Annotated in this window: 54 protein-coding genes, 1 tRNA gene and 1 riboswitch (2 of these 56 cut by a window edge); of the genes, 24 read left to right on the forward strand and 31 right to left on the reverse strand. The window is 67.7% G+C overall.

The features are described 5' to 3' along the window. Positions 1-251: the final stretch of a branched-chain amino acid aminotransferase gene (locus KHC24_RS18625; RefSeq protein ID WP_213364808.1), read on the forward strand. It extends 610 nt beyond the left edge of the window; only the last 251 of its 861 coding nucleotides appear in the window; its start codon lies off the left edge, out of view; it ends in the stop codon at positions 249-251. A 108-nt stretch (positions 252-359) separates the two neighbouring features. On the opposite strand, the gene KHC24_RS18630 is transcribed toward KHC24_RS18625, so the two are convergent. Next, positions 360-563, reverse strand: coding sequence for a CsbD family protein (locus KHC24_RS18630; RefSeq protein WP_213364809.1), 204 nt, complete (start codon positions 561-563; stop codon positions 360-362). Between the two features lie 93 nt (positions 564-656). On the opposite strand from KHC24_RS18630, the gene meaB reads away from it, so the two are divergent. The 3 genes from meaB (at position 657) to KHC24_RS18645 (ending at position 2,787) form a co-directional block, all read left to right on the forward strand. After that, entirely contained in the window at positions 657-1,658 is a 1,002-nt protein-coding gene (meaB, locus tag KHC24_RS18635) for a methylmalonyl Co-A mutase-associated GTPase MeaB (protein ID WP_213364810.1), read from the forward strand. A gap of 104 nt (positions 1,659-1,762) precedes the next feature. Next, on the forward strand, positions 1,763-2,155 hold the full coding sequence (locus KHC24_RS18640; RefSeq protein WP_213364811.1) for a response regulator: 393 nt from the start codon (positions 1,763-1,765) through the stop codon (positions 2,153-2,155). Beyond that, entirely contained in the window at positions 2,152-2,787 is a 636-nt protein-coding gene (locus KHC24_RS18645; protein ID WP_213364812.1) for a pyroglutamyl-peptidase I family protein, read from the forward strand. The genes KHC24_RS18640 and KHC24_RS18645 overlap by 4 nt, the downstream gene beginning before the upstream one ends. On the opposite strand, the gene KHC24_RS18650 is transcribed toward KHC24_RS18645, so the two are convergent. Next, the gene (locus tag KHC24_RS18650) at positions 2,765-3,130 is read right to left on the reverse strand and encodes a c-type cytochrome (RefSeq protein WP_213365187.1); all 366 of its coding nucleotides are present in this window, start codon (positions 3,128-3,130) and stop codon (positions 2,765-2,767) included. The two genes, KHC24_RS18645 and KHC24_RS18650, sit on opposite strands and share 23 nt — an antisense overlap. 97 nt (positions 3,131-3,227) lie before the next feature. After that, positions 3,228-4,466 carry a PQQ-dependent sugar dehydrogenase gene (locus KHC24_RS18655; RefSeq protein WP_373878593.1) on the reverse strand — a complete coding sequence of 413 codons (1,239 nt, stop codon included), beginning with the start codon at positions 4,464-4,466 and terminating at the stop codon, positions 3,228-3,230. A gap of 363 nt (positions 4,467-4,829) precedes the next feature. Between KHC24_RS18655 and KHC24_RS18660 the strand changes: the two genes are divergently transcribed. Both KHC24_RS18660 and KHC24_RS18665 read left to right on the forward strand, forming a co-directional pair. After that, positions 4,830-5,756 carry a sulfite exporter TauE/SafE family protein gene (locus KHC24_RS18660; RefSeq protein ID WP_213364814.1) on the forward strand — a complete coding sequence of 309 codons (927 nt, stop codon included), beginning with the start codon at positions 4,830-4,832 and terminating at the stop codon, positions 5,754-5,756. Next, positions 5,753-6,550 (forward strand): TIGR02186 family protein, encoded by a 798-nt coding sequence (locus KHC24_RS18665; protein ID WP_213364815.1) that lies wholly within the window; start codon positions 5,753-5,755, stop codon positions 6,548-6,550. Before KHC24_RS18660 ends, KHC24_RS18665 begins: the two co-directional genes overlap by 4 nt. Before the next feature lie 3 nt (positions 6,551-6,553). On the opposite strand, the gene KHC24_RS18670 is transcribed toward KHC24_RS18665, so the two are convergent. Together KHC24_RS18670 and KHC24_RS18675 are read right to left on the reverse strand one after the other, a co-directional pair. Then, a complete protein-coding gene (locus tag KHC24_RS18670) occupies positions 6,554-7,984 on the reverse strand; it encodes an AtzE family amidohydrolase (protein WP_213364816.1) in 1,431 nt (476 codons plus the stop codon). Beyond that, positions 7,981-8,184 (reverse strand): DUF4089 domain-containing protein, encoded by a 204-nt coding sequence (locus tag KHC24_RS18675; protein ID WP_213364817.1) that lies wholly within the window; start codon positions 8,182-8,184, stop codon positions 7,981-7,983. The genes KHC24_RS18670 and KHC24_RS18675 overlap by 4 nt, the downstream gene beginning before the upstream one ends. Before the next feature lie 165 nt (positions 8,185-8,349). Between KHC24_RS18675 and KHC24_RS18680 the strand changes: the two genes are divergently transcribed. The 6 genes from KHC24_RS18680 to KHC24_RS18705 all read left to right on the forward strand — a co-directional run bounded on the left by KHC24_RS18680 (position 8,350) and on the right by KHC24_RS18705 (position 10,921). Next, positions 8,350-8,426 (forward strand) — tRNA-His (locus KHC24_RS18680). Positions 8,427-8,581: 155 nt separating this feature from the next. After that, positions 8,582-8,824 carry a BrnA antitoxin family protein gene (locus KHC24_RS18685; RefSeq protein WP_213364818.1) on the forward strand — a complete coding sequence of 81 codons (243 nt, stop codon included), beginning with the start codon at positions 8,582-8,584 and terminating at the stop codon, positions 8,822-8,824. 75 nt (positions 8,825-8,899) lie between these two features. Beyond that, positions 8,900-9,202 (forward strand): DUF6481 family protein, encoded by a 303-nt coding sequence (locus KHC24_RS18690; protein WP_213364819.1) that lies wholly within the window; start codon positions 8,900-8,902, stop codon positions 9,200-9,202. Positions 9,203-9,803: 601 nt separating this feature from the next. Further along, positions 9,804-10,061, forward strand: coding sequence for a Hint domain-containing protein (locus KHC24_RS18695; protein ID WP_213364820.1), 258 nt, complete (start codon positions 9,804-9,806; stop codon positions 10,059-10,061). Between the two features lie 106 nt (positions 10,062-10,167). Continuing rightward, a complete protein-coding gene (locus KHC24_RS18700) occupies positions 10,168-10,413 on the forward strand; it encodes a hypothetical protein (protein WP_213364821.1) in 246 nt (81 codons plus the stop codon). A gap of 220 nt (positions 10,414-10,633) precedes the next feature. Further along, positions 10,634-10,921 carry a hypothetical protein gene (locus tag KHC24_RS18705; protein ID WP_213364822.1) on the forward strand — a complete coding sequence of 96 codons (288 nt, stop codon included), beginning with the start codon at positions 10,634-10,636 and terminating at the stop codon, positions 10,919-10,921. Between the two features lie 79 nt (positions 10,922-11,000). On the opposite strand, the gene KHC24_RS18710 is transcribed toward KHC24_RS18705, so the two are convergent. Then, positions 11,001-11,834: a universal stress protein gene (locus KHC24_RS18710; RefSeq protein WP_213364823.1), complete on the reverse strand. Its 834-nt coding sequence runs from the start codon at positions 11,832-11,834 to the stop codon at positions 11,001-11,003. 234 nt (positions 11,835-12,068) lie between these two features. Here KHC24_RS18710 and KHC24_RS18715 point away from each other — a divergent pair, with 234 nt between their 5' ends. The 5 genes from KHC24_RS18715 to clcA all read left to right on the forward strand — a co-directional run bounded on the left by KHC24_RS18715 (position 12,069) and on the right by clcA (position 17,774). Beyond that, a complete protein-coding gene (locus tag KHC24_RS18715) occupies positions 12,069-12,827 on the forward strand; it encodes an ABC transporter permease (protein WP_213364824.1) in 759 nt (252 codons plus the stop codon). A 104-nt stretch (positions 12,828-12,931) separates the two neighbouring features. Beyond that, positions 12,932-13,801 carry a sensor domain-containing diguanylate cyclase gene (locus KHC24_RS18720; protein WP_213364825.1) on the forward strand — a complete coding sequence of 290 codons (870 nt, stop codon included), beginning with the start codon at positions 12,932-12,934 and terminating at the stop codon, positions 13,799-13,801. Continuing rightward, positions 13,798-14,988 carry a winged helix-turn-helix domain-containing protein gene (locus KHC24_RS18725; RefSeq protein WP_213364826.1) on the forward strand — a complete coding sequence of 397 codons (1,191 nt, stop codon included), beginning with the start codon at positions 13,798-13,800 and terminating at the stop codon, positions 14,986-14,988. The genes KHC24_RS18720 and KHC24_RS18725 overlap by 4 nt, the downstream gene beginning before the upstream one ends. 64 nt (positions 14,989-15,052) lie before the next feature. Further along, a riboswitch (TPP riboswitch) is annotated at positions 15,053-15,171 on the forward strand. A gap of 85 nt (positions 15,172-15,256) precedes the next feature. Continuing rightward, positions 15,257-16,198 (forward strand): ABC transporter substrate-binding protein, encoded by a 942-nt coding sequence (locus KHC24_RS18730; protein ID WP_213364827.1) that lies wholly within the window; start codon positions 15,257-15,259, stop codon positions 16,196-16,198. Positions 16,199-16,394: 196 nt separating this feature from the next. Beyond that, entirely contained in the window at positions 16,395-17,774 is a 1,380-nt protein-coding gene (clcA, locus tag KHC24_RS18735; RefSeq protein ID WP_213364828.1) for a H(+)/Cl(-) exchange transporter ClcA, read from the forward strand. 6 nt (positions 17,775-17,780) lie between these two features. Here the strand turns inward: clcA and KHC24_RS18740 are convergent, their stop codons facing one another. From KHC24_RS18740 to phnC, 5 genes are all read right to left on the reverse strand, one after another. Then, positions 17,781-19,529 (reverse strand): ABC transporter ATP-binding protein/permease, encoded by a 1,749-nt coding sequence (locus KHC24_RS18740; RefSeq protein ID WP_213364829.1) that lies wholly within the window; start codon positions 19,527-19,529, stop codon positions 17,781-17,783. 242 nt (positions 19,530-19,771) lie between these two features. Further along, positions 19,772-20,002, reverse strand: a complete 231-nt coding sequence (locus KHC24_RS18745; protein ID WP_213364830.1) for a hypothetical protein — start codon at positions 20,000-20,002, stop codon at positions 19,772-19,774. Between the two features lie 284 nt (positions 20,003-20,286). Beyond that, positions 20,287-21,108: a phosphonate ABC transporter, permease protein PhnE gene (gene phnE / locus KHC24_RS18750; RefSeq protein WP_213364831.1), complete on the reverse strand. Its 822-nt coding sequence runs from the start codon at positions 21,106-21,108 to the stop codon at positions 20,287-20,289. Positions 21,109-21,201: 93 nt separating this feature from the next. Beyond that, positions 21,202-22,203, reverse strand: coding sequence for a phosphonate ABC transporter substrate-binding protein (phnD, locus tag KHC24_RS18755; protein WP_213364832.1), 1,002 nt, complete (start codon positions 22,201-22,203; stop codon positions 21,202-21,204). 14 nt (positions 22,204-22,217) lie between these two features. Beyond that, positions 22,218-23,054, reverse strand: a complete 837-nt coding sequence (phnC, locus tag KHC24_RS18760; protein ID WP_213364833.1) for a phosphonate ABC transporter ATP-binding protein — start codon at positions 23,052-23,054, stop codon at positions 22,218-22,220. A gap of 142 nt (positions 23,055-23,196) precedes the next feature. Here phnC and KHC24_RS18765 point away from each other — a divergent pair, with 142 nt between their 5' ends. Beyond that, the gene (locus tag KHC24_RS18765) at positions 23,197-23,661 is read left to right on the forward strand and encodes a DUF6790 family protein (protein WP_246547142.1); all 465 of its coding nucleotides are present in this window, start codon (positions 23,197-23,199) and stop codon (positions 23,659-23,661) included. Positions 23,662-23,734: 73 nt separating this feature from the next. On the opposite strand, the gene KHC24_RS25150 is transcribed toward KHC24_RS18765, so the two are convergent. Both KHC24_RS25150 and KHC24_RS18775 read right to left on the reverse strand, forming a co-directional pair. Continuing rightward, on the reverse strand, positions 23,735-24,772 hold the full coding sequence (locus KHC24_RS25150; protein ID WP_246547144.1) for a hypothetical protein: 1,038 nt from the start codon (positions 24,770-24,772) through the stop codon (positions 23,735-23,737). 10 nt (positions 24,773-24,782) lie between these two features. Further along, on the reverse strand, positions 24,783-26,444 hold the full coding sequence (locus KHC24_RS18775; protein WP_213364834.1) for an electron transfer flavoprotein-ubiquinone oxidoreductase: 1,662 nt from the start codon (positions 26,442-26,444) through the stop codon (positions 24,783-24,785). Positions 26,445-26,543: 99 nt separating this feature from the next. Between KHC24_RS18775 and KHC24_RS18780 the strand changes: the two genes are divergently transcribed. From KHC24_RS18780 to cydB, 3 genes are all read left to right on the forward strand, one after another. Further along, positions 26,544-27,434, forward strand: coding sequence for a uracil-DNA glycosylase (locus tag KHC24_RS18780; RefSeq protein WP_213364835.1), 891 nt, complete (start codon positions 26,544-26,546; stop codon positions 27,432-27,434). A gap of 460 nt (positions 27,435-27,894) precedes the next feature. Continuing rightward, the gene (locus KHC24_RS18785; RefSeq protein ID WP_213365190.1) at positions 27,895-29,307 is read left to right on the forward strand and encodes a cytochrome ubiquinol oxidase subunit I; all 1,413 of its coding nucleotides are present in this window, start codon (positions 27,895-27,897) and stop codon (positions 29,305-29,307) included. Positions 29,308-29,312: 5 nt separating this feature from the next. Beyond that, positions 29,313-30,332, forward strand: a complete 1,020-nt coding sequence (gene cydB / locus KHC24_RS18790) for a cytochrome d ubiquinol oxidase subunit II (protein ID WP_271180611.1) — start codon at positions 29,313-29,315, stop codon at positions 30,330-30,332. Between the two features lie 21 nt (positions 30,333-30,353). Here the strand turns inward: cydB and KHC24_RS18795 are convergent, their stop codons facing one another. Next, entirely contained in the window at positions 30,354-31,004 is a 651-nt protein-coding gene (locus tag KHC24_RS18795; protein WP_213364836.1) for a ribonuclease HII, read from the reverse strand. A 177-nt stretch (positions 31,005-31,181) separates the two neighbouring features. Between KHC24_RS18795 and KHC24_RS18800 the strand changes: the two genes are divergently transcribed. Further along, positions 31,182-31,805: a MarC family protein gene (locus tag KHC24_RS18800; RefSeq protein ID WP_213364837.1), complete on the forward strand. Its 624-nt coding sequence runs from the start codon at positions 31,182-31,184 to the stop codon at positions 31,803-31,805. A 24-nt stretch (positions 31,806-31,829) separates the two neighbouring features. Here the strand turns inward: KHC24_RS18800 and KHC24_RS18805 are convergent, their stop codons facing one another. The 5 genes from KHC24_RS18805 to KHC24_RS25155 form a co-directional block, all read right to left on the reverse strand. After that, complete coding sequence (locus KHC24_RS18805; RefSeq protein ID WP_213364838.1) at positions 31,830-32,711, reverse strand: dienelactone hydrolase family protein; 882 nt, start codon at positions 32,709-32,711, stop codon at positions 31,830-31,832. Between the two features lie 417 nt (positions 32,712-33,128). Next, complete coding sequence (groL, locus tag KHC24_RS18810) at positions 33,129-34,766, reverse strand: chaperonin GroEL (protein WP_213364839.1); 1,638 nt, start codon at positions 34,764-34,766, stop codon at positions 33,129-33,131. Between the two features lie 89 nt (positions 34,767-34,855). Beyond that, positions 34,856-35,152 carry a co-chaperone GroES gene (groES, locus tag KHC24_RS18815; protein ID WP_213364840.1) on the reverse strand — a complete coding sequence of 99 codons (297 nt, stop codon included), beginning with the start codon at positions 35,150-35,152 and terminating at the stop codon, positions 34,856-34,858. A gap of 254 nt (positions 35,153-35,406) precedes the next feature. Beyond that, on the reverse strand, positions 35,407-35,895 hold the full coding sequence (locus tag KHC24_RS18820; RefSeq protein WP_213364841.1) for a phasin: 489 nt from the start codon (positions 35,893-35,895) through the stop codon (positions 35,407-35,409). Positions 35,896-36,172: 277 nt separating this feature from the next. Then, positions 36,173-37,267: a phasin family protein gene (locus tag KHC24_RS25155; RefSeq protein ID WP_246547146.1), complete on the reverse strand. Its 1,095-nt coding sequence runs from the start codon at positions 37,265-37,267 to the stop codon at positions 36,173-36,175. A 285-nt stretch (positions 37,268-37,552) separates the two neighbouring features. On the opposite strand from KHC24_RS25155, the gene KHC24_RS18830 reads away from it, so the two are divergent. Continuing rightward, positions 37,553-40,519 (forward strand): sensor histidine kinase, encoded by a 2,967-nt coding sequence (locus KHC24_RS18830; protein ID WP_213364842.1) that lies wholly within the window; start codon positions 37,553-37,555, stop codon positions 40,517-40,519. A gap of 18 nt (positions 40,520-40,537) precedes the next feature. Here KHC24_RS18830 and KHC24_RS18835 read toward each other — a convergent pair whose 3' ends face one another. Next, positions 40,538-42,340: an AsmA family protein gene (locus tag KHC24_RS18835; protein ID WP_213364843.1), complete on the reverse strand. Its 1,803-nt coding sequence runs from the start codon at positions 42,338-42,340 to the stop codon at positions 40,538-40,540. 275 nt (positions 42,341-42,615) lie between these two features. Between KHC24_RS18835 and KHC24_RS18840 the strand changes: the two genes are divergently transcribed. Beyond that, the gene (locus KHC24_RS18840) at positions 42,616-44,583 is read left to right on the forward strand and encodes an acetoacetate--CoA ligase (RefSeq protein ID WP_213364844.1); all 1,968 of its coding nucleotides are present in this window, start codon (positions 42,616-42,618) and stop codon (positions 44,581-44,583) included. A gap of 322 nt (positions 44,584-44,905) precedes the next feature. On the opposite strand, the gene KHC24_RS18845 is transcribed toward KHC24_RS18840, so the two are convergent. The 11 genes from KHC24_RS18845 to KHC24_RS18895 form a co-directional block, all read right to left on the reverse strand. After that, a complete protein-coding gene (locus tag KHC24_RS18845) occupies positions 44,906-46,582 on the reverse strand; it encodes an ABC transporter permease (RefSeq protein WP_213365192.1) in 1,677 nt (558 codons plus the stop codon). A gap of 124 nt (positions 46,583-46,706) precedes the next feature. After that, positions 46,707-47,756: a Fe(3+) ABC transporter substrate-binding protein gene (locus KHC24_RS18850; protein WP_213364845.1), complete on the reverse strand. Its 1,050-nt coding sequence runs from the start codon at positions 47,754-47,756 to the stop codon at positions 46,707-46,709. A 228-nt stretch (positions 47,757-47,984) separates the two neighbouring features. Beyond that, positions 47,985-48,461, reverse strand: coding sequence for a bacterioferritin (gene bfr, locus KHC24_RS18855; RefSeq protein ID WP_213364846.1), 477 nt, complete (start codon positions 48,459-48,461; stop codon positions 47,985-47,987). Between the two features lie 257 nt (positions 48,462-48,718). Beyond that, complete coding sequence (locus KHC24_RS18860) at positions 48,719-49,003, reverse strand: (2Fe-2S)-binding protein (RefSeq protein ID WP_213364847.1); 285 nt, start codon at positions 49,001-49,003, stop codon at positions 48,719-48,721. A gap of 367 nt (positions 49,004-49,370) precedes the next feature. Continuing rightward, positions 49,371-50,018: a GNAT family N-acetyltransferase gene (locus KHC24_RS18865; protein WP_213364848.1), complete on the reverse strand. Its 648-nt coding sequence runs from the start codon at positions 50,016-50,018 to the stop codon at positions 49,371-49,373. A 30-nt stretch (positions 50,019-50,048) separates the two neighbouring features. Continuing rightward, positions 50,049-51,347, reverse strand: coding sequence for a M16 family metallopeptidase (locus tag KHC24_RS18870; protein WP_246547147.1), 1,299 nt, complete (start codon positions 51,345-51,347; stop codon positions 50,049-50,051). Then, positions 51,344-52,753, reverse strand: coding sequence for a threonine synthase (gene thrC / locus KHC24_RS18875; protein ID WP_213364849.1), 1,410 nt, complete (start codon positions 52,751-52,753; stop codon positions 51,344-51,346). The genes KHC24_RS18870 and thrC overlap by 4 nt, the downstream gene beginning before the upstream one ends. A gap of 160 nt (positions 52,754-52,913) precedes the next feature. After that, positions 52,914-53,675, reverse strand: a complete 762-nt coding sequence (locus tag KHC24_RS18880) for an SURF1 family protein (RefSeq protein WP_309299345.1) — start codon at positions 53,673-53,675, stop codon at positions 52,914-52,916. Continuing rightward, the gene (locus KHC24_RS18885) at positions 53,672-54,058 is read right to left on the reverse strand and encodes a DUF983 domain-containing protein (protein ID WP_213364850.1); all 387 of its coding nucleotides are present in this window, start codon (positions 54,056-54,058) and stop codon (positions 53,672-53,674) included. Before KHC24_RS18885 ends, KHC24_RS18880 begins: the two co-directional genes overlap by 4 nt. Before the next feature lie 162 nt (positions 54,059-54,220). Further along, complete coding sequence (locus tag KHC24_RS18890) at positions 54,221-55,057, reverse strand: cytochrome c oxidase subunit 3 (RefSeq protein WP_213364851.1); 837 nt, start codon at positions 55,055-55,057, stop codon at positions 54,221-54,223. 336 nt (positions 55,058-55,393) lie between these two features. Then, positions 55,394-55,840, reverse strand: the 3' portion of a protein-coding gene (locus KHC24_RS18895; RefSeq protein WP_213364852.1) for a cytochrome c oxidase assembly protein. Its footprint extends 192 nt past the window's final position; 447 of the gene's 639 nt are visible here — the last part of the coding sequence; the start codon falls outside the window, past its right edge; the stop codon is at positions 55,394-55,396.

Consider the following 55,840-nt stretch of genomic DNA (forward strand, 5'->3'; position numbering starts at 1 on the left):
CCCCCGCCGCCAATGGCAGCTTCCTCGCCGGCATCACCCGCACCCGCACCATCGGGCTGATGCGGCAGGCCGGCATCGAGGTGGTGGAAGCGTCGCTGCGCTGGGACGACTTCAAGGCCGCCGACGAGCTGTTCACCACCGGCAACTATTCCAAGGTGTCGCCGATCACCCGCGTCGAGGACCGTGCGCTTCAGCCGGGTCCGGTGTTCCGCCGCGCCCGCGAATTGTACTGGGACTTCGCCCGCGGCTGAGTTGCGGCACCGCCTTGCCTCGCCGCTCACCATGGAAAACGGCCGGGACATGCCCGGCCGTGACCCTGTTGCCGGGGGCGATAGACCGCCCGCATCCGGCACGCGCCGTCACATCTTGTAACGGCCGCTCCACTCGTCGACCTGCCGCTTGGCCTCATCCTTGGCGAGGCCATAGCGCTCCTGCAGCACGCCTTCCAGTTCCTCGCGCTTGCCGTGCAGGCGGTCGAGGTCGTCATCGGTCAGCTTGCCCCATTGCTGGCGCACCTGACCCTTGATCTGCTTCCAATTGCCTTCGATACGGTCCCAATTCATGGCGTTCATCTCCGTTGAAACATTGGACTGCCGTGCCTCGTCAGGCTCGGTCGCGGCTGCTAGCATCGCTCCGACAACGTCCGGGACCCGATTTTGATCCACGCGGCCGCCCAACCCACGCTCGACGAACTGATCGGCGGCGTGCGTGCCGGCCACCGGGCCACCCTCGCGCGCGCCATCACCCTGGTCGAATCGCGCAAGCCCGCCCACCGGGCACGGGCCGAGGAATTGCTGCAGGCGCTCCTCCCCTTCACCGGCAACGCCATGCGGGTTGGCATCACCGGCGTGCCCGGCGTGGGCAAGTCGACCGCCATCGACACCCTCGGCGCATTGCTGATCCAGAAGGGCCGCCGCGTGGCGGTGCTGGCGGTCGATCCGTCCTCCAGCCGCACCGGCGGCTCGATTCTCGGCGACAAGACCCGCATGGCGCGGCTCTCGGTCGATGAGCGCGCCTTCGTGCGCCCCTCGCCCGCGGCGGGCACGCTCGGCGGCGTCGCCGCCCGTACCCGCGAGACGCTGCTGCTCTGCGAGGCGGCCGGCTATGATGTGGTGCTGGTGGAAACCGTCGGCGTCGGCCAGTCGGAAACCGCCGTCGCCGACATGACCGACACCTTCCTGGTGTTGATGTTGCCGGGCGCTGGCGACGAGTTGCAGGGCCTCAAGAAGGGCATCCTCGAGCTCGCCGATATCGTGGCGGTGAACAAAGCGGATGGCGACGGGCTCACCCGCGCCCGCGCCGCCGCGGCAGAGTACCGCGCCGCGCTGCAGGTTCTCGGCGCCCGCGAGCCGCATTGGTCGACGCCGGTGCTCGCCTGCTCAGGCCTCACCGGCGACGGGCTGGACATATTGTGGGAACAGGTGCGACTGCACCAGGAACGCTCGCGGCAGGCCGGTGCCTTCGCCGCCCGGCGCCGTTCCCAGCAGATCGGATGGATGTGGGCGCTGCTCGACGAGCGCATCCGCGAGCGCATCCGCACCGACGCCGCGCTGCGCGACGAGGTACCGGCGATCTCGGCCGAGGTGGCGGCCGGCCGGCTCGCCCCCGGCCTCGGCGCGGCGCGCATTGCCGCGCGGCTCGGGCTTGAGCCGACCTGAAAAAGGCGAAATGCTTGGCTCACTTCTGTACAGTCTTCCGGATCGCCGAGCGCTTAGATTGGCGATGGTGCTCCGAGCATGATGACGGGGCGATGGGAAGCACGATGGAAAGTGACAATGGGCTCGCCGGGCGAGGGGTCTTCGTCGTCGAGGATGAGCCGTTGGTCGCCCTCATGGTCGAGGCGATGATCGAGGAACTCGGCGCGGTGGTGATCGGCAGCGCACGACGCCTGTCCGACGCGCTCGCTTTCGTCGCCGCGCGGCATCGGGAGATCGATGTCGCCCTGCTCGATCTCAATCTCGGCGGCATCGACAGCTACGATGTCGCGCAGGCGGCGGCCGATCAGGGTATTCCGGTGGTCTTCTCCACCGGTTACGACGACGACGCGATCAACGAGCCGTGGCGCAGCCGGCCGCTGCTGTCCAAGCCCTTCCAGCTGGCGCAGCTCGAGGCTGCGCTCGCTCTAGCGGTCGCGTCGCGCAGCGGGCGCGGATGAAGCCGGCGAGCGCGCCGCATATCCTCATCACCGGCTTCGGCCCGTTTCCCGGCGCCCCGGCCAACCCGGCGGCCGGGCTTGCCCGCGATCTTGCGCGGCTGCGGCGACCGGCGCTCGCCGGCACGCGGCGCAGCCTGCGCATCCTGCCGACGCTGTGGGAGGAAGCCGCCGGCTTCCCGTCGACGCTCGATACCCTCGCCCCCGATATCGTGCTGATGATAGGCCTCGCCGCCCGGCGGCGCGCTGTCTCGATCGAATGGCTGGGGCGTAACCGTACCCGCCTCCTTCCCGATGCGGCGCGCCGTCGCCCGGCCGACAGCCGCTTCGAGGTCGGCGCGGCGGCCATCCGGCGCGGCGGCTTCGATCCAGCGCCGCTGCTGCACGCGCTCGCCGCCGCCGGCCTGCCGGCCCGGCTGTCGCGCGATGCTGGCGGCTATGTCTGCAACGCACTGGCATGGAGCGCCTATGGTTGGGCGCGTCACGGCGAACACCCGCGTCTCACGGTTTTCGTGCACATTCCACGCCCGCGGGCCGGTGGCCGGCTCGATCGCGGCCGCATGCTGCGCGGCCTCGGCAATCTGATGGTGAGGCTCGTCGCCCAGCATCGACTCATGGCGGCAACTGCACGCTGATCTCGATCGAGTTGTACCAGCTGGCGAAATTGGCGATGTCGTCGTCGGAGAGATCCTTGGAGACGACCGTCATCATCTCGTTGCTCCGCTTGCCGGAGCGGAACTCCTCCAGCGCCTTGGCGAGATACATCTCGACCTGGCCGGCAAGATTGGGCGCCTCCGGGTGCTGGGACATGCCGTTGGCGCCATGACAGACGGCGCATTGCTGGCTCGCCTTGGCGCGCCCGGCCGCCGCATCGCCGGCATCGGCGGGGGTTGCGGCAAGAAACACGAAGACCAGCGCCGTACTGGCGAAGAGTAGATAAACCAAGCGTGCCGCCGCGACCGGCGGCGGGCTCCACATCCGCATCATCAACATCTTTCCGCGATTGTCCGGAAGAGCGACCGCGACGGCAGGCACCGCCGCGGCCACGGGGTCGTGGCATCCAGCGAGGACGCCGTCACTCGCCGTAGGAAATGCGGTAGATCGCCCCCGACGTGTCGTCCGACACCAGCAGCGAACCGTCATTGAGCTGCGCCACCGAGGCCGGGCGGCCGAGATACTCGCCGTTCGGCGTCAGCCAGCCTTCGGCGAACGGCTCGCTCTTGCCGGCGGTGCCGTCCTCCTTCACCTCGGTGAACATCACCCGCGCACCCACCGGCACGGTGCGGTTCCAGGAGCCGTGCTGCACCGAGAAGATGCCCCCGCGATATTTCTCCGGGAACTGGTTGCCGGTGTAGAAGCTCATGCCGAGATCGGCCGCGTGGGCCACCATTTCCACCTGCGGCTTCACCGAATCCGCCGGCGGCTCCTTGTCCTTGTATTCGACGGTGCGCACCGAGCCGCCGCCAAAATAAGGGAAGCCGAAGGTCTGTCCGGCCTTCTCGGCGCGGTTGAGCTCGCCGGGCGGAATGTCGTCGCCCATGCCGTCGACCTGGTTGTCGGTGAACCAGAGCGTCTTGTCCTTCGGGTTGAAGTCCATGCCCACCGAATTGCGGATGCCCCACGCATAGACATTCCGGTTCTTGCCGTCGCGGTCCATCTGGACGATGCCGCCGATGCCGACCTTCTTGTAGAGGTCGTATTTCTCCGGCGCGAACACGTTGAAGGGCTGGCCGAGCGTGATGTAGAGCTTGTCGTCCGGCCCGACACGGCAGACGCGGGCAGTGTGGTTGTAGGACTCTTCTTCCTTCGGAATGAGTTCGCCCTGCTTCACCACCTGGAAGGCGGCGACGTCCGGTCCCTCATAGAAGAACTCGGCCGCGGGGAAGAGCAGCACCCGATTCTGTTCGGCGACGAACAGGAAGCCGTCCTTCGAGAAGCACACGCCATGGGGCAGTTTCATCGGTATCGAGGGTGCAAAGGGCTTCACCTCATCGGCAACGCGGTCCTTGTCGCGATCCGTCACCGCCCACATCTTGGATTTGCGGGTGCCGACGAAGACGACGCCGGTGGTCGGCCCCACCGCCATCTCGCGCGCATCCGGCACGATGGCGTAGAGCTTGATCTTGAAGCCGTCCGGCAGCTTGATCCCGGCGAGAGTCTTGTTGAAGGCCGCGACGCGCGGGCCGTCCTGCGGCACCGTCGGAATGTCCATCGCCGTGCCGGTCGACTGGAAATTCGAGAGCTTCTCCAGATTATCGGTGGCTTGCGCGCTCACCGCGCCCTGCCCTGCTGCCAGCAGCGCGCCGGCCAGCATCGTCGAGGTCAGCAGCGTGCGCAAGCGCACGCCTGTTGCATAGGTCGTCATGCAGTATCCTCCCAGGCATTCGAGCCTCGTCCGGGCCCGTTCCGCAAGGGGAGTATTACTATGATCCGGAGAAATGGAAGTGCAATTTACATAGAGATCGCACTGTAATAATTAATATCTCGCTGCATTGCGGTACGTTTCTGAAATATATCGAAGCTGGTTACTTTCAATCAACGCCAGGAGCCGCCCGCGCCGGATACGGCCGAGGAGACGGCATGATCACCATCTCCCTTGACGCCCCTCATCACCTGTTAGCGGAAATCTGCTAAGCGGGGGCACGCCTACCTCCCCCTGCCCTGGGATCCGACACGCGTGACCATCTATCTGCCGATCGCCGAACTGCCGGTGAACATCTTCACCCTGCTCGCCCTGGGCATCGCGGTGGGCTTCATCTCCGGCATGTTCGGGGTAGGCGGCGGCTTCCTGATGACGCCGCTGCTCATTTTCCTCGGCGTCGCGCCGGCTGTGGCGGTGGCGAGCGTATCGACCCACATGGCCGCCTCGTCGTTTTCCGGCACGCTCAATTATCTGCGACGAAAACTGGTCGATGTGCAGCTGGGGCTCGTCCTGCTCGCCGGCGGGCTCACTGGCACGTTGACGGGCGTGCTCACCTTCATGCTGCTGCGCCGCTTCGGCCAGCTCGACCTGTTCATCGCCATTTCCTACATCGTGCTGCTCGGCACCATCGGCACGCTGATGGTGATCGAGAGCCTGCGGGTGCTGCTCCGCAACTGGCGAGGCGAGCCGACGCGGGTGCGTCGCCCGGGCGCGCATCCGTGGTTCCTGCGCATGCCGTTCAAGATGCGCTTCCGCCAGTCGCGCATCTATGTCTCGATCATTCCGGTCATCGTCATCGGCTTCTCCATCGGCTTTCTCGGCGCGGTGATGGGCATCGGCGGCGGCTTCCTGCTGGTCCCGGCGCTGATCTATCTCCTGCGCGTGCCGACGCTGACCTCGGTCGCCACCTCGCTGATGCTCACCCTCGTCACCATGGCGGCGGCAATCGTCATGCATGCGGTGCTGAACCAGACCGTGGATGCGGTGCTGGGTCTGGTCCTGATGGTCGGCGGCACCATAGGCGCCCAGTTCGGCGCCCGCGCCGGCCAGGCGATGAAGGCGGAAAACCTGCGCCTGCTGCTCGGCCTGCTGGTGCTCGGCGTCGGGCTGCGGGTCGCCATCGACCAGATCCGGCAGCCCACCGATCTCTATGCCGTTACACTCGACGAGGCGAACCGGTGAGGCGCGCCGCCGCCCTTGTCCTGTCCGGCCTCGCGGCATGGGGCCTCCTCGCGCTCGCGCCCGCCCATGCGCAGCCGGCGGCGCCGGAGCGGCAAGATCTCGTGCTGTCGCTCTCCAAGCCGCGGGTGACGATCACCTCCAGCTTCTCTGGCGACAGCATCGTACTGTTCGGCGTCGCGCCCGACGATGCCGATGGTGCAGCGCCGCCGGATGTCGTCGTCACGGTGCGCGGGCCGAATGCGAGCTTCGTCACCTGGAGAAAAGCGCGCCGTTTCGGCCTGTGGACCAATGTCGAGAGCCGCTCCTTCCTCGCCGCTCCATCCTATCTCGCCGTGCTGAGCAACCGCCCGCCCGCCGAGATGGCGGATGCCGACACGCTCCGGCAGGAACAGGCCGGCTTCACCAATAATCACCTGCTGCAACGTGTCGGACCCGATTATGCCGACGTGGTGACGGGCGACCCGTTCCGGCAGGCCTTCCTGCGGGTGAAGCAGGCGCAGGGGCTGTATTTCGAGCGCACCGCCGCAGTGGAGTTCATCGCCCCGCATGTGTTCCGCACCGTCATTCCGATCCCCGGCATCGCTCCCATCGGCACCTATGATGTGCAGGTGAAGCTGTTCCAGAACGGCGAACGCCTTGCCAGCGGCATGCTGCCGCTGGAGGTGGCCAAGATCGATTTCGAGCAATCGGTCGCCACCGCCGCGCAGGACCATTCGCTGCTCTATGGCCTCGCCACCATGCTCGGCGCGCTCGCCGTCGGCTTCGTCGCCAATCTGATGTTCCGCCGCGACTGAGCGCTAGAGCACCGGCTCCGGCGCATAGGCGACGCCGGCCAGCTCCAGCGCCCGTGCCGCTCGCAGCGCGGCATCCTCCCGCCACGGCGCGGCGATCAGCTGCACGCCGATCGGCAGCGGCTCCTCCGTCGGAATCGGCGCCGCCACCACCGGCAGGCCGATGAAGGAGATCGGCTGGGTGTAGATGCCGATATTCGGCCGCACCAGCATCTCCTTGCCGTCGAGCACGAAGGTCACCTGCCCGCTCCTCGGCGCCGGCACCGGCGTCGCGGGGGCGATCAGCACGTCGAACTCGGCGAACAGCTCCAGCGCCCGGTCGTGGAACCAGCGGCGGAAGTTCTGCGCCTTCACGATCATCCCGGCGGGCAACACCGCGCCGGCAAGCAGCCGCTCGCGCACGGCAGGGTCGAAATCGGCCGGCTGGTCGCGCAGCCGCTCGCGATGCAGCGCCGCGCCCTCCGCCATGCTGATCAGATAGGCGCTCGCCCGCGCCCTCTCGGCCTCAGGCAGTTCGACAGTGCGCACGGCACCGAGCGCCGCGGCGGCGCGGGCGACGGCGTCATAGGCTTGCGGTGTACCCTGCCGGGCAAACCAGCCGCCCAGAATCCCGACGCGCAGGCCGTCGGCACCGCGCTCCAGCTCCGGCAGCGTCGGCAGCGCCGAGACATCGGCCACCGCCGGATCCTCCGCATCGGCGCCGGTGAGCGCGTCATAGGTCGCGGCGAGGTCGGCGACGTTGCGGGCGAAGGGGCCGAGATGGTCGAGGCTCGCCACGAAGGGAAAGCTGCGCGCCCGCGACAGCCGGCCATAGGTCGGCTTCAGCCCGAAGATGCCGCAGAAGGAGGACGGCACCCGGATCGAGCCGTTGGTATCGGAGCCGAGCGACAGCGGCACCAGCTTGCCGCCCACCGCCGAGCCCGACCCGCCGGAGGAGCCGCCGGACATGTGCCCGAGATCGTGCGGGTTGCGGGAATTACCGGCATGAATGTTCTCGCCGGTGAAATCATAGGCATATTCGCCCATGTTGAGCGCACCGAGGCACACAGCGCCGGCGGCGACCATCCGCTCCACCAGCGTCGCATCCCGGGCTGCCGCCGGCCGGTCCTTGTTGATCTTCGAGCCGGCGAGCGTCGGCAGACCCTTGAGATCGAAAAGGTTCTTCACCGCGAAGGGTACGCCGGCCAGCGGTCCGAGCGCCTTCCCCGCTGCCCGCGCGGCATCGAGAGCGTCGGCCTCGGCCAATGCACGCACCGCAGTGACGTGGGTAAAGGCGTTGAGCCTGGGATCGACCACTCCGATTCGTGCCAGCGCCGCCTCGCAAATGGCACGGGCGGACACGCGGCCGGAGCGCACCGCCTCCGCAATGGCGAGAGCCGGCCCCGCGGCGAGCTCGGCGATGGTGGAAGGCGAATGCTCCTGCACTGTTGCGCTCATGGCCGATACACCGGGGCCGGCTCCGCCTCGTCGGGAAGCTCGAAGTCGAGCACCAGCCTGCCCATCTCCAGCGCGGTATGAAGATGCATCAGCACCCTCGGCCGCAGCCCTGCCTCCAGCGGCAGGTCGGCAAGCGCCAGCGCCGCATCGAGATAGGCTCCGAGATCGCCGGGCTCCCCGCCCGTCCGGTTATCCGTCACATCCGCCTCCCTGATGCCACAGCACGCTTAATTCAGGAAACGTGCCATGGCTGCGGGAGTGCGGCGAGGCGACGTTTGGCATCTATCCCAAGGATTTTGCATCCGATGGCTTGGCGGCCTTGCAAAGCGGCACTCGCCCGATTAGGTTCCGCGCCGTTCTGGCATGCAGGTGTAGCTCAGTTGGTTAGAGCGCCGGTCTGTGGAACCGGAGGTCGGTGGTTCGAGCCCACCCACCTGTACCACAAAATAACAGAACGACATCAAGAGCTTAATAAGACGACGGCGACCTAGGCGCCCGATAAGGCGGCTTCTGGCGACGACTGACGGAATCCTTGAATTCAACGCGTTGCACACGGCGCCAAAGATCAGTGCAACACGGACGCTAGGAACTCGCTATATGAAAAGCCCGACGACCCGCCGCCCGATGGGTTCGGCCAGAGACGCCGCCGAGGCCGCCTTCAAGGCCGCGACGGCAAAGCCGGCAGCGGACTTGCCTGTTGCCAAGGCGCCTCCGCTGCCGAATGCAAAGGAACTCGTTTCCGTTCGGCTCGATCGCGAGGTGCTGGCGCACTTTCAGGAGGCGGGAGCGGGATGGCAGGAGCGCATCAACGCCGCACTGCGCAAGGCCGCCGGGCTTTGAACGACTGGGGCGCCCGTATTCTCGGCGCGGCTGACGCCCCTTGAAACAGATCCACTCGCCGAGTACAGGGCGTAAATGAAAATCAACGACACCTTCGAAGACCGCCGCCGGACCGCCGAAGCCTCCAAAGCTCGGCTGCTGGCCAAGCTGAAAGAAATGCCCAAGGCAGACGATCCGGCCGTGATCGCTCGCAACGAAGCGCGGAAGGCCGAGAAAGAAGCTCGCCTCGCAGCCAAGATCGCCCGCCAGGAAGCTGCGGCGGCCGAAAAACTGGCCAACCAGATCGCCGCCGCCGAACGCGCCGCCGCTCTGGAAGCTGATGCCAAGGCGAAACGCGACGCGCGTTACGCGGCCCGGAAGGAACGCGCTGGCAAGTGATCGCCAGCAAGTAAACTGTGCAAGTAAGCGACTGCCGTCGCGGCGGTCGCTTCAGCCCATACTGGCCCGCGTGAACTCCCGCACCGTCTTGTGACCGACGGTGCGCCGGCCGTTTGTGCGCTTGCCGCGTCCGCCAAGGTAGCGCCTCCCGGCACGCTCAAGCCAGCCGAGCGGCCCTCCAGGATCGTCCCCGTCACGCCCTCCTGTTCCCAGGAACCTGAGATCCTCCAGCAAGCGCCGGTGCCCCGCGGGGCGCGGCAGCCTGCGGAGAATGGGTTCGGCAGCTGACACTGATCTCCACATTAGGCAAAAGGAGATCATGTATATGATTTCATTATGCCACCATAATGGAGCGATCTAAAATTCAATCAACGAATTTTTAATGATCTTATCGCTATAAACTCGATCTAAATCCCGAGTTATTATGTATAGATCGACAAAAATACATCATTAATCTAAAAATTTTGCGCGGTTGAAGCCACGACGACCGGCGTCAACAGCACCAAATCCGATTTCTTCGCCCTGTTTAACCATAGAACAGACGCCCTAGGTCACCAGGCCGCAAGACACCTATCTCGGCTTCATCGGAGGCGGATATGCGATGCGGCTGCCCTACGGTGAATATTTTCTCTGTACCAATGAGACCGATCTGGAAGCGGACGTTCCCTTCACCATCAACACGATCGATGCGTTCGTCCTGTGTTTTCTGTCCGGCACATTGAACGCCACTTCGAGTGGCCCGGCGGCGATCGAAGCGCTTAAGGCCGGCGATCTCGTGCTTACCGCCGACGAAACAGCCAAGCAGGTGCGTCAGCTCGCACGTCAGGCCATTTCCACTATCTTCGCCGATCCCCCCTGATGATGGTGTCGATCCGGATCCTTGCCTGAGCAGTCGGCGACCAGATGCCGAAGCGCGACCTCTTCGTCTTGCCCAACTCGCATTATTGGAGTTGGGCTGCTGATCCATGCCGGGCGCTGGTGGTACCGCCCTCGTGCGCCACGCCGACATGCCGACGAGCTTCGTCTATTTCCATGTCGAACTCGATGACCATTCGCTGGTATTCACCGAGGGCGTGCCCGCCGAACCCCTCGTCGACAACGTCTCGCGGCGGCGTTTCGACAACTGGGACGAGGCACCGGCAGCGCCGAAATCGACCTGCCCCGCGTCCAGTCGGCGCGTCAGCTGCCGAACTCCCTCCGCGCCCAGCTGACGGGACGCGCGGCCGCGTGACCCTAGGGGCGGGGTGACTGGCCCGACCTGCTCTACCCGTTTCGGCACCCCCACCTCGGAGCACCGATTTCACCTCGACCCGGCCAAGTGGCGGGGCGCCCCGTGCAGTTGAGGAAGCCCGAGCACGCGCTATTGATTACCTTGCGCGATATCCGCGGCCTTACTCTTGGCGTGGTCGGTGATCTTGGCGAGGTGAAGCGATGCGTACCCTTTTTCTATCCCTTCCTTTCCTGCTCATGGCGTCGTCGGCCTTTGCCCAGGCGATGCCGAACTCGCTGAACATGACATGCGCCGCCACCAGCGCCCTTGTCAGCCAGCGTGGCGCGATCGTCATCGGCACCGGCCCGAACATTTTCGATCGCTACGTCGCCAATCAGCGCTACTGCAACAACCAGCAGACCACGACACCGGCCTGGTTGCAGACCTCGGATCAGGCGCAGTGCTTCGTCGGCTATCGCTGCCGCGATCGGCTCTTCCACTCGCGCTGAGCGGAGCACGCCGACGGCCGGCCGGGCATGAAAAAGGCGGCGCCAAGCGCCGCCTTTCCGTCACCAAAGCCATCGCCGTTCAGTGCGCGAGCAGCAGCGGAACCGTCATGCGCTCCAGCATGTCGCGGGTGACGCCTCCCAGCACGAATTCGCGCAGCCGGGAATGGCCGTAACCACCCATCACCACCAGGTCGATATCGCGCTCGGCAATTTCCTTCAGCAGCACATCGACAATGCCTTCGTCGCTCGCCGGCACCAGCCGGCGCAGCTCGACATTCTTCTCGTGACGCGACAGATGCTCGGCGAGATCGACGCCGGGCAGCCGGCCCGGCTTGGATTTGCCGGTCTCCACCACCACGACCTCGACGAAATCCGCCTTCTCGACCAGCGGCCGTGCCTCGGCCACCGCGCGGGCGGAGGCGCGCCCACCATCCCAGGCCACGAGGATGCGGCGAACGGAGAAGGGCTTGGCCTGCTTCGTCGGCACCAGCAGCAATGAGCGGCCGGATTCGAACAGCACCGCCTCGGCGATCACCTCTTCAGGGCCCATCCGCTCCGGATCGGCCTGCCCGACGATGGCGAGATCAAACAGCCGCGCCATGGCGCCGATCTGCTCGGCGGCGCCGCCGGGCGTGCCGTCGATACTGCGCACCTCGGCGGTGATACCGACCGCGCGCGCCGCCTCGCCGAACCGGTCCACCGCCAGCTTGGCGAGCCGCTGCCCCTCGGCACGTTGCGCCTCCAAGAAATCAGTGGAAAAGGCTTCGGTGTAGACCGGCGGAATATCGATGTCGTAGCTGACCGCCACCGCGGTGAGATGCGCGCCCAGCGCCGCCGCCGCGGACACCGCATAATCCGAGGTGGCATCCACCCCCTCGCCGACGCCCAGGCTGACGAGAATATCCTTGATCATGCCTTCCTCCACTTCGCAGATTTCATCTTTGTTACCTCCATCAAGTTGGTCCCGTATTGACCGGCGTCAAGCCCATTCGCCGCCCCCGAATATTTTCCACCCCGACCGCTATCGATCCGCGAGAGGAAGACGCGGTAAGACGGCAAACCGAAGCCCTTCCGCCCCCGCTGGCGGTCCGGGTCCGTCTTTACCGGGCGCAGCGAATCCGGCGCGCCCTCGAATGGAGAACCTCTGATGGCCGGGCTGGTGCGCGCCTGTCTCATCACGGCCCTGCTGCTGGGTCTATGGGAGATCTCTGTACGGCTCGCCGGTGTGCCGGCCTATATCCTGCCCGCTCCCTCGCGCATCGGGCTGGCGCTGTGGCTGAACCGCGGCGTGCTGTTCGACAACGCGCTGATCACGCTCGGGGAAATGTTGCTCGGCCTCGTCTGCGGCAGCGCGCTCGGCATTGCCTGCGCCCTCGCCATGGCGACCTCCCCGACGGTGCGGCGGGCCATGCGGCCGGTGCTGCTGGTAGCGCAGGCGCTGCCGGTCTTCGCCATCGCACCGCTGCTGGTGATCTGGTTCGGCTTCGGCCTCGCCTCCAAGATCGTCATGGCGAGCCTGATCATCTTCTTTCCCGTTGCCTCCGCCTTCCATGACGGGCTGGCGCGCGCCGACCAGGGGCTGGTCGATCTCGGCCGTCTCTATGGTGCCGGCGATCTCGCCATGCTGCGCTTCATCCGTGTGCCCTCGGCGCTGCCGGCCCTCGCCTCCGGGCTGCGCGTCGCCACCGCGGTCGCACCGATCGGGGCAGTGGTCGGCGAATGGGTCGGCGCCTCGGCCGGGCTCGGTTATCTGATGATCTATTCCAACGCCCGCATGCAGACCGACATGGTATTCGCGGCACTCGCCATCCTGCTGGCCGTGGCGCTGATCCTGTTCGCCCTGGTCGACCGCGCCCTTGCCCGGCTGATCCCCTGGGCGCCGGAGACCGGTTCGGCCCGCGATTGAGCCCTCGCAGGCAGTGGACTTGAGATGTGGTAATGAGCGAGGCTGGCTTTCCGCCGATCCTGTGAGGATCCATGATTCCACGCCAAGTCGTCTATGAAGCGCTGGTGGACGTGTTCGAGCTGTCGCCCGTCGCCATCTGCATTTCGACAGCCGAGTATGTATCCCGGTACATCATGGCCAATCCGGCTTATCTGAGCTTGATCGGCCGCAGCTGGGAAGAAATCGCCGACCAGCCAATGTATCTGGACACCGTCCGGAACCTCGACGACCCGCAAAGGCTGCGCCGCCTGCACGAGTTGGAAACGGTCGGCCTGTACCAGCTGGAGGAGGTCGACCTGCGGCATTCATCCGGCCGCATCATTCCCACGCTCATCTCGACGCAGCGCCGCACCATCAATGGCCAACAGCTCGACATCGAGATCATCATCGACAACTCCGAACGCAAGGCGTTCGAGCGCGGCATATTGGAAGCGGCCTATACCGACGTGGTGACCGGATTGCCGAACCGCGCCGCCTTCGATCACAGATTGCGCAACCTTCTGGCACAATGGCACGTAGATCAGGGCGTAGCCCTCGCCTATATCGATCTGAACGGCTTCAAATCGGTCAATGACCGTCACGGCCATCTGGTCGGCGATCGCGTGCTACGGCACGTGGCGGAGCGTCTGCGGAGCTATGTGGATCCGCAGCGCTTCGCGGCGCGGATCGGCGGCGACGAGTTCGTGCTGCTCTCCACCTTCCCGCGCGATCAGGCCCCGACCGCCGACGACCTGCATGTCTTCGCCGAGACCATCTGCACCACGATGCCCATCGACGACCATCAGCTCGCCATCGGCGCCGCCATCGGGGTGGCCATGTGCATGACCGCCATCGACGCCGATGCCCTGCTCCGCCATGCCGACACGCTTATGTACGCCGCCAAGGCGACCGGCCAGACCATTGCCGTCGATCTGGGATGGATTGACGGCGCATGAGCCTGCATCTCACCAATCACGACGCCCGGCGCATCTTCCTGGCGAAGCAGGGACTGTCCCGCCCGCCCGGCCGCGCCCTCGGCAAACCCGGCCTGCTGGAGCTGATCCACCAGCTCGGCTTCGTGCAGGTGGACAGCATCGCCACGGTGGAGCGTGCGCATCACCACATCCTGTTCGCCCGCGCCCAGGCCTATCGGCGCGAGTACCTCACCGCGCTCGCCGAGCGCGACGGCGACCTGTTCGAGCACTGGACGCACGACGCCGCCATCATCCCCTCGGCGTTCTACGGCTATTGGAAGCACCGCTTCGCGCATGCGCGGGAACATCTCGCCCAGCGCTGGCGCTCGTGGCACGAGAACGGTTTCGAGCAGTCGGTCGATCATGTGCTGGAGCGCATCTCCGCCGAGGGGCCGCTCATGGCCCGGCATTTCGAGGCGGAGGAGCGCACCCCCGGCGGTTGGTGGAACTGGCATCCGGCCAAGACGGCACTGGAATATCTCTGGCGCACCGGCCGTCTCGCCATTGCCGGGCGCGACGGCTTCCAGAAAATCTACGACCTTGCCGAGCGCGTCATTCCCGCCCGCCATTTCGGCAGCGAGGTCACGCGCGAGGACTTCGTCGACTGGGCCTGCGCCTCGGCGCTGGAGCGGCTCGGCTTCGCCACTCATGGCGAGATCGCCGCCTTCTGGGATCTGGTGTCGCCGGAGGAGGCGCGTGCCTGGGTGATCGCCAACCGCGAAAAGCTGGAAGAGGTAAGCATCGTCACCGCCGATGGCGGCCGCCCCCGCGCCTCCTTCGCCTTTGCCGGCAGCGGGCCGGCATTCGAGGCGCTGCCGGAGCCGCCGGCGCGCCTCAGGGTGCTCAGCCCGTTCGATCCGCTGCTGCGCGACCGCAACCGCGCCGAGCGGCTGTTCGGCTTCTCCTACCGCATCGAGGTGTTCGTCCCGGCGGAAAAGCGGGTCTATGGCTATTACGTCTTCCCGCTGATGGAGGGCGACCGGATGATCGGCCGCATCGACATGAAGGCCGAGCGCAAGGCCGGCACGCTCGACGTGCGCAAGCTCTGGCTGGAGCCCGGGGTTCGGGCCTCGGCCGGCCGGCTGGAGCGGCTCGACGCCGAGCTCGCCCGCATGGCCCGCTTCGCCGGGGTCGAGAGCGTGCGCTATCTCGACGGCTGGCGGGGATAAGCGGTGACGGCGGAACGCCGGCCCGCCCGGCGATTGCCGTGGCATACCAGCTCTGCTAGGCTCCGACCTGTCCGAGGGGTGTCCCGCCGGCTCGCAAGGGTCGAAGGGGCTGAGATGGCGTTCGCCAGACCCTTTGAACCTGATCCGGGTCATGCCGGCGAAGGGACGGAACGACGGCGAGGCAAGGCATCCATGTGACGCTCGTTCCTGCGCCGGATTTCCCCCGAAAGCTCATGTGCCGGATCTCCGCAAACGGGAGGAGATCCATATGTTCGTCAAAACCATCGCCGCCGCCAGTGTCGCCCTGGCGCTTTCGCTTGCCCCCGCTTGCGCGGCCGACAAGCTTACCGTGCTGCTCGACTGGTACGTGAACCCCGACCACGCGCCGCTGGTCATCGCCAAGGAAAAGGGCCTTTTCGCCGCCCACGGCCTCGACGTCGAGCTCGTCGCGCCGGCCGATCCCTCCGCACCGCCGCGCCTCGTCGCAGCCGGCCAGGCTGAGGTGGCGGTCAGCTACCAGCCCAACCTTTATCTTGCGGTGAAGGAGGGCCTGCCGCTCATCCGCTTCGGCACGCTGGTCTCGACGCCGCTGACCGCGCTGGTGGCGCTGAAGGACGGTCCGATCAAGTCGCTTGCCGATCTCAAGGGCAAGACCGTCGGCTTCTCGGTTGCGGGGCTGGAGGACGCGCTGCTCGGCACCATGCTCGCCGATGTCGGGCTGAAGCCGAGCGACGTCACAATGGTGAACGTCAATTTCGCCCTCTCCCCCGCCCTCGTCTCCGGCAAGGTCGATGCGGTGATCGGCGCCTACCGCAATTTCGAACTCACCCAGATCCGGCTCGAAGGCAAGGAGGGCACCGCCTTCTTCCCCGAGGAGCACGGCGTGCCGGTGTTCGATGAGCTGATCTACGTCACCCGCAAGGATCTCGTCGCCGACCCGCGCCTCAAACGCTTCCTCGCCGCGGTGGAGGACGCCACCATCTATGTGCTCAACCACCCGGACGAGGCCTGGGGCGTGTTCGTGAAGGCGAACCCCAAGCTCGACGACGAGCTCAACCGCACCGCCTGGACCGACACGCTGCGCCGCTTCGCCCATGCGCCGGCGGCGCTCGACGCCGGCCGCTATGCCCGCTTCGGCGAATTCATGAAGCAGCACGGGCTGATCGACACCGTCGAGCCGGTCGCCACCTACGCCCCCGCGCTGCCCTGAGAGTACAGGCCGCGCGTTCCGGCGATGCGCGGCCACCTGCCGCCGTGAGGCGGCAGCAGCTTGGCCTCCCTTGCCTCGCCCCTTTCCTCGCCCCTTGCCTCGCCGAACCTGAAAATCGGCGGACTTCGCCCTTCCGGCCCGCTCCCGGCGATGCTACCCGTCCGACGGGATAATGAGGCGATCGTAGGGGAACGGCATGGGCAATGGCGGCTATCACATGGTGGCGCTCCTCGTCGGCGTGGCAGTCGGCCTCGCCGGCGTCGCCTTCCATCTCGGCGTCGAGGGCCTCACCGCTGCCTGGCCGGCGCTGCTGCGCGACACGCTCGGCCTTTCGGGCACCGCGCTTTACTCCGCCGCCGCCCTCGTCGCTGCCACCATGGCGATCGCCTCGCTGTTCCTGGTGCGCCGCTTCGCGCCGGAGGCCGGCGGCTCCGGCGTGCCGGAGATCGAAGGCGCGATGGAAGGCCTGCGCGAGGTGCGCTGGAAGCGCGTGCTGCCGGTGAAGTTCGTCGCCGGCCTGCTGTCGCTGTCCTCCGGCATGGTGCTCGGCCGCGAGGGACCGACCATCCATATCGGTGCCTCCATCGCCAAGGCCGCCGCCGATTTGACGAGGATGTCGTCGGAGGACATGCGCGGCCTGCTGGCCGCCGGCGGCGCCGCCGGCCTCGCCGCCGCCTTCAACGCGCCGCTGGCCGCGGTGCTGTTCGTCATCGAGGAAACGCGGCGGCAATTTCCCTACAGCGCCCGCACCTATGTCGGCGTCATCCTCGCCTCGCTCGCCAGCGCCGTCATCACCGAATGGCTGACGGGAAACGTGCCCTATATGCTGCTGCCCGCCTCGGCGATGCCGCTGACCGCGCTGCCGGCCTTCCTGCTGCTCGGCATGCTGCTCGGCGCGACCGGTGTCGGCTTCAACCGCACGCTGGTCTGGTCGCTGGACCATGTGCGGCGCCTCGGGCTGGCGACCACGTTCTACCTGTTCCCGCTCCTCATCGGCCTCATCGTCGGGCCGCTGATCTTCCTGCTGCCGGAAGCGACGCAGGGCGGCGAGGTGCTGGCGGTGCAGCTGGCGACGGAAAACCGCCCGCTCGCGGTGCTGGCGGTCATCGTGCTCATCCGCTTCGTCATGACCATGGCGAGCTATTCCACCGGCGTCGCCGGCGGCATCTTCGCGCCGATCCTAGCGCTGGCCACCACCATCGGCCTCACCTTCGGCACGGCGCTGGAGAATGTGGTGCCGCTGCCGGAGAGTACCCACCTCGCACTCGCCATCGCCGCCATGGGCGGGCTGTTCGCCGCCACCATCGGCGCGCCGCTGGTCGGCATGGTGCTGGTGATGGAGCTCACCGGCGCCTATTCGTTGCTCGTCCCGGTCATGCTCACCACCATCGTCTCCAACATGGTGGCGCAGCGGCTCGGCGGGCGGCCGATCTACGAGATCCTGCTGGAGCGGACGCTGGCCATCGAGGCCGCGGGACAGCCCACGCCGCGGCGGCGGTTCCGGCTGCGCCGGCCGAGGAGCGACCTCACCGGGCTGGCGGCACCCGATACGGTACCGCCCAAACCGCAGCAATGAGGCGCCTCAGCTCGCCGCCACCAGCACCCTCGCGCCCTCGAGCCGCGCCGGTCCGCCCGCCGTCGGCTCGAGTTCGAGATGCCGGCCGTGCAGCGCGTGCAGGCTGGAGCGGTGGCCGATGGAGAGGATGGCCGCTCCCGGCAGCCGCTGGCGCAGCACGTGATAGAGCGCCGCCTCGCCCGCCTCGTCGAGCGCCGAGGTCGCCTCGTCGAGCAGCAGCACATCCGGCCTGATCAACAGGGCGCGGGCGACGGCGAGCCGCTGCTGCTCGCCCCCCGACATCACCGAGGGCCACAGGGCGCGCTCGTCGAGCCGGCCGGCGAAGCTGGCGAGCCCCACCGCCTCCAGCACCTCGCCCAGAGCCGTGTCGTCATGCTCGGCGAGCGGATCGGGATAGGCGAGCGCTCCGCGCAACGTTCCCACCGGCACGTAAGGCCGCTGCGGCAGCACCAGCAGCCGCGCCTCCGGCGCCACCGCCACCGTGCCGGAGCCATAGGGCCAGATGCCGGCAATGGCACGCAGCAGCGTCGATTTGCCCGAGCCGGACGGCCCGGTCAGCAGCACGCTCTCGCCGCGGCCAATGGCGACACCGCCGGCGGTAAGCAGCGCCCGCCCGTCCGGCAGCCGCAGTTCCATGTCTTCGATGGCGAGCATGGTGCCGCCAGTGGCCGGCCGGCGTGCATAGGCATCGGCGGCGGCATCGATGTGGGCCTGGGCGATGTGATCCTCGAAGCCGATCAGACGGTCGACCACCGCCTTCCATTCGGCCAGCGTCGTATAGGCATTGACGAAGAAGGAGAACGAGCCCTGCACCTGCCCGAAGGCGGAGGAGGTCTGCATCAGCTGGCCCAGCTGGATGGTGCCGGCGAAATAGGCCGGCGCCACCACGATGAAGGGAAAAACGTTCGAGAACTGCCCGTAGCCGGCGGTGAACCAGGTCAGCCGCTTCTGCGCGATCATCAGGCCCCAGTAATTGTGCACCACATGCGAGAAGCGCTCGAGCAGCCGCGCCCGCTCCACCTTCTCGCCCTCCATCAGCGCGATCTGCTCGCCATTTTCGCGCACGCGCACCAGATCGACGCGGTAGTCGGCCTCGAAGCGCTGCTGGTCGTAATTGAGCTTCACCAGCACCCGGCCGATGAGGTGGGTGAGCCAGGTGCCGACCGCCGCATAGGCGAAGGCGGCCCAGACCAGATAGCCGGGAATGTCCACATCGTAGCCGAACAGCGGCAGATGGAAGTCGCCGGACAGGCCCCACAGGATGACGGCGAAGGAGACCAGCGTCATCACCGCGTTGAGAATGCCGATGAACAGGCTGATGGTGGTGCCGATATAGGCGCGGATGTCCTCGGCAATACGCTGGTCGGGGTTGTCAGCCGTATCGCCCTTCAGCCGCAGCCGGTAATGCGTCTGGTGGTCCAGCCAGGCCGAGAGATACTTTTCCGTCATCCAGGTCCGCCAGCGGATCTCCAGCCATTGCCGCAGATAGATCTGGTAGACGGCGATGACGATCAGCACCGCCGCATAGAGGCCGAACAGCCAGAACTGGTGCACGAAAGCCGGATAGTCCCTCTCCTGGATGGCGTTGTAGAAGGCGTTGTTCCACTGGTTGAGCAGCACCGTGCCATAGACCCAGCCCACCTCCAGCGCCACCACGGCGGCGAGCAGCGCGCCGCCGCGCCATTTGTCTTCGCCGCGGAAATAGGGGGTCGACAGCCGCCAGACGTCGGAGAGCAGACGGGAGATGGCACGCACGGGAATTCTCCGGCCGGAGGGAACAGGCAATGCGACAGGCCGCCATGCTTGGCGGCCCGGTGTCAGGACAGAGAACAAGACTAGCGGAAGCAATCCCGGCGGGAGGATGGCGAAGACATTAAAGTTTGGTCAGGCGAACATTACCTAACGGCAAATCCGCAATCGGCGGAAGGCCGGCGAATACGACAAGGGCGGCATCCATGTCGAATGCCGCCCCTGCCGTCAGCGAAGCTTGAGCCGTCTCACTGGGCTGGCTTGGCCGCCTTCGGCGCCGTGCTCGCCGCCGGCGCGGTGGGCTTGCCAGCGGCCGCTTTCGACTTGTTGGCCATATCCTTCCAAGGCTGCTTGGACTGATGCATCGTCTGCCACCATGCCGCGCGCTCGTCCTTGCTGCGGCCGGCCGCGGAAGCCGCGGTCACGCCGGAAAGGCCAAAGCTGGCAATCAGGGCAATAGCGACAAAAATCCTGCTCATGCGTCTTCTCCTAAACTGCGACATGTCGCGCGAACTACACTGACGGGCATTCGGAGAATGATTTATGTCGCTTGCGATCAGATCGTAAGGGAAGTTCACGCATCTCTGATCATGCAAAAACGCAAGGAACCAGTTGACGATCTGTCATGAAAGCCGGCAGCGGCGGCGCCGGCGCTGCGGCACAGAGCGCCCGGGCGGGCGGCAGCGGCGCGAAACGCCCCCCCCCGGCTTCCGCCTCGCGGGCGGCCGGGCCGGCACCGCAAGGTTGCAGCCCTCGGCGGCCCTCAGATGAAGCGCTTGCGGATGTTCTGGCTGGCGATATCGAGGCACGACACAGTGACGATGACGATGATCAGGATCGCCGCTCCCTGCGAATAGAGGAAGCCGCGCATGGTCTCGTTGAACACCATGCCGATGCCGCCGCCGCCGACGATGCCGAGCACGGTCGCCGAGCGCACGTTGGATTCGAAGCGGTAAAGCGTGTAGGAGATCCACAGCGGCAGAACCTGCGGCAGCACGCCATAGATGATCTCCTGGAACCAGGTGCCGCCGGTGCCGCGAATGCCCTCGACCGGCGCCGGGTCGATCGCCTCGACGGCTTCCGAGAACAGTTTCGCAACCACGCCGGTGGTGTGCACGAACAAGGCCAGCACGCCGGCGAACGGGCCGAGGCCGACCGCGGCGATGAAGATCAGCGCGAAGACCAGTTCGTTGATGGCGCGGCAGGCATCCATCAAGCGGCGCACCGGAAAGGCGACCCAGCGCGGCACCACATTGTCGGCGCAGAGGATGCCGAAGGGAATGCCGACGATCACCGCCAGCAGCGTGCCCCAGACGGCGATGGCCAGCGTCTCGATCATGGCGGTGGCGTAGACGTCCCAATCGGTGAAGTCCGGGCGCAGGAAATCGGCGCCGAGCGTCGCCATGTTGCCGGCGTCCTGCACCAGCTGCGCCGGGTTCATCTCCGCCTCGTGCCAGAAGAACACCAGCATGACCACCGCCACCGCGCCGAGGCACAGGCGGGTCAGCCGGGTGGCAAGCGGCGTCACCGGCGGGGCCGGCAGCGCGGCGGCGACGGAGCGATGAGCGGTCTCGGTGGCGAACATGCGGTGTCCCTCTCAATCGAACGCCGTCCCCGGCGAACCGGAGACGGCGGCGAACCATGCGCGAAGGCCGGGCGAAGCCGGCCTCGCGACATGTCACATGGCGGGCAGCTTCTTGAGCTGGCTATCGAGGTCGGCGAGCTGGGCGTCGATCTTCTTCACCTCGGCGGTCTTCTCGTCGGCCGAGAGCTTGTCGTTGTTCTGGGCCTTCATCTTGGCCTTGAACAGCTCGAGCTGGCGGATCGGGATCAGCTGCGCGTCGGAGGAGGCGAGGAACGGACCCCAGCCGTCGGAGGTCTTGGCGAGCACCGCGCGGGCGCGCTCGATCTCTTCCGGGGTGCCGTTGCGGCCATAGGTCATGAAGAAGGTGTAGATCTTGGCCTTGAGGTCGGCCGGCAGGTCCTTGCGCCACACGATCGGGTCGCCGGCGATCATCGGCGAGCGCCACACTTCCTTGATCTTCGCCGCTTCCGCCGGGCGGGTCTGCTGCAGGCGGCTCATGTTCTCGGTGTTGTTGGTGGCGAAGTCGACCTGCTTGTTGGCGACCGCGAGCAGGTTGCCCTCATGGTTCGAGGTCACCACGCGCTTGAAGCACTTCTGCGGGTCGACATTGTTCATCGCGAACACGTAGTAGCTCGGCACCAGGAAGCCCGAGGTGGAGTTCGGGTCGCCATTGCCGAAATTATAGCCCTTGGAGCAGTCGAGGATGTCCTTCAGGCCATTGATGTCGTTGCGGTCGACATTGGTGACGATCAGCGAGTAATAGCCCGAGGAGCCGTCCGGCTTGGCGGTCTTCACGAACACTTCGCCGTTGGAGCGATCCACCGCTTCCATGGCCGACTTGTTGCCGAACCACGCCACGTCGACCTTCTTGAAGCGCATGCCTTCGATCACGCCGGCATAGTCGCCGACGAAGAACGGCTTCACCGGCACGCCGATCGCCTTCTCCATGTCCTTCAGCAGAGGCTCGAAGCTCTTGGCGAGGTTGGCGGAGGACTCGGTGGAGATGAAGCCGAAGTTCAGCTCCTTCACTTCCTGCGCCGCCAGCGGGGCGGTGAGGCCGGCCAGCACGAGGCCGGCGGCGAGAATGCGCTTCATGGTGTTCGCTCCTGTCAGGATACGGGTTCTGAAGAGGTGGTTTCGAGCACCGCCGCGGCCGGCACGGCGAACTGGCTCGGCAGGATCAGCTCCTCGGCGCTGGCGCCGTAGAGCTCGGTGAGGAAGGCGCTGGTGATGCGCGAGGCCGGGCCGTCGAACACGACGCGGCCGGCATTCATCGCGATCACCCGGTCGAAATAGGCGGTGGCGTAGTCCACCTGGTGCAGCGAAACCACGAGGGCGATGCCGTGGTCGCGGCTCATGGTCACCAGCGTGTCCATCACCCGCTTGGCGGATTTCGGATCGAGCGAGGCGATCGGCTCGTCGGCGAGCACCAGCTTCGCCCCCTGCACCAGCGCGCGGGCGATGGCGACACGCTGCTGCTGGCCGCCGGAGAGCTCGCGGGCCTTCTTGCCGGCATGCTGGGCGATGCCGACCTCGGCGAGCGCCGCCAGCGCCGTGCGCTTCTCGTCGTCATTGAACAGGCCGAGCGTGCCGCGCAGCCGGCTGATGCGGCCGAGCACGCCGACCAGCACATTGGTCATCACCGTCAGCCGGCCGACCAGGGCGAATTGCTGGAACACCAGGCCGATCTGCCGGCGGGCGCGACGCACCTCGGAAGAAAGCTTGCCCTTGTCCTGCACGCCGAGGCCGAAGGAGCGCACGCCACCGCTGGTCGGATCGGCCAAGGCGAGGCCGGAGGCGATGCGGATGAGCGTCGACTTGCCGGAACCGGAAGCGCCGATGAGCGCCACCCGCTCGCCCGCCTCAATGCGCAGCGAGACATTGTCGACGGCGCGCATGGCGCCCCACGTCTTGCTTACACGGTCGAGTTCAAGCGCTGCCGCCATCGATTTCCCTCGTCGGCCATTAGGGTCGATGAGGGCGTATCGGCGACGGGTGACGTCGGGATGAATATGACGTTACAGTTCGGTGACATGCACCGCGATCTGCCGTTGCGTCATCTTCCCGCCCCGCCACCGAGTACGACCAATGATCTATTACGCCACGCTTCTGCTCACGATGGTCATCCTGCCCGTCGTCTCCATCGCCTCGGAGCTTGCCGGCAACGGCACGCTGGTCGGCTTCTTCACCATCGCCAGCAAATGGTTCGTGTTCTGGGCGGTCGGCGTGCGCCTGCTGCTGGCCGGCATCATGCAGCTGGTGAAGCCGGGCTTCACCGCCAGCTCGATCCTCGGTGTCGATGATCTGCGGTCGCATGTGCTGGTGCAGGAACTCGGGTGCGCCAATCTCGCCATGGGCGCGGCGGGGCTGCTGTCGCTGCTGATCTCTAGCTGGGTGTTCCCGGTCGCCTTCATCGGCGGCGCCTTCCTCGGCCTCGCCGGGCTCAACCACATGCGCCGGCCGGAGCGGAACTTCCGCGAGAACATGGCGATGGCCAGCGATCTCGTCGCCGCCTTCATCCTGTTCGCCGCCTTCATCATCGCGCAGTTCTGACGGCGGAGGCGGAAGCGGGCCGGCGGAAGCAGGCTGTGTCGCGAAAGCCGTTCAGCTTTCGCGGCCCAGGCGCCTAGCGCCGCCGGAACCCGACATAGCCGCCATCGGCATCGTAGAGCACGTCATAACCGTTCAGCAGATGGAAGCTGGTGTTCACGAACACCCGGTCGGGCGCCACCCGCAGATGGATGGCGTCCGGCGCCAGCGGCGAACCGGCGCCCACCGTGAAGCGGTAGAGCTCGAAGCCGTCCTCCCCCGCGCCGGCACGCACCGCCACGTCGGTCCCGTCCGGCAGGGTTCGCTCGGCACCCGCCGCCTGCGCCGGCGGCACCGTCATGAACATTGCCGACACGCCGGTATCGACCAGCAGCGTGCCGCAGGCCGGCGGCGCGGCGCCATTCAGCGAGAGGCAGGCCGGCGTCGCCGCCCAATCGGAACCGTCCGGCCGGCGGTCGAGCTTGAGGAAGCGGAAGTCGCCGCGCGTATTGCCGCCGCTCAGCCCGACATGCACGCCCTCGGGCGAGAGGATATAGCCGCGCCGGCGCGGCCCCTCCCCGCCGGTCACCCGCAGCAGCGGGTTCTTGTCCGGCGTGCTCTGGCTCTGGCGGTCGGCCTCGCGGGCGAAGCCGACGCCGACCATGGCAATGTGTTCGGGCATCTGGTGCGGCGTGCAGTCGCGGGCGTAGTCGAGGCAGCGCAGCTCGGTCACCGCCAGCACCGGCATCGGCTCGGTGGTGATGGAGGCGCCCTCCTTGCCGGAAAGCGTCACCGGCGTCACCACCCATTTGCCGACCATCTGTCGGCCGGAACTCGTATAGGTCAGCTGCCCCGGCCCCTGGCTCGGCAGCTGGTCGACGCCGGGAATATAGGCCGCCGCCACCACGATGCCGGTGGAGCCGGAATCCAGCTCGGCCCGCAACGGTTCGCCCGCGCCGAAAGAAAGACCGATGCGCGGCACCGCGTCGATGCGCCCGCCCGGCTCGGCATTGAGGTAGCGCAGGAACAGCCCGTCGCGGAACGGCGCGTAGTCCGGCGCCTCGGTGGCGGAAGCCGCCGTCATCGCGGCCGTCGAGGCCAGCGCCAGCAGCGTGGCCATCACCGCTCCGCGCATGCCGGCCTCCTCACATGTTGGGATAGTTCGGTCCGCCGCCGCCTTCCGGCGTCACCCAGTTGATGTTGCGGTTGGGGTCCTTAATGTCGCAGGTCTTGCAGTGCACGCAGTTCTGCGCGTTGATCACGAAGACCTCTTCCCCGTCCTTCTCCACCCATTCATACACCCCGGCCGGGCAGTAGCGGTTGGAGGGGCCGGCATAGATGTCGTGCTCGGAGCGCTTCTGCAGTTCCATGTCCTTCACCTTGAGGTGCACCGGCTGGTCCTCCTCATGGTTGGTATTGGAGAGGAACACCGAGGACAGCCGGTCGAAGGAGACCACCCCGTCGGGCTTGGGATAGGCGATCTTCTTCGAATCCTTAGCCGGCTTGAGCGTGTCCGAGTCCGGCTTGCCGTGGCCTAGCGTGCCGAAGGGCGACCACTTCAGGAGCGTGTTCGCCCACATGTCGAGCCCGCCCAGCGCGATACCGATGTAAGTGCCGAACTTCGACCATAGCGGCTTGACGTTGCGCACCTTCCACAAATCGGCGCCGATCGCCCCGATTCGCCAGCCGGACTCATAGCCCTCCAGCACGTCCTGCGCCCGGCCCGCGGCCAGCGCGGCGGCGGCCTCCTCAGCGGCGAGCATGCCGGAGAGCACCGCATTATGGCTGCCCTTGATGCGCGGCACGTTGACGAAGCCGGCGGCGCAGCCGATCAGCGCCCCGCCGGGAAACACGGTGCGCGGCACCGACTGATAACCGCCCTCGGTGATCGCCCGCGCGCCATAGGACAGCCGCTTGCCGCCCTCCAGCTGCTCGCGGATCAGGGGATGCGTCTTGAAACGCTGGAACTCCTCGAAGGGCGAGAGATACGGGTTCGAATAGTTCAGGTGGACAACGAAGCCCACCACCGCCTGCCCGTCCTCCAGATGATAGAGGAAGGAGCCGCCGCCGGTGGTGCCGTCCAGCGGCCAGCCGAACGAGTGCTGCACCAGTCCTGGCTTGTGCTTGGCCGGGTCGAGCTGCCACAGCTCCTTCAGCCCGAGGCCGAATTTCGGCGGCTCGCGGCCCTCGTCGAGCTTGAAGCGGGCGATGAGCTGCTTGGAGAGCGAGCCGCGCGCGCCCTCGGCGAACAGCGTGTACTTGCCGCGCAGCTCCATGCCGCGCGCGAAGTTCGGGCCCGGCTCGCCGTCGCGGCCGATGCCCATGTCGCCGGTCGCGACGCCGGTGACGGCGCCGTTCTCGTCGAACAGCAATTCCGCGGCGGCGAAACCGGGATAGATCTCGACGCCCAGCGCCTCGGCCTTGCTGGCCAGCCAGCGGCAGACATTGCCGAGCGAGCCGACATAATTACCGTGATTGTTCATCAAGGGCGGCATCAGGGCGTTGGGCAGGCGCAGCCCGCCGGCCGGGCCCAGCAGGTAGAAGCGGTCCTCGGTCACTGGCGTCTTCAGCGGCGCGTCCGGCTCTTCCCGCCAATCGGGGAACAGCCGGTCGAGGCCGACGGGATCGATCACCGCGCCGGAGAGGATATGCGCGCCGACTTCCGAGCCCTTCTCCACCACCACGACCGAGAGGTTTTCATCCAGCTGCTTCAGCCGGACCGCCGCCGCGAGGCCGGCCGGCCCGCCGCCGACCACCACCACGTCGTAATCCATCCCCTCGCGTTCGGGCAGGTCCAGGGCGTCCATGTCAGTCTCCGGCACGTAATCTCACGCAATCTGTTGTCTGGACTTCTTCCATGCTTGCGCCGACCTGACAATCACCGCTGCGACGCGATAAGATAGGTTATGGACCTTTCCCAAGATCCGCGTGAGCCTGATCCGCGCGCAACCATTGCCGATCTGCTGGCCTTCTATGCCGAGGCCGGGGTCGATGCCGCTCTCGACGACGCTCCCGTCGACCGATTCGCCGAAAGCGCCGCCGAGCGCAGCGCCGTGCGCGCCGCGCCACGGCCGGCCGCCGCCTCCCCAAATACCGCCTCCCCCGGCGCAGCAACCGCAAGGCGGGAGACCGCGCGCGCGCCTGCCCCGCCGCCGGCTTCCGCCGCCCCGCCGCCACCCGACCGGGCGGCCGCCGATGCCCGCGAGGCTGCGGCTTCCACGCCCGATCTCGACGCGCTGCGCGTTCTTCTGGAACGCTTCGACGGCTGCCCGCTGAAGCTCACCGCCACCCGCCTCGTCTTCGCCGACGGCAATCCGCAGGCGCGGCTGATGCTGGTCGGCGAGGCGCCGGGCCGCGAGGAGGATATCGAGGGCAAGCCCTTCGTCGGCCGCTCCGGCAAGCTGCTCGACCTCATGCTCGCCGCCATCGGCATTGATCGCTCGACGGCCTATATCGCCAATGTCGTGCCCTGGCGTCCGCCGGGCAACCGCACGCCGACGCCGCAGGAAACCGCCATCTGCCTGCCCTTCATCCGCCGGCAGATCGAACTGGCGAACCCCGACGTGCTGGTCTGCCTCGGCGGTCCGTCGGCCCAGACCCTGCTCGGCATTAAGGACGGCATCACCAAGGCGCGCGGGCGCTGGATGGAATATGATACCGGCACGCGGCGCATCGCGGCGCTGGCGACCTTCCATCCGGCCTATCTCCTGCGCACCCCGCTCGGCAAGCGCATGGTGTGGCGCGACCTGCTCGCCATCGAGCGCAAGCTCGCCGAGACAAGGCCGGAAGCCGGCTGAGGACACCGTGCGGCGTCCCCCATCGCCCAATTCCCAATCGCCCGACCATCGCAGGCACCTGACTGCGGGCGAGAGACGCAGCCAAGCCCCCTCTCCTTGTGGGGGAGAGGGTTGGGGGTGAGGGGTTTCGACGCTCCGCAACCGCCCGCCCCCACCGGGCCGCTTCGCGGGGCACCTTCCGTTGACGCCGGATGCTTCCGGTTTCAGCGCAACCGGAACCGAATCCGGTAGCGGCCGGGTGCCGTTTATTTCATCCGCCGAACCTTCAGGACGACGGCCCACCGAAGTCCGGATCGCGCCTCCGACCCGAAATCGGCATGCGGCATCGCGACACGCGGCGGCTTGACCTGTGTCATCGCCGCGTCGGCGAACCCGAGTTAAGACCGGTTCCATTCTGAACGGTGACCGCGTAGAGTTTCCCTAGCGGCGCACCGTCGCCGCGTCGGATAGGGACATGCCGATGGAATTCGATCCGGTTTTGCTGGCCCGCATTCAGTTCGCCTTCACCGTCTCCTTCCACATCATCTTTCCCAGCTTCACCATCGGCCTCGCGGCGTACATCGCCACGCTGGAAGTGCTGTGGCTCACCACCGGGCGCGAGCATTTCCACCGCATCGCCCGCTTCTTCACCAAGATCTTCGCCGTCTCCTTCGGCATGGGCGTGGTGTCGGGCATCGTGCTGTCCTACCAGTTCGGCACCAATTGGAGCCATTTCTCCCGTGTCGTCGGCAATGTCGTCGGCCCGATGATCGGCTATGAAGTGCTCACCGCCTTCTTCCTGGAGGCGACCTTCCTCGGCATCATGCTGTTCGGCTGGAACCGGGTGCCGAAAGGGCTGCACGTCTTCGCCTCCATCGCGGTGGCGGTCGGCACTAGCCTCTCGGCGTTCTGGATCCTCGCGGCCAATAGCTGGATGCAGACCCCGGCCGGCCACGAGGTCATCGACGGCATCGCCTATCCGGTCGACTGGCTCGCCGCCATCTTCAATCCGAGCTTCCCCTACCGCTTCGCGCATATGGTCACCGCCTGCTACCTCACCACCGCGCTGGTGGTGCTGGCGATCGGCGCCCGCTACGTTTATGCCGGCCGCTACCCGCAGGATGGGCGCACCATGATGCGCATGGCCATCGGCCTGATCGCCATCCTCGCGCCGATCCAGGCCTATATCGGCGATGCGCACGGCCTCAACACGCTGGAGCACCAGCCGGCCAAGATCGCCGCGGTGGAGGCGAACTGGGGCGGCCACCCGCCGGGAGCCGGCGTGCCGCTGGTGCTGTTCGCCATTCCCAACGAGGAGACCGAGAGCAATGACTACGAGATCGCCGTCCCGCATCTCGGCAGCCTCATCCTCACCCATAGCTGGACCGACGGTTTCGCCAGCCTGAAGGATTTCCCGCGCGAGGACCGCCCGCCGCTGCTGGTGCCGTTCTTCGCCTTCCGCATCATGGTCGGGCTGGGCGTGCTGATGATCGCCCTTGGCTGGGTCGGCGCCTTCCTGCTCTGGCGGCGCCGCCTGTTCGAAAGTGACTGGTACCTGTGGCCGACGCAGTTCGTCTGGCCGGTCGGCTTCATCACCATCCTGTCCGGCTGGTTCGTCACCGAGGTCGGCCGCCAGCCCTGGGTGGCCACCGGCATCCTGCGCACCGCCGATGCCGTCTCGCCGGTGGAGGGCTGGGCGGTGGCCACCACGCTGGTGCTGTTCGTCATCGTCTACGGCATCGTGTTCTCCGGCGGCATCTATTACATCAACCGGCTGATCGTCCGCGGCCCGACCGGCGCTTCCATCGACACGCCAGACCAGGGCCTGCCGAGCCAGCCGCTCTCCGGCGCCCGCGATGCCGCCCGCGCCGCCATCCAGCAACCCGGGGAGTGAGCGCCATGGTCAGCCTCGGCATGGAATATTATCTCCCGGTCATCTGGGCACTGCTGCTCGCCGTCGCCGTCGCCCTCTATGTCGTGCTGGACGGTTTCGATCTCGGCATCGGCGTACTGTTCCCCTTCGCCCGCAGCGAGGTGGAGAAGGACCAGATGATGAACTCGGTCGCCCCGTTCTGGGACGGCAACGAGACCTGGCTGATCCTCGGCGGCGGCGGCCTGCTCGTCGCCTTTCCCCTCGCCTATTCGATCCTGATGCCGGCGCTCTACCTGCCGATCATCTTCATGCTGCTGGCGCTGGTGTTCCGCGGCGTCGCCTTCGAGTTCCGCCACGTTGCCGATACCAGCCGCTTCCTGTGGAACATATCCTTCGCCGGCGGCTCGACGCTCGCCGCCTTTTTCCAGGGCGTGCTGCTCGGCGGCTTCGTGCAGGGCATCAAGGTGGAGAACAACGCCTTCGCCGGCGGCGCGCTCGATTGGGCAACGCCGTTCGCGCTGCTCTGCGGCCTGGCGGTCACCGCCGGCTACGCGCTGATCGGCGCGGTCTGGCTGATCCTGAAGACCGACGGCGCCGCCCAGGCCCGCGCCCGCCATCATGCCCGGCTGCTGCTGCCGGTGGTGCTCATCTTCATGGGCATTGTCAGCCTGTGGACGCCGATCGCCTTTCCGCGCATCGCCGACCGCTGGTTCTCGCTGCCGAACCTCTATTACCTGGCGCCGCTGCCGCTCCTCACCCTGCTCCTCGCCGGCCTGGTGTGGCGCTGGCTGGAGCGCGGTCACGAGCACCTGCCGTTCCTCGGGGTGATCGGGCTGTTCCTGCTCGGCTATGCCGGCATCGGCGTCTCGATCTTCCCGCACCTCGTGCCGCCGGTGCTCACCGTGTGGGAAACCGCGGCGGCGCCGGCGAGCCAGGTGTTCATGCTCATCGGCACGGTGTTCATGCTGCCGCTGATCCTGGGCTATGTCGCCTTCGTCTACTGGACCTTCCGCGGCAAGGTGCGCGCCGGCGAGGGCTACCACTAGCCCGCCTAGACCGGGCGCCCTCTATTCCGCCGCTTCGCTCTCCCGCGCCAGCCGCAGGCGGATCGGCGCGAAGGAGGTGCGGTGGTGGCGGCACACGCCGAGCCGCTCCAGCGCCGCGCCGTGCTCCGGCGTCCCGTAGCCCATGTGCCGCTCGAAGCCGTAGCCGGGGTTGAGCCGCCCGAGTTCGCCCATCAGCCGGTCGCGCGTCACCTTGGCGACGATGGAGGCCGCGGCGATCGAGGCGACCAGACCGTCGCCGCCGATGATCGCCCGCGCGGCGCAGCCGACCGGCGGCAGGTCGTTGCCGTCTACCAGCAGCAGCCGCGGCGCCCGCGGCAGGCCCTGCGCCGCCCGCGCCAGCGCCCACAGCGTCGCCTGGCGGATATTGGTGGCGTCGATGCGCGCCGGCGGGGCGAAGGCGACCGACACCTCCGCCGTCTCGCAGATGATCTCGTAGAGCGCCTCGCGGCGCGCGGCGGAAAGCTTCTTGGAATCGTCGAGCCCGTCCGGCACCCGCGCCGGATCGAGGATCACCGCCGCCGCCACTACCGGCCCGGCCCAGGGGCCGCGCCCGACCTCGTCGGCGCCAGCCACCGGCACCTCGCCTATCCGCCAGGCGGCGGCCTCATGGGCGAAATCGGGACCGGAACGGTGGAGCGGGCGCGGAGGCATTTTTCAGGGCGATTCGAGAGCGACGGATTGTGCGCCGACCATGCGTCTCTATGCTGCCGGACGCAACGCCCGCAGAGCGCCCTCGTGTCGCCACAAGCGCGGCATGTGGATATCGGCAGGATCGGGATGCACCCCGCGGCGGCGACCGTCTCGGGGCGACCTCACACGGGCGATGCGATGAACTGGTCGGAACGCTTACAGGAATTCGTCACCTTCTGGGTCGTTCTCGACCCGATCGGCACCTTGCCGGTGTTCCTCGCGGTCACTGCCGGGCTGGCGCCCGCCGTGCGGCGGAAGGCGGCGGTGCTGGCGGTGATCATCGCCTTCGCCGTGCTGGTGTTCTTCGCGCTGGCCGGGCACTGGCTGCTCAACGCGATGGATGTCTCCATCGCCTCGTTCCAGATCGCCGGCGGCATAGTGCTGTTCCTGTTCGCGCTCAGCATGATCCATGGCGGCCATACCCAGAGCGCGCATCCCGAGATCGGCGCCAACCCGATGGACATTGCCGTCTACCCGCTGGCCATCCCCTCCATCGCCGGTCCGGGGGCGATGCTGGCGGCGGTGGTGCTGTCGGACGATGCCCGGCACGACTTCACCGACCGCATGCTCACCCTCGGCACCATGAGCCTGGTGCTGCTCGTCACCCTCACCATCCTGCTCTGCGCCGGCTTCCTGTCGCGGCTGATCGGCCGCGGCGGCGGCGCGATCATCTCGCGGGTGATGGGCATGATCCTGGCGGCGATGGCCATCGACCTCATTCTCAGCGCCACCGCCCATTGGCTGAACCTGCCACCGATCTGAGCGGGGCGAGACGGCGCCGGCCGCTCAGGTCTCGACCGGCGGCGGCGGGCCGAGATGCTTGGCCAGGAAGGTGCCGGTGCGGGTCCAGGCGAGCGCCGCAGCCTGGGGATCGTAGCGCGTCGGGTTGGTATCGTTGTTGAAGGCGTGATTGGCACCCTCATAGATATGAATGGTGAAGTCCTTGCCGGCCTTCTTGAGCGCCTCCTCATAGGGTGGGATGCCCTCATTGATGCGCGTATCGAGCCCGCCATATTGCAGCAGCAGCGCCGCCTTGATGTCCGGCACCTTGTCCAGCGGCGGCTGCGCGCCGTAATAGGCGACGCCGGCCTTCAGTTGCGGGCTCGCCTCCGCGAGCAGGTTCACCATGCCGCCGCCCCAGCAGAACCCCACCGCCCCCACCGATCCGGTCGAGGCCTCGTGGCGGGCGAGGAAAGCGACCGCATCGACGGCGCGCGCCAGCGTGGCCGGGCGGTCGAGCGCGGCGATCATGTCCCGCGCCTTGTCCTCGTCGGCAGGCGTGCCGCCATCGGCCGAGAGCAGGTCGATGCCGAAGGCGAGGTAGCCCTCAAGCGCCAGGCGACGGGTAATGTCGCGGATATGCGGGTTGAGGCCGCGATTTTCGTGGATCACCAGCACCGCCGGCCGCTTGGCGTCGACGCGCTTGGCGCGGGCGAGCAGGCCGCTGACATTCTTGCCGCCGGACAGGAAGCCCGCCGTCGAGATGTCGAGCCGCGGATCGTCCTCGGCGACGACGGCGGCGCGGGCATAGTCGTTGGAGAGCAGCGGCAGCATGGCGCTCGCCGCCGCGACCGAGCCGGCCAGGGTGATGAGCCCGTCCATGAAATCCCGCCGGCCGATCTGGCCATGGGTGAAGCGGTCGTAGAGATCGATGATGCGCTGGTCCATTGGCGTTCCTCCCAGGGAGCCGCAGGGTGGACCCGATCGCCTCCTCGCGCACATCAGAAATCGGCGAGCGGCATTGGCGGCTACAGCTGACGGACCTACGGATCGCGCGCCACCACCCCTGCCACCAAGCAGAAAGGGCGCAGCCTCCGCCGCGCCCTCTCCCTATTCCACAGCGCACAGATCTCGTCAGAAACCCATGCCGCATCCGAAGCCGGGTCTCCCGGCTTCGGCACCCAAAACCGCAGGGGCGGTTGGACTTCTATCAGAAGTCCATGCCGCATCCGAAGCCGGGCTCGCCCGGCTTCGACACTCAAGACCGCAGAGGCGGAGTGGATTTCGTCAGAAACCCATGCCGCATCCGAAGCCGGGTTCTTCCGGCTTCGGCACCCAAAACCGCAGGGGCGGAGTGGACTTCGATCAGAAGTCCATGCCGCCCATGCCGCCGCCCGGCATCGCCGGTGCGGAAGCGGCCGGCTTCGGCAGCTCGGCGACCATGGCTTCGGTGGTGATCAGCAGACCGGCCACCGAGGCGGCGTCCTGCAGCGCAGTGCGCACCACCTTGGCGGGGTCGACGATGCCGGCCTCGATCATGTCGACGAACTCTTCGGTCTGGGCGTTGAAGCCGAAGTTCTGGTCCTTCGATTCCTGCACCTTGCCGACGACGATGGAGCCTTCGACGCCGGAATTCTCGGCGATCTGGCGGATCGGCGCCTCAAGCGACTTCAGGACGATCTTGATGCCGGCCTGGATGTCGGCATTGTCCGAGGACAGCTTCTCGACCGCCTTCTTGGCACGCAGCAGCGCGATGCCGCCGCCGGGCACGATGCCTTCCTGCACCGCGGCGCGGGTGGCGTTCAGGGCGTCGTCGATGCGGTCCTTCTTTTCCTTCACCTCGATCTCGGTGGCGCCGCCGACGCGGATCACCGCGACGCCGCCCGCGAGCTTGGCGAGGCGCTCCTGCAGCTTCTCGCGGTCGTAGTCCGAGGAGGTCTCCTCGATCTGCATCTTGATCTGCGCAACGCGCCCCTCGATGTCCTTCTTCTTGCCGGCGCCGTCGACGACGGTGGTCTTTTCCTTCTCGATGATCACCTTCTTGGCGCGGCCGAGCATGGCGAGCGAGACGCTCTCCAGCTTGATGCCGAGCTCTTCGGAGATCACCTGGCCGGCGGTGAGGATGGCGATGTCCTCGAGCATGGCCTTGCGACGGTCGCCGAAGCCCGGCGCCTTCACGGCCGCGACCTTCAGGCCGCCGCGCAGCTTGTTGACGACGAGGGTCGCAAGGGCTTCACCCTCGACGTCCTCGGCGATGATGACCAGCGGCTTGCTCGACTGCACGACGGCCTCGAGAACCGGCAGGATCGCCTGCAGCCCGGAGAGCTTCTTGTCGAAGATCAGGATGTAGGGATCGTCGAGGTCGACGATCATCTTCTCGGCGTTGGTGACGAAATACGGCGAGAGGTAGCCGCGGTCGAACTGCATGCCCTCGACCACTTCGAGCTCGGTCTCGGCGGTCTTGGCTTCCTCGACGGTGATGACACCCTCATTGCCGACCTTCTGCATCGCGCCGGCGATCATCTGGCCGATCGACGCATCGCCATTGGCGGAGATGGTGCCGACCTGGGCGACTTCGTCGGAGGACTTCACCTTCTTGGCGCGCTTGGTGATGTCCTTGATCGCCTCGGCGGCGGCGAGGTCGATGCCGCGCTTCAGGTCCATCGGGTTCATGCCGGCGGCAACCGCCTTGGCGCCCTCGCGGACGATGGCCTGGGCGAGCACGGTGGCGGTGGTGGTGCCGTCGCCGGCGAGGTCGTTGGTCTTCGAGGCCACTTCGCGCACCATCTGGGCGCCCATGTTCTCGAACTTGTCCTCGAGCTCGATCTCCTTGGCGACGGTGACGCCGTCCTTGGTGATGCGCGGAGCGCCGAAGCTCTTGTCGATCACAACGTTGCGGCCCTTCGGGCCCAGCGTCACCTTCACCGCATTGGCGAGGATGTCGACGCCGCGCAGCATCTTGTCGCGCGCTTCGACGGAAAATTTAACTTCCTTGGCAGCCATGGGGCTCGCTCCTGAATGGATATCGGGGCCGGCTTCCCCGCCGCCTCAGCGGGCGCGGGGCGTGCCGGTCGGGGTGCCGGCGGCCGGTATCAGCCGACGATGCCCATGACGTCGGATTCCTTCATGATGAGGTAGTCGACGCCGTCGAGCTTCACCTCGGTGCCGGACCACTTGCCGAACAGCACGCGGTCGCCGGCCTTCACGTCGAGCGGAACCAGCTTGCCGGCTTCGTCGCGGGCGCCGGGGCCGACGGAGACGACTTCGCCCTGCGAGGGCTTTTCCTTGGCGCTGTCGGGGATGATGATGCCGCCGGCGGTCTTCTCTTCAGCGTCGATACGCTTCACCACGATGCGGTCGTGCAGGGGACGGAACTTGAGCTTGGCCATCGGTGATCCTCGGCTATTCCTCTATGGCGCCGGCACGGCGCCGGCATGACACCCGCTGGGGCAGGCCGGCTGGCACTCGGGGCAAATGAGTGCCAAAGCCGCTGCCGAGATAGGCAGGCCATGAGGCGGAGTCAAGGCGAGGACCGCGGGCACCGGCGAATTCCCGTGCCACGACAACCCGGCCCTCCAGACGCCGAAGGCCCGACCCGCGGGCGGCGGGCCGGGCCTTCCGAAATCCGGAGGTCAGGAAGGCGTCAGGAAGCCTTCTTGATGTTCTTCTCGACCGAGGCCTTGATCGGCTCGGCGGTCTCGCTCGCGACCTTCTGGGCCAGCACCGAGAGATCCTTGGCCTGGGCCGAGAGCACGTCGAACTGCTTGCGCAGGTGGCCGGTGGAAAGCTCCACCGCCTCGGACAGGCTCTTGGTGCCGAGCAGGGCGCTGAAATAGTCGAAGGTGGAATTCACATTGGCGCGCAGGGCCTCGAGCGCCAGCGTGTTGTACTCGGCGACGCCCTTGGAGGCGGTCGTATAGGTATCCTCGAGGAGGTCGGTGGTCTCCTCGGCCTGCGACTTCAGCTTCTCATAGGCGTCGCGGGCGTTCTGCACGCTCTTCTCGGTCATTTCACGCACCGCGGCGGGAACTTCGAGATTCGGCATGTCGAACTTCGGCAGCGCCGACTCGAACGCCGCGGCGGCGGCCTTCACGGTCTTCTTCGGGGTCGGGGTAGCAGTAGCCTCGGTCATCGGTTTGTCCTCGCGTTCACGGGTGCTCAATCAACTTGCCCGTCCAGGCCCGCGGCGCGGATCGGGCACGGCGCTCGGAAAACGCGAGCGGGGGATGAACTCCCGCCCTTTCCGACTTCGCATCGCTTATTTGTGCAATGCAATATCATATTGCAATGCACAATCAACCCGGCTGTGCAGATTTTTTGCCGGGCATCTCTCGCAGGAACTGAAAAGACGGCATGATACGGTAACGCGGGCGTTGCCGAACAGTTGCGCGGAAACCGCGCCGACAGTGTCACTCCTGCACGGCAGGACGCGTGGCCTCGAGCGCCGGGGCCGTCGCCGCAGGTTCGGCGGCCGAGGGCGTTTCGGGAGCAACAGCCGCCGCCGGCGCCTTGGCGATCGGTGACGGCCCGGCCGCAGGTTTGGCGGCGGCGCGCCGGGGCACCGGAGGCTTGGCGACGGCAGGCGGCTTAGCCGCAGCGGCGGCGACCTTACCAGCCGTGGGAGCTTTAGCGCTGGCCGGCGCCTTGGCGGCAGCGCGCCGGGCCGTCGGAGGCTTGACGGCCGGCGTTTTGGCGACCGGTGCCGTCACCGGCGAGGATGGAGCGGCCGACACCGGCTTCGCCGGCTCGGCGGCGGGCGGCATGCTCGCGGTGGCCTTTATCGCGACCGGCGCCGTTGCCGTCGACCTGGCCGCCGCACGCTTCGCCGCCGCGGGCTTGGTCGTTGCAGGTTTCACCGTTGCAGGTTTCGCCGTTGCAGACTTGGTCGCCGGAGCTTCGACCGGCGCCGCCGTCACGATAGATGTCGTCGCGACAGGCTTCGGGGCTGCGGATTTTGCAGAAGCCGCTGCAACCGGTTTGGTCGCAACCGGCGCAGCAACGGCAGACTTGGCCACGACGGGCTTAGCCACGGCAGGCTTGACCGTCGCAGGCTTCGCGGCGGCGGGCTGGGCAGGCGCCGCCGTTGGTGGCGTCGCCGCCTTGGGCGCTCCGGGGCGCATGGGCGTGCCGCTTGGCTTGGCGGCAGTGCTCTCGGCAGCAACGAAGCCGGCCTGCGACAGAACGCGGACCTGTTCGCCGAGCCGCTGCGCCTGCCGGGTCACGAACTCCTCGTTCAGCCGCCTCCATTCCTCCAGCGACGACGCCTTTGCCAGGCGGCCGGCGAACTCGAAGGCGGCGGCGATGTTGGCGGCGGCGAAATCGACCGTGGTCCGCCCAAGTCCGCGGGCGTTCTGCTGGGCGGCATCCACCCGGCGTTCGACATCGCTCAGCGCCTTGTGGGCGGCACCGAACATGTTGTCGATGGCGGAGCGCGCCTGGTCCACGCCCTGCTCGGCGAAGTTCCGCAGGTGGTTAGGAATGTCCAGCTTGGGATCCTGGGCCATCGACGTCCTCCCCTCGTTATGCCTGCATGATACCGCGGCGCACGCCAGCGTCCATGCGCAGCGTCACATACGACTAAAGTATCGTTCACACTACGAAAGGCAATCGGAATCGGGGTCGGCTTCTGGTCGCATCCGGTTAACCGCGAAACGCGAAGCGGCCCGCCGGACGACGCGGCGGCATGGCGCGAGGCCACCGCCCGCCTTATGATCATGGCGATGGAGGTCACCCTCGGGCACCTCCGCTGGCTTTTTCCCGTCCCCGTGCGGAGCGAACAGTTCGGGTTCATGACGACACCGACCGACGGACATGACGCCGCAGGCACCGGCGCACAAGCAGTGGACGCGCTGCTCGCCGAGCCCCGCATCGCCGCCGCTTTGGCGGCACCGGCGCCGGCGCTGCTGGTCGATGCCGCTGGCCGCCTGCTCGCCGGCAATGCGGCCGGCCGCGCCCTGATCGGCGAGGCGTCGATGGCGCTTGCGCGCGATCTCGCCGGCCTCGCCGCCCGCAGCGCCGCCGCCCGCGGCAATGGCGGACAGCGGCTGGAAAAGCTGCGGCTTCCCGCCCGGCTCACCCCGGTCACCGTCGCCTGCACGCTGATCGCCGCCGCCGGTCAACGCGCCGTGCTGCTGGTCGCGCTCGATGCGCCAGCATCGGTCAGCGCCCGCCGGCCAGATGCGTTTATGCCCGCCTCCCCTCCCGCCCCCGAACCGGCATCGCTGCCGCTGCCGGCCTCGCCGGATGCCGCCACGCCGCTGCCGCCCGCCGCCGAGGCGGCAACGCCGGCGAGCCCCCCGGCGCAGCGCTTTACCTGGCGCACCCGCGGCGACGGCCGGCTCGATCCGGTCGACCCGCGTCTCGGCGCGTTGCTCGGCCATCCCGTGCAGGACATCATCGGACGCAGCTGGGCCGAGCTTGGCGCGGCGCAAGCCGATCACGCGGCCATGGCCGGCGTGAGCTTCACGCATCTCCCGGTCGAACTGCCCGGCGCCGCCGGGGTGACGCTGCACGCTGAACTCGGCGGCGCGCCGCTGCGCGAGGGCGGCATGCGCGGCTTCGGGGTGGTAAAGGGCCGGACACCCGCCACCCTGCCGCAGGAATTCGCGTCCGCTTCCGCTGCGTCTGCCGCTATCGTGGACATCCCCGTCGCACCGACGACTGCAACCGAGGACGTGCCGCCGGGCGAGCCGGTCGATGCCCCCGCCTCGCAGCCCCCTGTCGATGCCACGCCCGCGGCTGCGCCGCCGGCCGCCGAGCCGCCGCGGTCGGTTTCTCCCGCACCTCCCGCAGCATCGGAACCACTGCGCCCGACCCTCAGCCTGGTGCCGCCGATCCCCAATGTCGTGCCGTTGCGCGCCGGCGAGAACGGCCGCGCCGACGCCGCCCGTGGCGATGCCGCCCGCGCCTCCTGGGAAGGCCTGTCGACCGGCGAGCGCAACGCCTTCCGCGAGATCGCCCGCGCCCTCGGCGCCCGCATCGAGGGCATGGATGTCGATGCGGCAGACCTGCCGGCGGACCTGCCGACAGATCTGTCGGCGCCCCCGCCGATCGACCCGCCGATGCCGCCCTCGGCGGACCGATCGTCCGATGCGCCGTCGATGCCGCCGGCCGCCGAGCCCGCCTCCCCGCCAGCGGCGGCCGTCCCGCCGGCGCCCGAGCCGCGCGCGCCCGAACCGGCGCCGCCCGCGCCCATCCCGGTCGTCCCCGGGCCGAAATCCCCCGCGACCTCGCATGCGCCCACGGAAGAACCCGCCCGCCGCGACGGGCTGCGCCGCAGCCTCTCCGATGCCGAGCGGCCGGTGCTCGATCGTCTGCCGGTCGGCCTCGTCGCCTGGCGCGGCGACCGTCTCCTCTATGCCAACCGCACCCTGCTCGACTGGACCGGCTATGCCGATACCGGCGCCATGCAGGCGGGCGGAGGGCTTGCCGGCCTGTTCGGCGGCCCCGTCGCCGCCGACGGCCAGGACGGCGCCGCGCTGTCGATTCTCACCCGCACCGGCGCGCCGATCGCCGTCGAGGCGCGGCTGATGTCGGCGCCCTGGGACGACGCCCCGGCCATGCTCTATCTGCTGCGCCGCCTCGGCGAGCCGGCGGACGAGCGGCAGCGTCAGGCCGAGCTGGCGCTGCGCCAGTCCGAAGCCACCGCCCGCGAATTGCGCTCCATCCTCGACACCGCCACCGACGGCGTGGTGCTGATCGATGCGAGCGGCGTCATCCTGTCGATGAACCGTCCGGCCGAGGCGCTGTTCGGCTTCGATTCCGCCGAGGTGCAGGGCGAGACCTTCACTTTGCTGTTCGCCCCGGAAAGCCAGCGCGCCGCCGTCGACTATCTCGACGGCCTCGCCTCCAACGGCGTCGCCAGCGTGCTGAATGACGGGCGCGAGGTGATCGGCCGGGTGCGCGAGGGCGGGCTGATCCCGCTGTTCATGACGGTCGGTCGGGTCGGCGAAGACTCCACCAAGTTCTGCGCCGTGCTGCGCGACATCACCCAGTGGAAGCGCGCCGAGGAGGAGCTCACCGAGGCCAAGCGCCTGGCCGAGCGCGCCAACATGGCCAAGTCCGACTTCCTCGCCAAGATCAGCCACGAGATCCGCACCCCGCTCAACGCCATCATCGGCTTTTCCGAGGTGATGATGGAGGAGCGCTTCGGGCCGGTCGAGAACCAGCGCTACCGTGATTATCTGCGCGACATCCACGCTTCCGGCGGCCATCTCATCTCGCTGATCAACGATCTGCTCGACCTGTCGAAGATCGAGGCGGGCAAGCTCGATTTGTCCTTCACCAGCGTCGCGCTCAACGAGATCGTGCAGCAGAGCATGGCGATCATGCAGCCGCAGGCCAATCGCGAGCGCATCATCATCCGCTCCTCGCTCGCCGCCGACCTGCCGCCGGTGGTGGCGGATGCGCGCTCGATCCGCCAGATCATCCTCAATCTGGTGTCGAACTCGGTGAAGTTCACCCGGCCCGGCGGGCAGGTGATCCTGTCGACCGCCCTCACCTCGGCCGGCGAGGTGGTGCTGCGGGTGCGCGACACCGGCATCGGCATGTCGGAGGCCGACATCGCCATCGCCATGGAGCCGTTCCGGCAGATCGCCACCTCCGGCCAGTCCGGCTCGGGCGGCACCGGGCTCGGCCTGCCGCTGACCAAGGCGCTGGCGGAAGCCAACCGCGCCTCCTTCACCATCCGCTCGGCGGTGGAATCCGGCACGCTGGTCGAGATCACCTTCCCCTCGACGCGAGTGCTGGCGGAGTAGGGCCGGCCGGCCCGAAGCTCAGGGCGGCGGCGCCAGGATGCCGGTTGCCTCCATCCGCGGGCCGAACAGCGGCCGCGCCGCGCCGGAGCGGCGGATCAGCGATTGCGGATCGGGCAGCAGGACCGGGTCGTCCCAGTCTCCCCGCACCACGAAGGGCAGCTCGAACGGGCTCGCCGTTCCGCTGGCATCCTTCAGCATCGCGGTGCCGGCAAGATCGAGGTCGCGCGACAGGATCGAGGCGGTGCCGTTCATCCGCACCGCCAGCCGCGTGCTGTCGATGGAAAGCGCGGTGAGGCTGGCGACGCCGCCGGCGATCGTCGCTTCCGCCGCGATGCTGTCGAAGCCGGTACGGCCGCCGCGCAGATTGCCGACGCCCGACAGCGGGCGCTCCGCCAGCCGCGAGAGGATGCGCGGCGCGTCGATGCCGACCAGCGCCCCGGTGGCGCCCTGCAGCCGGAAGCTGCCGTCGAGGCTACCGACAATGCCGGCAATGTCGCGGCCGCTGCCGGCGGCGGTCAGCCGGAACGAGCCGGTGCCTTCCAGCCTCTGGGTGCGGAAGATGTCGCCGAGCGCCTGGGCGAGCGCGACGTCCTCGCAGACCAGTTCGACCCGCACCTCGGTTCCGGCCGCCACCGGCGCCACCTGGGCGGAGGCGCGGAAGATGCCCTGCCAGCCCTCGGCCTCGCCGATGGCGAGCGACAGCTTGCCCCCCTTCACCACCGCGCTGGCGGCGAAGCGCTCCAGCTTGGTGCCGCCGACGCGCACCTCGCCGGCCGAGAGCCGCAGATCGAGGTCGAAGCGCCCCAGCCGCTGCGTCTCGATCGGATCGCGGCTCCAGTTTCGTCCGTCGGGATCCGCCAGCACCAGTTGGCCGTAGGGCGCGAGATCGAGCGTCCCGGTGGCAAGCGAGCCCTGGATGCGCGGGCGCCCCTCGTCGAAGCGCAGGTTGAAGCCGCCCTCGCTGACATTGCCGTCGAGTTCGAGCCGCACCCGGCTCAACGCCGCCGACTGGCCGGAATACAGCATGTCCGCCTTCAGCGTGAACGGGCCGAAGCCGCCTTCGGTCGGCGCGTCGAGGCCGAGCCAGTCCAGCGTCGCGCGCACCGAGCGCGCGGCGGCATAGACGGCCCCCTCGCCGGAAAGCCCGCTGGCGAAGCCGAAGCTGCCCTCATAGGAGAGATCGCCGAGCGGTCCGGAGGTGGAGGCGCGCAGCCGGGCATTCTGCCCCTGGGCCAGCGCGCCGAGCTGCGAGAAGGCAACGTCGACGTCCATCGGCTGGTCATGCCAGATCAGCCCGCCGTCGAGGTTCAGCGAACTGCCGCCCCGCCAGTCGATGGTGGCGTTCATCCGCGCCGTGGTGACGGTGCCGCCATCGCCATCGGTGAGGCGCAGCAGGCCGTCCATCACCCGGATCTCACCGGCCAGCGTGCCGGTGCCGATGCGGCGCAGCAGCTCGGCGAGCATGCCGGTATTGGAGACGCGGTCGGGAACGATCAGCACCGGGTCGGCCAGCGCGATATAGTCGGCGCGCGCCGCGCCGGTGACCAGCGGCAACAGGTCAAGCACGATTCGCAGATGCGGCACGCTCAGGCTGGCGCCGTCGTCCTGCCCGATGCGCACTCCCTGCATCTCCAGCGCCGGCCAGGGCAGCACTTCGAAGCGCACGTCACCGTCGATCGCCGCGTCCATGCCGGTAGCGGCGCGCATCAGGTCGAGCGCCTCGGCACGCAGCCGCTCCTGCGAGGCGAGCTTGGGAGCCACGGCGGCGCCTACCACTACAAGGAGGAGCGGCAGCAGCAGGATCGCCAGCAGTTTTCTCATCGCGTGTCGCCACAACCCCGTCGGCATTCCGCATGCTGCGCTGCCCGTCGCTTGCTAATCCGACGAACCACCCCTCCCGTCGTCGACCGGCGGCGAGCTGGCATAAAACCAATCGCCGACATAGTGCAACATCCTGTCCCTCTGTGTCTGTTTCATGGCCTGACAAGTTGTGGACCCGGCGCTATGAATTCGCCGGGTGCGACAAATCCTCAACAAACGCCACCCGACAAACACCGATGATATCGTCGCCGCTGGAGCCTGGGAGGGAACCTTTGATGAGTGCGGATACCGATCTGCCGCTATGGACGCCGAGCGAGGAGCGCGTCGCACGCACCGCCGTCGTCGCTTTCATCCGCACCGTCAACCAACGCCACGGCACCGCACTTGCCAGCTATCGCGACCTGCACGCCTGGTCGATCGCCGAGCCGGCCGCCTTCTGGGAAGCGGTGTGGGAACTCGGCGAGGTGATCGGCGAGCGCAGCGGACCCGCCCTCGTCGATGGCGGCCGGATGCCCGGCGCCGCCTTTTTCCCGCAGGCGCGTCTGAACTACGCTGAGAACCTGTTGCGCCCGCGCGATCCCGCCAGCCTCGCCATGGTGTTCCGCGGCGAGGACAAGGTAGAGCGGCATGTCAGCTTCGGCGAACTCACCACCCTGGTTTCCCGCCTGCAGCAGGCGATGAAGGCGGCCGGAGTCGGTATTGGCGACCGGGTGGCGGCGACCATGCCCAACCTGCCGGAGACCATCGCCATCATGCTGGCGGCGACCTCGCTGGGCGCGATCTTCTCCTCCTGCTCGCCGGATTTCGGCGAGCGCGGTATCCTCGACCGCTTCAGCCAGATCGCCCCCAAGCTGTATTTCGCCTGCGACGGCTATTGGTACTCCGGCAAGCGTGTCGGCATCGGCGACAAGCTGCGCGCGGTGGTGCCGCATCTCGACAGCGCGGTGACGACCGTCATCGTGCCCTATCTCGGCGAGGCCGAGGAGGTCGCGGGCACGCTGCCGAACGGCGCCTCGCTCGACTCCTTCATCGCGCCCTTCGAATCGGCGCCGCTTACTTTCGAGCGGGTGCCGTTCAACCACCCGGTGTTCATCCTGTTTTCCTCCGGCACCACCGGGGTGCCGAAATGCATCGTGCATGGCGGCGGCGGCACGCTGCTCCAGCACATCAAGGAACACCGGCTGCAATGCGACCTGCATCCGGGCGACCGGCTGTTCTACTTCACCACCTGCGGCTGGATGATGTGGAACTGGCTGGTCACCGGCCTCGCCAGCGGGCTCACCCTGTGCCTGTTCGACGGCTCGCCCTTCGCGCCGAAGCCTTCCGTGCTGTTCGACTATGCCGAGCAGGAGGGTTTCGCGCTGTTCGGCACTTCGGCGAAGTACATCGATTCGCTGCGCAAGGAGGGGCTGCGCCCGGTCAACACCCATGATTTGTCGAAGCTGAAGGCGCTCACCTCCACCGGCTCGCCGCTGGCGCCGGCCGACTTCGCCTATGTCTATGAGGCGATCAAGAGCGACCTGCACCTCGCCTCGATTTCCGGTGGCACCGACATCGTGTCCTGCTTCGTGCTGGGCGATCCCACCGCGCCGGTCTATCGCGGCGAGATCCAGGCCCCCGGCCTCGGCATGGCCATCGAAGTTTGGTCGGACGACGGCAAGCCGGTCGTCGGCGAGCGCGGCGAGCTGGTCTGCACCAGGCCCTTCCCCTGCATGCCGGTGATGTTCTGGAACGACCCGGAGGGCACCAAGTACCACGCCGCCTATTTCGAGCGCTTCGACAATATCTGGTGCCATGGCGACTTCGCCGAATGGACCGCGCATGGCGGCATCATCATCCATGGCCGTTCGGATGCGACGCTGAACCCGCAGGGCGTGCGCATCGGCACCGCCGAGATCTACGCCCAGGCCGAGCAGGTGCCGGAAATCCTGGAGGCCATCGCCATCGGCCAGGAATGGGACAATGACGTGCGCGTGGTGCTGTTCGTGCGGCTCAAGGCCGGTGCGGCGCTCGATGTCGAGCTGGAGAAGCGCATCAAGACGCAGATCCGGGTCGGCGCCTCGCCGCGTCATGTGCCGGCGAAGATCGTCGCGGTGACCGACATTCCGCGCACCCGCTCCGGCAAGATCACCGAGCTTGCGGTGCGCGAGGTAGTGCATGGCAGGCCGGTGAAGAACACCGAGGCGCTGGCAAATCCCGAGGCGCTCGACCTCTACCGCAACCTGCCGGAACTGGCGAGCTGAGCGGCACATCGCCAACCCGCGCGACCTGCCCCCTCTCCCCGATCTGAACTCGGCAGTTGCCGAGTTCAGCGCTCTGCAAAGCCAATATCGGATACATCCGATATTGGCGGAGAGGGTTGGGGTGAGGGGTCTTCGACGGTCCCCAACGTCGTCCCCCCTCACCGACCCGCTACGCGGGCCACCTCTTCGCCGAAGCCGGATATTTCCGGTTTCGGGCTTACCAGAACCGAACTCGGCACAGCCGAGTTCGGGGCGGGGAGAGGGAAGAAGGAGTCGGCTACTCGGAACGACGGATTTCAGGGGTTCCGAGCAAAGGGTCGCCTCACCCGGCGTGCGGACGCGACAGCCGCGCCAGCAGGATCACCGGGATGAGCCCCACCAGCACGATGACCAGGGCGGCGAGCGCGCCGTCCTCATAGGAGCCGCGCGCGGCCTCGCCATAGACCTGGCTCGCCAGCGTCTCGAAATTCAGCGGGCGCAGCATCAGCGTCGCCGGCAGTTCCTTCATGCAGTCGACGAACACCAGCAGTGCCGCGGTGCCGAGCGCCGGGCGCAGCAGCGGCAGGTGGATGCGCCGCACCACCCCGCCCGGCGCCTCGCCGAGCCCGCGCGCCGCCATGTCGAGGCTCATGCCGACCTTCTCGTAGCCGGTCTCCAGCGCCCCGACCGGTATGGCGAGGAAGCGGATGACATAGGCGATGATCAGCGCCGCCCCCGAGCCGGAGACGATCAGCCCCAGCGCCGGCCCGCCAAGCGACTGGACGGTGGCGGAGACCAGATTATCGAAGCCGGCCAGCGGCACCAGCAATCCCACCGCCAGCACCGTGCCGGGCACCGCATAGCCGAGGGCGGCGAAGCGCAGCAGCAGTAGGGAGCGCACCGTGCCGGTACGGGCGGCGATCGCCAGCAGCAGCCCGCAGCCGAGCGCCAGCACGGTGCCGATGGCGGCGAACAGCGCGGTGTTCAGCGCCTCCGGCAGCAGCGTCTCGGGCAGGCCGCGAAACATGAAGCGGCCATAGGCGGCGTTGACCAGATGCCCGGCCGGCACCAGGAAGCCGAGCGTCACCGGCACCAGGCAGGCGAGGAAGGCGGTCGCCCCCGCCCATGCCGAGAGCTCGCGCCGCATCGGCGGGCGGGCGCGGTTGCCGACATTGGCGTGGCTGATATGCCGCCGGCCCCAGCGCTCCAGCATGACGAGGCCGACCATGATCACCAGCATGAACAGCGCGATCTGCGCCGCGCCGGGCAGGCTGGAGCGGTTCAGCCAGGTGGAATAGATCGACAGGGTAAGCGTCTGCACCCCGAGGAATTCCGAGGCGCCGATATCGTTCACCGTCTCCATCAGCGCCAGCGTCACGCCGACGGCGATCGCCGGGCGGGCCAGCGGCAGCGCGATGCGAAAGAAGGTGGCGGTGGCGCCGTGCCCCAGCGTGCGGGCGGCATCCAGCGCCGAGGCGGTCTGCACCAGGAAGGCCGCGCGCGCCGGCAGGTAGACATAGGGGTACAGCACGAAGCCGAGCAGCAGGATGCAGCCCCAGATGTTGCGCACCTCCGGCAGCCACAGGTCGCGCGGGCTTTTCATGCCGAGGGCGGCGCGGATCGCGGTGGGAATCGGCCCCAGCGGATGCACCGCATCGACATAGACGAAGGCCTGGATATAGGTGGGGATGGCGAGCGGCAGCAGCAGCGCCCATTCGAACAGCCCGCGGCCGGGAAACCGGCACACCGCCACCAGCCAGGCGGTGCCGGTGCCGATGGTGCCGGCGATGATCCCCACGCCCAGCACCAGCATCGCCGTGTCGGTGATGGCGACCGGCAGCACGTTGCGCAGGATATGCGGCCACAGGTCGCCAGTACCGTGGGCGGCGGTGGCGAGCAGCGCGGCGAGCGGCAGCAGTACCAGCCCGACAATGGCGAGTGCCCCGAGGCGCATGAGCCGGCCGGCCGCGCCGGAGATGCCGGAAACGCTGGAAGGCCGGTAGGTCGCCGGGGAACTCATCGCCAAGGTAGCGTCACCACGCGCGGAGCGACTTTCGAAGTCGTCCTCGAAACGGGAACGCGCCCGTTGCGGGAACGGGCGCGCGCAGATGGCGGAGCAGCGTCGCGCCGCTCCGTTTGCCGGGTCAGTTGTCGAAGCCGACCTTGTCGACCAGATCGGCGGCGGCCTTGCGATACTGGCCGATCTTGGCGATGTCGAGATTGTCGATCTTCAGCGGGCCGAAGGCGGCGATGATCGGGTCGACCGTCGAGCCGGCGACGACCGGATACTCGAAATTTGCCCTGGCATAGACGTCCTGCGCCTCGTGCGAGACCAGGAATTCCATCAGCTTCAGCGCGTTGGCCTGGTTCGGGGCATTCTTGGCCACCGAGGCGCCGGAGACGTTCACATTGGTGCCGCCGCCCTCGAAGGTCGGCAGGATGACGTTGATCGCCTCGGCCCACTTCTCCTGCTCGGGGCCGCCCTTGCCGGAGCGCATCAGCCCGACATAGTAGGAATTGGCCACGCCGAGATCGCAGATGTCGCCCAGGATGTCGCGTGCGTTCTCGCGGTCGCCGCCGGCCGGCTTGCGGGCGAGATTGGCCTTGAGGCCCTTCAGCCATTCCTCGGCCTTGGCCTCGCCGTGATGGGCGATATAGGCGGCGATCAGCGCGGTATTGTAGGGGTGCTTGCCCGAGCGGATGCAGATCTTGCCCTTCCACTCCGGCTTGGCGAGGTCCTCATAGGTGATGGCGGTCAGCTTCACCCGGTCCTTGGAGGCATAGACCACGCGCCCGCGCATCGACACCGCGAACCACTCGCCGTTGGCGCCGCGCAGATTGGCGGGGATCGCCTTCTCCAGCACCTCGGACTTGACGTTCTGCGTCACGCCCTGGTCGACGAGGTCGAGCAGGTTGCCGATATCTACGGTCATCAGCACGTCGGCGGGCGACGCGGCACCCTCGGCCTTCACGCGCTCGGCGAGGCCTTCCTTCACGAAGACGGTGTTGACCTTCACGCCGGTCTTCTCGGTGAAGGCGTCGAACACCGGCTTGGCGAGCGCCGGCTCACGGGTGGTGTAGACGTTCACCACTTCTTCCGCGCTCGCCCCCAGCGGCGCGAAGGCAGCGGCGGCGGCGACGAGACCGCCCAGAATCGTGCGCCGTGCCAGAGTGCCGGCCTGCTTCGTCCTCATGCGTTCCTCCTCCTGGCGCATCCGCCGGCTGCCGCCACGGCTGGGGCGGTAGGCGCCTGCCCATGCCGTTGCGTTAGAAGAGGCCCGAGGGCGGGTCAAACAAAAGATAAGTGATCTCAATAGTTTATAGTTATTCTAACTTAAATCTGTGTGGCGGCAACGCACATGAAAAAGGCCGGTCTCGCGACCGGCCTTTGGTATCTTGCTGCGGTTCGGAGGCGCCGTGTCTCAGCCGAGCTCGCCAATATGGTGCTGGGCATAGAGCTGCACGCCGAGCCGGGCGATCAGGTCGAGCTGGGTCTCGAGGAAGTCGATATGGCCTTCCTCGTCCGCCATCAGTTCCTTGAACAGGTCGCGGCTCGGATAGTCCTTCACCTCGTCGCAATAGGAGGCGGCCTCCTGGTAGAGCGCGCGGGCCTCGATCTCGGCGGCGAGATCGCACTCGATCACTTCCTTGATGTCCTGGCCGATCCGCAGCGGATCGAGGACCTGCAAATTGGGGAAGCCTTCGAGGAACAGGATGCGGTCGACGAACTTGTCGGCGTGCTGCATCTCCTCGATGGATTCGGCGCGCCACTTGGCGGCCAGCTTCTTGAAACCCCAATTGTCGAGCATGCGGTAATGCAGCCAATATTGGTTGATCGCCGTCAGCTCCGAGCGCAGGCCGCGGTTGAGGTATTCGATGACCTTGGTGTCGCCCTTCATGGCCTCGCCTTTTCGATGATTCGAGCTTAGGCGATCTTTTTAGAATTATTCCAATCGAATGACAAGCCGTCGGCGCGCCGCGGCGGAACGGTTATCCCACGCGATCCGCCCTCATGCGCGAGGCCGATCTTCGCCCTGCACGAATTCAAGATCGGGATGTTCGGGAGCAGGGAGCACGAAGCCCGGGGTGGCACGCCTGAGGTCGCGGGACGCGGTCTCGCGCGGCACGCGCCGGCCCGTACAGGATGGAAGCCCCGCTATTCCGCCGCCAGGAGATTGGCCGGGACCAGATCGGCGAGAACCGGCTCGGCGGCATGGTCGTGCGCATGCGCATGCGCGGCGCAGTCCAGCGGGCAGGCGCCGCAGGCGGGAGCGTTGATGTCGTCGATCAGCTTGCGGATGGTGCGGGCGCAGCGGCCACATTGCGGGCTGCAGCCGAGGCAGCGATACACTTGTCCGGCGGTGCGCACGCTCGCCTCGGGGTCGGCGATGGCGGCGCGAACCTGCGTGTCGGACAGCACGTTACACGAACACACAATCATCGTGCGGCGGAACCAAGTGACCAGCTATTTAGAATAATTCTAAATTTATGCCTGTACTTCACTTTTCGCGTCATTCCGCCCCGCCGTCAATCGGGAAAACCCGATCGTGCGATCACAGGAACGAATATTCACCTTCGCACGCTCACAGTTTTTATGATTTCTAGTCTGGGAAGGTCACTTTTTATATGAATTCCAGACTGACGGGCATCTGAACACTGGTCGATGTCATGCCCATCGCGCCATTACCCCAATGAGACCCTTCTTCCGGCTTCCCGAAGCATCCGCGTCACGCGGGCGGCACCGCCGCGCGGCATTCGCGAGCCCGGCGACAGTCCGGCAACGGCCCGGTCCCTTTCGACCTTGAGCCTCAGCCGTGCCGCTCCTCGTCGGCATCGCGCACCAGCGTCGGGCGGGCCGGGGTCGGCGCCGGTGCCACCGGGTCGCTGGAGAGCCGCCCGAACAAGAGATGGTCCTGCCACACGCCGTTGATGCAGAGATATTCCCGGCCATAGCCCTCGCGGCGGAAGCCGACCCGCTGCAGCAGCCGGATCGAGGGCTGGTTGCTCGGCAGGCAGGCGGCCTCGATGCGCCGCAGGCCCAGCGTGCCATGCGCATAGGGCAGAAGCGCGCGCACCGCCGCCGTCATGTGGCCCTTGCCGGCGAAGGGCGCGCCCATCCAGTAGCCGAGATTCGCCGTCTGCGTCACGCCGCGCCGCACATTCGACAGCGACAGCCCGCCGAGCAGCACCCGGTCGGCCGCCCGCAGCACGAGGAACGGATAGGCGTTGTCCTCCTTGAGATCGCGGGCATAGCGGCGCATACGGCGGCGAAACGCGCCGCGCGTCAGGTCGTGCGCCGGCCACAGCGGCTCCCAGGGGGCGAGGAAGCTGCGGCTCTCCTCGCGCAGCGTCGCCCAGGCGGCGAAGTCCGACATTTGCGGCACGCGCAGGATGACGCCTTCGCCCTCGATCAGCGAGGGCGGTTCCGGCCAGGAAACGCTGCGGAACAGAGCCATGGGACGACAGGTAAACTCAGCCCGAGGGATTCAGGCTGACCCCAGACGTTCGGCGAAGCGGGCCGCGGTTTCAAGAGGCTTTTGCGGTCCCAGCGCCGCGAAAGTGGGCCGGGTGCCCGCTTTGCCGCCGGCAAGCAGCCGCCGCCCGGCCGCGCGGGCGTCCTCCAGCGTCACCGCCTCCACCTTGGCGACGATCTCCTCCAGCGGGATCGGCCGGCCGAAGGCCAGCATCTGCCGCGCGAGCTGGTCGGCGCGCGCGCCGGAGCTCTCCAGCGCCGCCAGCAGCCCGACCTTGGCCTGCGCCTTGGAGCGGTTGAGCTCCGCCTCGGTGAGGGTCTCCACCGTTTCGCCGATCTCGTCGACGACGACATTGACCAGTTCGCCGAGGTCGCCAGCATCGGTGCCGGCATAGACGCCGAACAGCCCGGTGTCGCCATAGCTCCAGTGGAAGGCATAGACCGCGTAGCAGAGCCCGCGCTTCTCCCGCACCTCCTGGAACAGCCGCGACGACATGCCGCCGCCGAGGATGTTGGTGAACACCTGCAGCGCGTGGATGCCGGGATCGCGATAGGACAGGCCCTCGAGGCCGACCAGCACATGCGCCTGTTCGAGGTCGCGCCCGCCGCCGATCTCGACGCCACCCTGATAGACCGCCGCCACCGGGGTCGGCTTGTCGCCCACCGGCAGGCCGGCGAGGCGGCGGGCGGCCTCCTCGACCAGACGGTCATGGTCGATCGCCCCGGCGCCGGCGACGATCATCCGGCCGGTGCGGTAGTTGCGGTCGAGATAGGTGCGCAGGGCGTCCGGCCCGAACGACTTCACGCTCGCCGGCGTGCCGAGAATGGAGCGCCCCACCGGCTGGCCGGGAAAAGCCCGCTCCTGGAACAGGTCGAACACCAGGTCGTCCGGCGTGTCGAGCGCGGCGCCGATCTCCTGGATGATGACATTGTGCTCGCGCACCAGTTCCTCGGGGTCGAAGGCCGGTTCGGTGAGGATGTCGGAGAGCACGTCGATGGCGAGCGGCATGTCCTCGCCGAGCACCCGCGCATTGTAGGAGGTGTGCTCGACGCTGGTGGCGGCGTTGATGTCGCCGCCGACCGCCTCGATCTCCTCGGCGATGGCGCGGGCCGAACGCCGGCGCGTGCCCTTGAACGCCATGTGCTCGAGCAGGTGCGAGATGCCGTGCTCGCCGGACGCCTCGTCGCGAGAGCCTGCCCCGGTCCAGATGCCGAGCGAGGCGGTGGCGAGGTGGCCCATGGCGTCGCTGATGACGGTGACGCCGTTCTCCAGCGTGGTGATGCGCGGCTCGTTCATGTCGATATCACTCATGTCGCGTCGGTCGCGATGCGCGCATGCGCCTGGATGTAGCCGCGGATCGCCGTGAGGTCGTTCGGCAGCGTCGGGGTGCGCTCCGGCCGGTCGAGAAGGTCGGCCAGATGCGGCGGCAGCGCCGGCCGCTCGCCGCAGGCCTTCTCCACCGCATCGGGGAACTTGGCCGGATGCGCGGTGGAAAGCACCACCTGCGGCACCTTGGGGTCATGCTTCAGCTTCTCGGCCACCGCGACGGCGACGGCGGTGTGCGGATCGAGGAGGTAGCCGGTCTCGGCCCGCACCCGGGCGATGGTGGCGGCGGTCTCCTGTTCGTCGGCGCGGCCGGCGTCGAATTCGGCGCGGATGGCGGCGAGCGCCTCGTTGGACGGCGAGAAGGCGCCCGATTGCGCCAGCGAGGCCATCAGCCCGCGCAACGCCCCGGCGTCGCGGTCATGCGCATCGAACAGCAGCCGCTCGAAATTCGACGACACCTCGATGTCCATCGAGGGCGAGGAGGACGGCTTCACCCCGGTCACCTCGTAACGGCCGGTGGCGAGCGTGCGGGCGAGGATGTCGTTCTGGTTGGTGGCGATGGCGAGCCGCGCCACCGGCAGGCCCATCTGCTTGGCGACATAACCGGCGAGGATGTCGCCGAAATTGCCGGTCGGCACCACGAACGACACCGGGCGATGCGGCGCGCCGAGTGCCACCCCGGCATAGAAATAATACACCACCTGCGCGACGATGCGCGCCCAGTTGATCGAGTTCACCCCGGCCAGCGCCATGCGGTCGCGATAGGCGAGATCGTTGAACAGCGCCTTCACATGCGCCTGGCAGTCGTCGAAGGTGCCCTCGACGGCGATGGCGTGGACATTGGCGTCCGGCACCGTGGTCATCTGCCGGCGCTGCACCTCGGAGACCCTACCGGCCGGGTAGAGGATGAACACGTCCGTGCGGGCGCGGCCGCGAAACGCCTCGATCGCCGCCGAGCCGGTATCGCCGGAGGTGGCGCCGACGATGGTGGCGCGCGCATCCCGCTCGCTCAGCACATGGTCCATCATGCGGCCGAGCAGCTGCATGGCGACGTCCTTGAACGCCAGCGTCGGGCCGTGGAACAGCTCCAGCACGAAGCGGTTCGGCGCGATCTGCACCAGCGGCGTCGTCGCGACATGGCGGAAGCTCGCATAGGCCTCCTCCAGCATCGGCGCCAGCACCTTGGGCGCGAAGGCGGCATCGACGAATGGCGCGATCACCCGGCCCGCCACCTCGGCATAGGAATGGCCGGCGAGGCGAGCGATGTCGGCGGGGGCGAGTGCCGGATAGGCCTCGGGAACGTAGAGCCCGCCGTCGCGGGCAAGGCCCGCCAGCAGCGCGTCGGAAAAGGCGAGCGCCGGCGCCTCACCGCGTGTCGAGATGTAGCGCAACCTCGCGCCTCCAATGAAACCGATCGGGGCATTCTGGGCCCCGGAAAGCGCCGCAACCTAGTGGCGGCGCGCCCGCGAGGCAAGCATGTCGCGACAAGCCCACGTCGCGACTGGCACAGGTCGCGAGGCGGACGCCAGCCAGCCCGCACGCGCCGCAGGATCAGTCGCGCCGCCGGCGCCGCCACAGCACCGCCACCCCCACCCCGGCGAGCGAGGCGGCAAGGCCGAACCAGGTCAGCGCATACTCAAAATGCCGGTTGGGAAAGGCGATGCGCGTCAGGCCACCCTGCGGCCAGCCACCGGGATTGGCGGTGCCGTCGGCATCGATCAGGAACGGCGCCACCCGCAGCAATCCCTTGGCCTCGCCGATGGCGAAGGGGTCGCGCACATACCAGGCGTCCTTCACCGGGTCGTTCTGCGGGGTGAACAGCCCGCCCTCCTCCGGCATGCGGATCAGCCCGGTGACCGTCGCCACGCCGTCGGTCTGGCCCTCGGCCCGGCTGGCCGGGTCCTTCAGCCGCATCGGCACGAAGCCGCGATTGACCAGGATCGCCGCCCCCTCGGCGGTGACCAGCGGCGTGATCACCCAGTAGCCCGGCCCGCCGCCGCCGTCCGGCGTCTGGTCGGCAAGCGTATAGACCTGCACCTCCAGATCGTGGCGGAATCGGCCGGTGGCAAGAACCCGGCGATACTCGTCGTCCTCGTAGCCGACCTTGTCCCAGTCCTGCTCCTCGGGCACCGGCACCGCCGCCTCATGGATGCGGGCCTCGACCTTGGCGATCAGCCCCTGCTTCCACGCCAGCCGCTCCAGCTGCCAGACGCCGAGCGAGACCAGCACCGCGAAGGCAAGGAGGCTGGCAGCCAGGCCGATGAGCCGGCCGCGCTTCATCGGGCGGCGGGCCGCAGGCGTGGAATCGCTCACGGTTCACCCTTGTCGAGCCGGCCCTGCTCCGCCTTCTTGGCGTATTGCAGGGCGATCAGCGTCGCCTTCAGCGGGCGCAGCAGGCCGAGCGTCGAGACCAGCACCAGCGGCGTCCACAGCAGTGCATGCACCCAGAACGGCGGCGACCAGGAGAGCTCGACCCACAAAGCGAGCCCGACCACCAGCGAGCCGGCGGCGAGGATGATGAACACCACCGGCCCGTCGCCGGAATCGTCGAAGCTGTAGTCGAGCCCGCATTCGGTGCAGGAAGGCGCGACGGTGAGGAAGCCGGAGAACAGCTTGCCGCGGCCGCAGCGCGGGCAGCGGCAGCTCAGGCCGGCGGCATAGGGCGAAACCCCGGTATGGAACGGCTGCAGGTCCATTGTCGTCTCTCTGTCGCCGCGCGGCCGGCCGCGCGGTCGGCCACCCGCCTGTGTCGCATTTCGCCCGGCGGCTGTCTCGCGTTTCCCGGCCCGGTTTCCCGAGGCCTGAAAACGCAAACGGGGCGGCCCCTGCCGCCCCGCCAAACCCTTGCGGTGAACCGCTCAGTGTGCGGCGACGGTGCCGGCGCCCCACACATAGATGAAGGTGAACAGGAACAGCCACACCACGTCGACGAAGTGCCAGTACCAGGCCGCCGCCTCGAAGCCGAAATGCGCGGTCGGGGTGAAGTGGCCGGCATAGAGCCGCCCGAGGCACACGGCGAGGAAGATGGTGCCGACGATGACGTGGAAGCCGTGGAAGCCGGTCGCCATGAAGAAGGTGGCGCCGTAGATGTTGCCGGAGAAGGCGAAGGTGGCGTGGGCGTACTCATAGGCCTGGAGGCTGGAGAACAGCACCCCGAGCGCCACCGTGCACCACAGGCCCCATTTCGCGCTCTGGCGGTCGCCGTGCACCAGCGCGTGGTGCGCCCAGGTCAGCGTGGTGCCGGAGGTCAGCAGGATCAGCGTGTTGAGCAGCGGCAGGTGCCACGGATCGAAGGTCTCGATGCCTTGCGGCGGCCAGTGTCCGCCGGTGAATTCGGCGCGGGTGTAGTTGATCGCCTCGCCGGCATAGATCGAGGCGTCAAAGAACGCCCAGAACCACGCGACGAAGAACATCACCTCGGAGGCGATGAACAGGATCATGCCGTAGCGCAGATGCAGCTGCACCACGCGGGTATGGTAGTGCTGCTGGCCCTCGCGGATGACGTCCCGCCACCATACGCCCATGGTGTAGATGACGCCGAGCATGCCCGCGATCATCACCAGCGAGGTGAGCTGGCCATGCATCCAGAACACCGCGCCCACCGCCAGGATGAAGGCGAAGACGGAAACCACGAACGGCCACGGGCTCGGGTCAACGAGGTGGTAGTCGTGTTGCTTGGCGTGGGCCTCGGCCATGGGTCGCGCTCTCCGTTCCGTCTTATTCCTAGCGGTCCGACTTTGCGGCCGCAATGTGTCGTTCTGCCTCTAGGTCACGCCCCGGCTGCGGCGTATCCGCCCGCTGGACCGAGGCCCCCGAAAGCCATCGCCGTTCCGCAATTGCCGCGCGGCAATTGCGGCTCCTGCGGGTCGGCCCCTCGCTCATCGACCGCAAGATTGCCGGTCGATGAGAAAAGTCTTGGGACGAAGGCCCGCCGCGCCCGCCCGGAAGCCGGCTCCGGCATGACCGGCTCGCCCCACCGCCGCGGTGTTTTCCCATCGACCGCCGCTGCCGCCGGTCGATGGGAAAACACCCTAGAGCGGGGACTTGCCCGCCTCGCCCGGCTTCGGCGGCGCTGCGGCCACCGGCTCCGCAACCTTGGCCTTGGCGAAGAAAGTGTAGGAAAGGGTGATGGTCTTCACCCCGGTCGCGTCCGGGTCGTCGGCCAGCGCCGGATCGACGAAGAACACCACCGGCATGTCCAGCACCTCGCCCGGCTGCAAGGTCTGGTCGGTGAAACAGAAGCACTGCATCTTGGCGAAGTGGTAGCCGGCCTGGGCCGGTGTGACGTTGTAGCTCGCCGTCGCCGTCACCGGCTTGGCGCCGATATTCTCGACCTTGTAATAGGCGAGCTTGGTCTCGCCCAGCTTCACCGTCACCGAGCGCTGTTCGGGAAGGAATCGCCAGGGCAGGCCCGGCGCGACATTGGCGTCGAAGCGGATCTCGATCTCGCGATTCGAGGTGGTGGCCGGGGCGCTGGC

Source organism: Ancylobacter defluvii (genome assembly GCF_018390605.1).
Classification (GTDB): Bacteria; Pseudomonadota; Alphaproteobacteria; order Rhizobiales; family Xanthobacteraceae; genus Ancylobacter; species Ancylobacter defluvii.

Coding starts and splice junctions, on each gene's coding strand:
- KHC24_RS18630 (WP_213364809.1), bottom strand. CDS start 563: ATGAATTGGGACCGTATCGAAGGCAATTGGAAGCAGATCAAGGGTCAG.
- KHC24_RS18640 (WP_213364811.1), top strand. CDS start 1,763: ATGGAAAGTGACAATGGGCTCGCCGGGCGAGGGGTCTTCGTCGTCGAG.
- KHC24_RS18645 (WP_213364812.1), top strand. CDS start 2,152: ATGAAGCCGGCGAGCGCGCCGCATATCCTCATCACCGGCTTCGGCCCG.
- KHC24_RS18650 (WP_213365187.1), bottom strand. CDS start 3,130: ATGTGGAGCCCGCCGCCGGTCGCGGCGGCACGCTTGGTTTATCTACTC.
- KHC24_RS18655 (WP_373878593.1), bottom strand. CDS start 4,466: ATGCTGGCCGGCGCGCTGCTGGCAGCAGGGCAGGGCGCGGTGAGCGCG.
- KHC24_RS18670 (WP_213364816.1), bottom strand. CDS start 7,984: ATGAGCGCAACAGTGCAGGAGCATTCGCCTTCCACCATCGCCGAGCTC.
- KHC24_RS18685 (WP_213364818.1), top strand. CDS start 8,582: ATGAAAAGCCCGACGACCCGCCGCCCGATGGGTTCGGCCAGAGACGCC.
- KHC24_RS18690 (WP_213364819.1), top strand. CDS start 8,900: ATGAAAATCAACGACACCTTCGAAGACCGCCGCCGGACCGCCGAAGCC.
- KHC24_RS18695 (WP_213364820.1), top strand. CDS start 9,804: ATGCGGCTGCCCTACGGTGAATATTTTCTCTGTACCAATGAGACCGAT.
- KHC24_RS18700 (WP_213364821.1), top strand. CDS start 10,168: ATGCCGGGCGCTGGTGGTACCGCCCTCGTGCGCCACGCCGACATGCCG.
- KHC24_RS18705 (WP_213364822.1), top strand. CDS start 10,634: ATGCGTACCCTTTTTCTATCCCTTCCTTTCCTGCTCATGGCGTCGTCG.
- KHC24_RS18710 (WP_213364823.1), bottom strand. CDS start 11,834: ATGATCAAGGATATTCTCGTCAGCCTGGGCGTCGGCGAGGGGGTGGAT.
- KHC24_RS18715 (WP_213364824.1), top strand. CDS start 12,069: ATGGCCGGGCTGGTGCGCGCCTGTCTCATCACGGCCCTGCTGCTGGGT.
- KHC24_RS18725 (WP_213364826.1), top strand. CDS start 13,798: ATGAGCCTGCATCTCACCAATCACGACGCCCGGCGCATCTTCCTGGCG.
- KHC24_RS18730 (WP_213364827.1), top strand. CDS start 15,257: ATGTTCGTCAAAACCATCGCCGCCGCCAGTGTCGCCCTGGCGCTTTCG.
- clcA (WP_213364828.1), top strand. CDS start 16,395: ATGGGCAATGGCGGCTATCACATGGTGGCGCTCCTCGTCGGCGTGGCA.
- KHC24_RS18745 (WP_213364830.1), bottom strand. CDS start 20,002: ATGAGCAGGATTTTTGTCGCTATTGCCCTGATTGCCAGCTTTGGCCTT.
- phnE (WP_213364831.1), bottom strand. CDS start 21,108: ATGTTCGCCACCGAGACCGCTCATCGCTCCGTCGCCGCCGCGCTGCCG.
- phnD (WP_213364832.1), bottom strand. CDS start 22,203: ATGAAGCGCATTCTCGCCGCCGGCCTCGTGCTGGCCGGCCTCACCGCC.
- phnC (WP_213364833.1), bottom strand. CDS start 23,054: ATGGCGGCAGCGCTTGAACTCGACCGTGTAAGCAAGACGTGGGGCGCC.
- KHC24_RS18765 (WP_246547142.1), top strand. CDS start 23,197: ATGATCTATTACGCCACGCTTCTGCTCACGATGGTCATCCTGCCCGTC.
- KHC24_RS25150 (WP_246547144.1), bottom strand. CDS start 24,772: ATGCGCGGAGCGGTGATGGCCACGCTGCTGGCGCTGGCCTCGACGGCC.
- KHC24_RS18775 (WP_213364834.1), bottom strand. CDS start 26,444: ATGGACGCCCTGGACCTGCCCGAACGCGAGGGGATGGATTACGACGTG.
- KHC24_RS18780 (WP_213364835.1), top strand. CDS start 26,544: ATGGACCTTTCCCAAGATCCGCGTGAGCCTGATCCGCGCGCAACCATT.
- KHC24_RS18785 (WP_213365190.1), top strand. CDS start 27,895: ATGGAATTCGATCCGGTTTTGCTGGCCCGCATTCAGTTCGCCTTCACC.
- cydB (WP_271180611.1), top strand. CDS start 29,313: ATGGTCAGCCTCGGCATGGAATATTATCTCCCGGTCATCTGGGCACTG.
- KHC24_RS18795 (WP_213364836.1), bottom strand. CDS start 31,004: ATGCCTCCGCGCCCGCTCCACCGTTCCGGTCCCGATTTCGCCCATGAG.
- KHC24_RS18800 (WP_213364837.1), top strand. CDS start 31,182: ATGAACTGGTCGGAACGCTTACAGGAATTCGTCACCTTCTGGGTCGTT.
- KHC24_RS18805 (WP_213364838.1), bottom strand. CDS start 32,711: ATGGACCAGCGCATCATCGATCTCTACGACCGCTTCACCCATGGCCAG.
- groL (WP_213364839.1), bottom strand. CDS start 34,766: ATGGCTGCCAAGGAAGTTAAATTTTCCGTCGAAGCGCGCGACAAGATG.
- groES (WP_213364840.1), bottom strand. CDS start 35,152: ATGGCCAAGCTCAAGTTCCGTCCCCTGCACGACCGCATCGTGGTGAAG.
- KHC24_RS18820 (WP_213364841.1), bottom strand. CDS start 35,895: ATGACCGAGGCTACTGCTACCCCGACCCCGAAGAAGACCGTGAAGGCC.
- KHC24_RS25155 (WP_246547146.1), bottom strand. CDS start 37,267: ATGGCCCAGGATCCCAAGCTGGACATTCCTAACCACCTGCGGAACTTC.
- KHC24_RS18830 (WP_213364842.1), top strand. CDS start 37,553: ATGACGACACCGACCGACGGACATGACGCCGCAGGCACCGGCGCACAA.
- KHC24_RS18835 (WP_213364843.1), bottom strand. CDS start 42,340: ATGAGAAAACTGCTGGCGATCCTGCTGCTGCCGCTCCTCCTTGTAGTG.
- KHC24_RS18840 (WP_213364844.1), top strand. CDS start 42,616: ATGAGTGCGGATACCGATCTGCCGCTATGGACGCCGAGCGAGGAGCGC.
- KHC24_RS18845 (WP_213365192.1), bottom strand. CDS start 46,582: ATGAGTTCCCCGGCGACCTACCGGCCTTCCAGCGTTTCCGGCATCTCC.
- KHC24_RS18850 (WP_213364845.1), bottom strand. CDS start 47,756: ATGAGGACGAAGCAGGCCGGCACTCTGGCACGGCGCACGATTCTGGGC.
- bfr (WP_213364846.1), bottom strand. CDS start 48,461: ATGAAGGGCGACACCAAGGTCATCGAATACCTCAACCGCGGCCTGCGC.
- KHC24_RS18860 (WP_213364847.1), bottom strand. CDS start 49,003: ATGATTGTGTGTTCGTGTAACGTGCTGTCCGACACGCAGGTTCGCGCC.
- KHC24_RS18865 (WP_213364848.1), bottom strand. CDS start 50,018: ATGGCTCTGTTCCGCAGCGTTTCCTGGCCGGAACCGCCCTCGCTGATC.
- KHC24_RS18870 (WP_246547147.1), bottom strand. CDS start 51,347: ATGAGTGATATCGACATGAACGAGCCGCGCATCACCACGCTGGAGAAC.
- KHC24_RS18885 (WP_213364850.1), bottom strand. CDS start 54,058: ATGGACCTGCAGCCGTTCCATACCGGGGTTTCGCCCTATGCCGCCGGC.
- KHC24_RS18890 (WP_213364851.1), bottom strand. CDS start 55,057: ATGGCCGAGGCCCACGCCAAGCAACACGACTACCACCTCGTTGACCCG.